At 58.8% G+C, this 57671-nt stretch carries 44 protein-coding genes and 1 pseudogene (1 of these 45 running past the window's edge); 38 read left to right on the top strand and 7 right to left on the bottom strand.

Features of this window, described 5'->3' with window-relative positions; translation table 11 throughout:
• Positions 1–154: the start of a DUF2062 domain-containing protein gene (locus C4S63_RS00225; protein WP_062816615.1), read on the bottom strand. 413 nt of this gene lie to the left of the window's left edge; only the first 154 of its 567 coding nucleotides appear in the window; the start codon lies at positions 152–154; its stop codon lies off the left edge, out of view.
• A gap of 286 nt (positions 155–440) precedes the next feature.
• Between C4S63_RS00225 and C4S63_RS00220 the strand changes: the two genes are divergently transcribed.
• The 8 genes from C4S63_RS00220 (at position 441) to murB (ending at position 8956) form a co-directional block, all read left to right on the top strand.
• Complete coding sequence (locus C4S63_RS00220; protein ID WP_103916345.1) at positions 441–2666, top strand: DNA internalization-related competence protein ComEC/Rec2; 2226 nt, start codon at positions 441–443, stop codon at positions 2664–2666.
• A gap of 56 nt (positions 2667–2722) precedes the next feature.
• Positions 2723–3352: a MotA/TolQ/ExbB proton channel family protein gene (locus C4S63_RS00215; protein ID WP_062816555.1), complete on the top strand. Its 630-nt coding sequence runs from the start codon at positions 2723–2725 to the stop codon at positions 3350–3352.
• Positions 3349–3774, top strand: a complete 426-nt coding sequence (locus tag C4S63_RS00210) for a biopolymer transporter ExbD (RefSeq protein WP_062816556.1) — start codon at positions 3349–3351, stop codon at positions 3772–3774. The genes C4S63_RS00215 and C4S63_RS00210 overlap by 4 nt, the downstream gene beginning before the upstream one ends.
• Positions 3771–5513: a lipid A export permease/ATP-binding protein MsbA gene (msbA, locus tag C4S63_RS00205; protein ID WP_103916344.1), complete on the top strand. Its 1743-nt coding sequence runs from the start codon at positions 3771–3773 to the stop codon at positions 5511–5513. Before C4S63_RS00210 ends, msbA begins: the two co-directional genes overlap by 4 nt.
• A 7-nt stretch (positions 5514–5520) precedes the next feature.
• Positions 5521–6516: a tetraacyldisaccharide 4'-kinase gene (gene lpxK / locus C4S63_RS00200; RefSeq protein ID WP_103916343.1), complete on the top strand. Its 996-nt coding sequence runs from the start codon at positions 5521–5523 to the stop codon at positions 6514–6516.
• 186 nt (positions 6517–6702) lie between these two features.
• The gene (gene kdsB, locus C4S63_RS00195; RefSeq protein WP_103916342.1) at positions 6703–7461 is read left to right on the top strand and encodes a 3-deoxy-manno-octulosonate cytidylyltransferase; all 759 of its coding nucleotides are present in this window, start codon (positions 6703–6705) and stop codon (positions 7459–7461) included.
• On the top strand, positions 7458–7931 hold the full coding sequence (locus C4S63_RS00190; RefSeq protein WP_197461892.1) for a low molecular weight protein-tyrosine-phosphatase: 474 nt from the start codon (positions 7458–7460) through the stop codon (positions 7929–7931). The genes kdsB and C4S63_RS00190 overlap by 4 nt, the downstream gene beginning before the upstream one ends.
• Positions 7928–8956 carry a UDP-N-acetylmuramate dehydrogenase gene (murB, locus tag C4S63_RS00185; RefSeq protein WP_062816560.1) on the top strand — a complete coding sequence of 343 codons (1029 nt, stop codon included), beginning with the start codon at positions 7928–7930 and terminating at the stop codon, positions 8954–8956. The genes C4S63_RS00190 and murB overlap by 4 nt, the downstream gene beginning before the upstream one ends.
• A gap of 272 nt (positions 8957–9228) precedes the next feature.
• On the opposite strand, the gene rne is transcribed toward murB, so the two are convergent.
• Positions 9229–12480 carry a ribonuclease E gene (gene rne, locus C4S63_RS00180; protein WP_103916341.1) on the bottom strand — a complete coding sequence of 1084 codons (3252 nt, stop codon included), beginning with the start codon at positions 12478–12480 and terminating at the stop codon, positions 9229–9231.
• A 736-nt stretch (positions 12481–13216) separates the two neighbouring features.
• Here rne and C4S63_RS00175 point away from each other — a divergent pair.
• Genes C4S63_RS00175 through sppA form a run of 3 tightly spaced genes read left to right on the top strand, consistent with a single transcriptional unit; the run spans position 13217 to position 15819 of the window.
• Entirely contained in the window at positions 13217–14170 is a 954-nt protein-coding gene (locus C4S63_RS00175) for an RluA family pseudouridine synthase (RefSeq protein ID WP_062816562.1), read from the top strand.
• Positions 14167–14844, top strand: coding sequence for an HAD-IA family hydrolase (locus C4S63_RS00170; protein WP_062816563.1), 678 nt, complete (start codon positions 14167–14169; stop codon positions 14842–14844). The genes C4S63_RS00175 and C4S63_RS00170 overlap by 4 nt, the downstream gene beginning before the upstream one ends.
• On the top strand, positions 14845–15819 hold the full coding sequence (gene sppA / locus C4S63_RS00165) for a signal peptide peptidase SppA (RefSeq protein WP_103916340.1): 975 nt from the start codon (positions 14845–14847) through the stop codon (positions 15817–15819).
• Positions 15820–15880: 61 nt separating this feature from the next.
• Here the strand turns inward: sppA and C4S63_RS00160 are convergent, their stop codons facing one another.
• Positions 15881–16471: a nucleoside triphosphate pyrophosphatase gene (locus C4S63_RS00160; RefSeq protein WP_103916339.1), complete on the bottom strand. Its 591-nt coding sequence runs from the start codon at positions 16469–16471 to the stop codon at positions 15881–15883.
• Between the two features lie 220 nt (positions 16472–16691).
• Here C4S63_RS00160 and C4S63_RS00155 point away from each other — a divergent pair, with 220 nt between their 5' ends.
• From C4S63_RS00155 to C4S63_RS00085, 15 genes are all read left to right on the top strand, one after another.
• Positions 16692–17207 (top strand): YceD family protein, encoded by a 516-nt coding sequence (locus tag C4S63_RS00155; RefSeq protein WP_062816566.1) that lies wholly within the window; start codon positions 16692–16694, stop codon positions 17205–17207.
• Between the two features lie 33 nt (positions 17208–17240).
• A complete protein-coding gene (rpmF, locus tag C4S63_RS00150) occupies positions 17241–17429 on the top strand; it encodes a 50S ribosomal protein L32 (protein ID WP_035247326.1) in 189 nt (62 codons plus the stop codon).
• Positions 17430–17615: 186 nt separating this feature from the next.
• Positions 17616–18641 carry a phosphate acyltransferase PlsX gene (gene plsX / locus C4S63_RS00145; protein WP_062816567.1) on the top strand — a complete coding sequence of 342 codons (1026 nt, stop codon included), beginning with the start codon at positions 17616–17618 and terminating at the stop codon, positions 18639–18641.
• A 90-nt stretch (positions 18642–18731) separates the two neighbouring features.
• Complete coding sequence (gene fabD / locus C4S63_RS00140; RefSeq protein ID WP_063508349.1) at positions 18732–19661, top strand: ACP S-malonyltransferase; 930 nt, start codon at positions 18732–18734, stop codon at positions 19659–19661.
• A 2-nt stretch (positions 19662–19663) separates the two neighbouring features.
• A complete protein-coding gene (gene fabG / locus C4S63_RS00135) occupies positions 19664–20395 on the top strand; it encodes a 3-oxoacyl-ACP reductase FabG (protein WP_103916338.1) in 732 nt (243 codons plus the stop codon).
• 186 nt (positions 20396–20581) lie between these two features.
• Positions 20582–20815, top strand: a complete 234-nt coding sequence (acpP, locus tag C4S63_RS00130) for an acyl carrier protein (RefSeq protein WP_035233967.1) — start codon at positions 20582–20584, stop codon at positions 20813–20815.
• 236 nt (positions 20816–21051) lie between these two features.
• Positions 21052–22290, top strand: a complete 1239-nt coding sequence (fabF, locus tag C4S63_RS00125) for a beta-ketoacyl-ACP synthase II (RefSeq protein ID WP_197461898.1) — start codon at positions 21052–21054, stop codon at positions 22288–22290.
• Complete coding sequence (pabC, locus tag C4S63_RS00120; RefSeq protein ID WP_200819487.1) at positions 22290–23090, top strand: aminodeoxychorismate lyase; 801 nt, start codon at positions 22290–22292, stop codon at positions 23088–23090. Before fabF ends, pabC begins: the two co-directional genes overlap by 1 nt.
• Before the next feature lie 171 nt (positions 23091–23261).
• Positions 23262–24320 carry an endolytic transglycosylase MltG gene (mltG, locus tag C4S63_RS00115; protein WP_062816572.1) on the top strand — a complete coding sequence of 353 codons (1059 nt, stop codon included), beginning with the start codon at positions 23262–23264 and terminating at the stop codon, positions 24318–24320.
• Complete coding sequence (tmk, locus tag C4S63_RS00110) at positions 24317–24943, top strand: dTMP kinase (protein WP_063510092.1); 627 nt, start codon at positions 24317–24319, stop codon at positions 24941–24943. Before mltG ends, tmk begins: the two co-directional genes overlap by 4 nt.
• Positions 24934–25941, top strand: coding sequence for a DNA polymerase III subunit delta' (locus tag C4S63_RS00105; RefSeq protein WP_062816574.1), 1008 nt, complete (start codon positions 24934–24936; stop codon positions 25939–25941). The genes tmk and C4S63_RS00105 overlap by 10 nt, the downstream gene beginning before the upstream one ends.
• A 90-nt stretch (positions 25942–26031) precedes the next feature.
• Complete coding sequence (locus tag C4S63_RS00100) at positions 26032–26379, top strand: PilZ domain-containing protein (protein WP_062816575.1); 348 nt, start codon at positions 26032–26034, stop codon at positions 26377–26379.
• A 183-nt stretch (positions 26380–26562) separates the two neighbouring features.
• The gene (locus tag C4S63_RS00095; protein ID WP_103916336.1) at positions 26563–27354 is read left to right on the top strand and encodes a TatD family hydrolase; all 792 of its coding nucleotides are present in this window, start codon (positions 26563–26565) and stop codon (positions 27352–27354) included.
• Positions 27351–28685 (top strand): DNA recombination protein RmuC, encoded by a 1335-nt coding sequence (gene rmuC / locus C4S63_RS00090; protein ID WP_103916335.1) that lies wholly within the window; start codon positions 27351–27353, stop codon positions 28683–28685. Before C4S63_RS00095 ends, rmuC begins: the two co-directional genes overlap by 4 nt.
• 280 nt (positions 28686–28965) lie before the next feature.
• On the top strand, positions 28966–30594 hold the full coding sequence (locus C4S63_RS00085) for a trypsin-like serine protease (RefSeq protein WP_103916334.1): 1629 nt from the start codon (positions 28966–28968) through the stop codon (positions 30592–30594).
• On the opposite strand, the gene C4S63_RS00080 is transcribed toward C4S63_RS00085, so the two are convergent.
• Together C4S63_RS00080 and C4S63_RS00075 are read right to left on the bottom strand one after the other, a co-directional pair.
• Entirely contained in the window at positions 30559–31401 is an 843-nt protein-coding gene (locus tag C4S63_RS00080) for a hypothetical protein (protein WP_063510096.1), read from the bottom strand. The genes C4S63_RS00085 and C4S63_RS00080 overlap by 36 nt on opposite strands.
• Positions 31402–31434: 33 nt before the next feature.
• Positions 31435–32541, bottom strand: a complete 1107-nt coding sequence (locus C4S63_RS00075; RefSeq protein WP_103916333.1) for an aminotransferase class V-fold PLP-dependent enzyme — start codon at positions 32539–32541, stop codon at positions 31435–31437.
• Between the two features lie 180 nt (positions 32542–32721).
• Between C4S63_RS00075 and C4S63_RS00070 the strand changes: the two genes are divergently transcribed.
• From C4S63_RS00070 to C4S63_RS17245, 6 genes are all read left to right on the top strand, one after another.
• The gene (locus tag C4S63_RS00070) at positions 32722–33357 is read left to right on the top strand and encodes a TetR/AcrR family transcriptional regulator (protein ID WP_082810820.1); all 636 of its coding nucleotides are present in this window, start codon (positions 32722–32724) and stop codon (positions 33355–33357) included.
• Complete coding sequence (locus tag C4S63_RS00065; RefSeq protein WP_103916332.1) at positions 33354–33905, top strand: DUF1285 domain-containing protein; 552 nt, start codon at positions 33354–33356, stop codon at positions 33903–33905. Before C4S63_RS00070 ends, C4S63_RS00065 begins: the two co-directional genes overlap by 4 nt.
• A gap of 169 nt (positions 33906–34074) precedes the next feature.
• On the top strand, positions 34075–36786 hold the full coding sequence (locus tag C4S63_RS00060) for a carboxypeptidase regulatory-like domain-containing protein (protein WP_103916331.1): 2712 nt from the start codon (positions 34075–34077) through the stop codon (positions 36784–36786).
• Positions 36783–40616 carry an Ig domain-containing protein gene (locus tag C4S63_RS00055; RefSeq protein ID WP_146063337.1) on the top strand — a complete coding sequence of 1278 codons (3834 nt, stop codon included), beginning with the start codon at positions 36783–36785 and terminating at the stop codon, positions 40614–40616. Before C4S63_RS00060 ends, C4S63_RS00055 begins: the two co-directional genes overlap by 4 nt.
• Positions 40617–40628: 12 nt before the next feature.
• Positions 40629–43763 (top strand): transglutaminase family protein, encoded by a 3135-nt coding sequence (locus tag C4S63_RS00050; protein WP_234999892.1) that lies wholly within the window; start codon positions 40629–40631, stop codon positions 43761–43763.
• Positions 43760–44362 carry a hypothetical protein gene (locus C4S63_RS17245; protein WP_146063336.1) on the top strand — a complete coding sequence of 201 codons (603 nt, stop codon included), beginning with the start codon at positions 43760–43762 and terminating at the stop codon, positions 44360–44362. Before C4S63_RS00050 ends, C4S63_RS17245 begins: the two co-directional genes overlap by 4 nt.
• A gap of 145 nt (positions 44363–44507) precedes the next feature.
• On the opposite strand, the gene C4S63_RS00040 is transcribed toward C4S63_RS17245, so the two are convergent.
• Together C4S63_RS00040 and C4S63_RS00035 are read right to left on the bottom strand one after the other, a co-directional pair.
• Positions 44508–46214: a bifunctional protein-serine/threonine kinase/phosphatase gene (locus C4S63_RS00040; protein ID WP_103916328.1), complete on the bottom strand. Its 1707-nt coding sequence runs from the start codon at positions 46212–46214 to the stop codon at positions 44508–44510.
• A gap of 35 nt (positions 46215–46249) precedes the next feature.
• Entirely contained in the window at positions 46250–47719 is a 1470-nt protein-coding gene (locus C4S63_RS00035) for a NarK family nitrate/nitrite MFS transporter (protein WP_063509223.1), read from the bottom strand.
• A 322-nt stretch (positions 47720–48041) separates the two neighbouring features.
• Here C4S63_RS00035 and nirB point away from each other — a divergent pair, with 322 nt between their 5' ends.
• The 6 genes and pseudogenes from nirB to C4S63_RS00005 form a co-directional block, all read left to right on the top strand.
• A complete protein-coding gene (gene nirB / locus C4S63_RS00030; protein WP_103916327.1) occupies positions 48042–50570 on the top strand; it encodes a nitrite reductase large subunit NirB in 2529 nt (842 codons plus the stop codon).
• A gap of 2 nt (positions 50571–50572) precedes the next feature.
• Positions 50573–50917, top strand: a complete 345-nt coding sequence (gene nirD / locus C4S63_RS00025; protein ID WP_062816585.1) for a nitrite reductase small subunit NirD — start codon at positions 50573–50575, stop codon at positions 50915–50917.
• 22 nt (positions 50918–50939) lie between these two features.
• Positions 50940–52172 (top strand): NAD(P)/FAD-dependent oxidoreductase, encoded by a 1233-nt coding sequence (locus C4S63_RS00020; protein WP_103916326.1) that lies wholly within the window; start codon positions 50940–50942, stop codon positions 52170–52172.
• On the top strand, positions 52169–54781 hold the full coding sequence (locus C4S63_RS00015; RefSeq protein ID WP_103916325.1) for a nitrate reductase: 2613 nt from the start codon (positions 52169–52171) through the stop codon (positions 54779–54781). The genes C4S63_RS00020 and C4S63_RS00015 overlap by 4 nt, the downstream gene beginning before the upstream one ends.
• A 379-nt stretch (positions 54782–55160) precedes the next feature.
• Entirely contained in the window at positions 55161–56192 is a 1032-nt protein-coding gene (locus C4S63_RS00010) for an alpha/beta hydrolase (RefSeq protein ID WP_103916324.1), read from the top strand.
• 163 nt (positions 56193–56355) lie between these two features.
• A pseudogene (locus C4S63_RS00005) lies at positions 56356–57671 on the top strand (hypothetical protein); the annotation flags it as partial.

Here is a 57671-nt window from a genome sequence, read left to right as displayed (position 1 = left end):
AAAATACCCCGATAAAAGCCGCACCGGCCAGAGAGCGCCGGTTGATATGCCAGAGGTTCGGATCGGACAACACCTCACCCAAAAAGCTCAACGCTTTGTGTTCGCGCAGGCGATCGGGTTTGGGCAGGTATTTGCGGAAGATCCGTTTTGGCATGAACTCGTGTCTGCAGACCGTGATCGGGTGGCCGGAGCCCCCGTGAATGTTGCCGGTATCTCGGTGGATATCCGACAGGCGGGACATCCCGCCGACATCTGTTATGCGTTGTGATAGCGCATGGCGGGCATGAAATAGCGCCAGAATCCTACCTGACCAACCCCCGCGGCTGGCTATTATGCCCGTATCAGAAAAAAAGGCATACACCTTCACGGGCCTTTATGTACCGATCCCATGATACAAACAACGGGCGTGAAGAGGGCGACGATTATCCACGGGAGCAGGGATGCGATGGTGGGGGTTATCGGCAGCGCTGGCATCCGCATGCTGGTTGGGCATGCTATGGCCGGCAGTGCTGCTGTTCGTTGTGGCCGTTACCGGCTGGCGGCGAGGCAGGCATTGGTTGGTGTGGTTGCCGCTGTTGTGGTGCTACGGCGTGGTGCAGTTGCACAGTGGGTTAGCCGCGAGATTGCCGGAATCCCTGGAGGGGGAAACGCTGAGCGTGCAGGGGCAGGTGGTGGGATTGCCTGCCACGGTCAAGGAGTTCCGTTTCGGTCGCTGGCGTTATCGCCAGACACTGACGCTGGATGTGTGGGCGGCGCCCGCCTGGCCGGGGAGGCATCGTATCCGGGCGAATGCCTATGAACTGCCGGTGCGGGTGAAGGCTGGCCAGCGGTTGGCGTTGACGGTGAAACTGAAAGCGCCCCGAGGGGTGTACAACGCCACCGGGGTGGATGCAGCGCGCCGTGATCTGGCCAGCGGCATTGATGCCAGAGGCACGGTAAAGGCATGGCGCGTGCTGGATGAAGCGGTCGGGCTGGATAGCTGGCGGCAGAGCGGGGCAGAGCGGGTGGCGGAGCAGGTGGCCGAATCACCGGCAGGCAGGGCCATTCTGCCGGCATTGGTGGTGGGCGACCGGTCGCGCCTGTCCCCTGAACTGTGGCAGCAGTTCCAGATAACCGGTGGCGCGCATCTGTTGGCTATCTCCGGGCTACATATTGCCATCGTGGCAGGCTGGTTCTGGTGGTTGGGGCGTTGGTTGTTGGGGCCGCTCCTGCAGCGGCTTTTTCCTGTGTTGGGGGCGTTCACCCTGCAGCAACTGGCATGGGGCCCCGCGTTGCTGGCGGCGCTGGGTTATGCCGCCCTGGCCGGTTTCAGCCTGCCAACCGTCCGGGCTGTGATCATGCTGGCGGTGGTGGCCGGGGCGCAATGTACCCGCGTGGCTGTTCCGCTGTGGAAAAGCCTTGGTATGGCGCTGTTGCTGGTGTTGCTGCTGTTTCCCCTGTCCGCATTGTCCGAGAGCCTGTGGTTATCGTTCGGTGCGGTACTGACCATCGCCGTGTTGTTGACCAGCCATGGCGGGCGCCGCTTGCTGGTGCTGTTGCCGCTGGTCATGGCGTTGGTCGGCGCCATTTTATTCGAGCAATGGTCGGTAAGCGCACCGCTGGCCAATCTGGTACTGATTCCCCTCTATACCTGTCTGGTGGTACCTCTGGCGTTGCTGGGCAGCCTGTTTCAGCAGACCTGGCTTTTGCAGGGGGCGGCCACCGGTACCGAGTTATCGGTGTGGTTGATGGACGCGCTGGCAGCATGGACCGGACACTGGCGGTTGCCACTACCCACGGCGATCAATGGCGCCTTTGCGCTGCTGGCCCTGATCGTGCTGCTGTTACCTTCGTTACCCTTTCCGCGCCGGCTGTTGCCGCTATTGTTGTTGCCCTGGCTGTGCCAGCGCCCGCAGCCATTGCCCGACGGTGAGTGGCAGCTGGTGGCGTTTGATGTGGGCCAGGGTCTGGCGCTGGCGGTTCGCACCCGGGAGCATCTGCTGATTTACGATACCGGGCCATCCTGGCCCGGTGACAGTATGGCCAGACGTATTGTGGTGCCGTGGCTGGCCCGCCAGGGGCTGACACCGGATCGTATCATTATCAGCCATGGCGACAATGATCATGCTGGCGGAGCGGATGCGCTGGCGGGGATGGCACCGGTCCTGAGCGGGGAATCCTCACGGGTGCCGGACAGTCGGCCCTGCCATGCCGGGCAGCAGTGGCAATGGGACGGCGTGGCCTTTTCGTTGCTGTGGCCCCGGCGGGGCGTCAGGCCGGGCAATGAGTCCAGTTGTGTGCTCCATGTGGCCGGTGCCGACCGCTCGTTGTTGATTCCTGGTGATATCGGTAAGCAGAGCGAGTATCGGTTGTTGGGTGAGCTGCCGCCCACGGACTTGCTGGTCGTGCCCCATCATGGCAGTAACAGTAGTACCAGTGCGGCGTTGCTGCGACAGCTGCGGCCCGCCTATGCCCTGGTCAGTGCCGGTTATCGGAATCGGTTTCGTCATCCGCATCCACAGGTACTGCAACGGCTGGGCAATGCCGGTGTCACAGTTCTGCGCACCGACCGGGATGGCATGATTGTGTTTCGCTGGGGTGCCGCTGATAATGTGCCGCTTATAACAACATGGCGCCAATATCGTGAAAGACCCTGGCATCGGCCAGCGGCCTGGCGTTTCTGGTAACCATTAACCCGGCGCGCGCTTTATTGGCGCCGCTGTGAGTGAGGGGAGAAATAAAGGTGCAGGATCTTGTGCAGTCCGGGGGCTGGATGATGCTCCCGATCTTGATCTGTTCGGTGGTGGCTTTGGCCATCGTGGTGGAACGTTTCTGGACACTGCGTCCGAGCAAGCTGGCACCGGCGGATACCTTGCCGCAGGTGCAGACACTGCTCAAGCGGGGTCTGCTCAACGAGGGCAACCTGGTCAAGCTGCGCGACAGCTCACCACTGGGCCGGATTCTGGCCACCGGTCTGGCCAATGCCCGTCATGGTCGTGACATCATGAAGGAAAGCATCCAGGAGAGTGCCACCATCGTGGTCCATGAACTGGAAAAATTTCTCAGCACCCTGGGGTCCATCGCCGCCATTACGCCGCTGCTGGGTTTGCTGGGTACCGTGATCGGCATGATTGATGTCTTTGCCGCCATCATGATGCATGGTACGGGCGATGCGGCCCAACTGGCCGGCGGTATTTCCCAGGCGCTGCTGACCACCGCTGCCGGTCTGGTGGTGGCGATTCCCGCCATTTTCTTCCATCGTTTTTTTGTACGTCGGGTGGAAGAAATCACCATGGAGCTGGAACAGAGCGCGGTGCATGTCGTGGATCTGGTCCATGGCGATCGCGAGGCGGAACCGGGAGGCAAGGCGTGAAATTTCCCCGGCCCAGCCAGGAGGAGATCAGCGTTAATCTGACGCCCCTGATTGATGTGGTGTTCCTGCTGCTGATTTTCTTCATGGTCTCCACCACCTTTGATGACAAGACCCAGTTGTCGATCACCTTGCCGGAGGCTGATGCGGCACCGTTGGCTCAGTCTCCCGAACAGGTGGAGGTGACGATCACCTCTACCGGCGATTATCTGGTCAATGGTGAAAAACTGGCCGCCAGTGACAGCAAGACGCTGCGCATGGCTCTACTGAAACTGGGTCAGGAAAAAACCGACCTTCCGTTGCAAATCTATGCGGATGCCAATGTGGCCTATCAGTCGGTGGTTCGCGTTTATGACGTGGCCGGGCAGCTGGGTTTTGTTAAGCTGTCGCTCACTACTCGCGAATCTCCCAACGAGGCACAATGAGTCAATCCTCTGTGGACGTGTGGCCGACCTACAAGCGGCTGCTCAGTTACGTTCGACCCTACTGGTTCATGCTGGTTATCAGCGTAATCGGCTATGCCCTGTACGCGGCCACACAGGCCGGAGCCGCCCAGCTTGCCGGTTTTCTCGGTGAAACCATTGTCGAGCCTACCGATGCCAAGGTCCTGCTGGTTTCCATCGCGCCCTTGGTGTTGGTGATCTTTCAGGGCCTGGGCCAGTTCATGGGCAGCTACTCCATGAACTGGGTAGCGCAGCAGTTGGTGTATGTGCTGCGCAATGATGTGTTTGGTCATGTGTTGCGATTGCCCCAGTCGGAGTATCACCGCAATGCGTCCGGGCGGATCATGTCGAAAATCATCTTCGACGCCCAGCAGGTTACCAGTGCCGGTACCGATGCCATTATCGTGATTATTCGCGAAGGCTTGACGGTAATCGGCTTGACCGCCTTCCTGCTCTGGCAAAACTGGAAGCTCACCCTGATTCTGGTGGCTGTTGTGCCCTTGATTGCCCTGGTTGTAAATGTGACCAGCAAGCGCTTTCGCAAGATCAGCCGTCGTATCCAGTCCTCCATGGCAAACATCACCCACTTTCTCGGCGAAGCTATCGAGGGCAGTGGTGAGGTGAAAATTTTCGGTGCCCAGGAACAGGAGGCCGATCGTTTTCATGGCGTCAGCCGCAGCTTTGCCAAACAGAATGTGAAGCTCAATGCCAGCAAGATTGCCAGCACGGTGATTGTGCAGTTGTTTGTGGCTGTGGGGATCGGTGCCATCACGTTTCTGTATATCAACCTGATGGGGGAAGACCTGTCCGTCGGCGGCTTCCTGTCCTATATCGCTGCTGCCGGTATGATCCAGAAGCCGCTCAAGCAGCTTACGGATGTGAATGTGAAAGTGCAGCGCGGGGTCACCGGCGCCGCCAGCCTGTTCGAGTTGCTGGATACCGAGCAGGAGGAAGATGCCGGGACCTACGTGTTGCCAGCCAAGGCACGGGGGGATATTGAATTTGACGGCGTCACCTATGGTTATGACCCGGCCCAGCCGGTACTGAGAAATTTGAGCTTCTCTATCAAGTCCGGTGAAACCGTGGCGCTGGTCGGGCGTTCCGGGGCAGGGAAAAGTACCATCAGTGCCATGTTGCCCCGTTTCTTCGATCCGGATCAGGGCCGTATTCTCCTTGATGGTGTGCCGCTGCCCGAAATCCAGCTTGCGGATCTGCGTCATCAGATTGCCATGGTCAGCCAGCGGGTGGTGCTGTTCAACGATACGGTGCGCAACAATATCGCCTATGGTGAGCTTCGCGGCGTGGATGATGCGACGATCGAGCAGGCCGCACGTGACGCCCACGCCTGGCGATTTATTGAGCAGCTGGAGCAGGGGCTTGATACCCGGCTGGGCCAGGATGGGGTTCAGCTTTCGGGAGGGCAGCGTCAGCGTATTGCCATTGCACGGGCGCTGTTGAAAGACGCGCCGATCCTGATTCTGGACGAGGCGACCAGTGCTCTGGACACGGAATCCGAGCACCACATCCAGCAAGCGCTGGAGCAAGTCATGCAGGGCCGTACCACCCTGGTTATCGTTCACGGCCTGTCGACCATCGAGAAGGCGGACCGAATTCTGGTACTGGATCAGGGGCAGCTGATCGAGCAGGGTTCCCATCAGGAGCTGCTGGACAGAAACGGCCTCTACACCCAGTTGTACCGCATGGATTTTGCCGAGGAGTAAGTCGGCCATGGGCTCATTGAGCGAATGGATTCAACAGGGCTGGTACAAGGGCAGCCCCTGGCTGGTGCCGCTGAGACCACTCTCCCTGCTGGTGTCACTGGAAGCCAAGCGCCGGCTGCAACGGTTCCGCAAGCAAAGGCCGTTACCGCCGGTGCCGGTGTTGGTCGTCGGTAATATCACCGTGGGCGGTACCGGCAAGACCCCGTTGGTGATCGCCCTGGTCCAGGCCGCCGTTGCCCGTGGATTGAAGGTGGCAGTGGTATCCCGGGGATTCGGAGGCAAGACGGATCAGTATCCCCGCCAGGTCACGGCGGACAGCAATGCCCTGGAAGTGGGAGACGAGCCGGTGCTCATCGCCCGTCGCACCGGGGTGCCGGTTATTCTGGACCCGGACCGCCGTAACGCTCTGGATGTGGCGATTCGTGAGTACAGCCCGGATCTGGTAATCAGTGACGATGGGCTGCAGCACTATGCCTTGCCCCGCAGCGCTGAGATTGTTGTGGTGGACGGCCAGCGTGGTCTTGGTAATGGACGCTGTTTGCCGGAGGGCCCGTTGCGCGAGCCGGCCACTCGCCTCAAGGAGGTGGATTTCGTGGTCAGCACCGGGGGCGGCTGGAGTGGGGCATACCCCATGATAATGCGCCCTGCAGACATCACCTCCCTGGCCACGGAGGAAACGCTCGATCCCCGGGCATTCCTGCGCAAGCATCCCCAGGTCCATGCGGTGGCCGGTATTGGCAACCCCAAGCGCTTTTTCAATCTGCTTAGTATGCTGGGTCTTGGCACGACTCCTCATGTCTTCCCCGATCATCACGCTTTCCAGCCAGCGGATCTGGCTTTTGCTGATGGGCTGCCCGTACTCATGACGGAGAAGGATGCGGTCAAATGCGCTCCTTTCGCAGAGCCTCACTGGTGGTACCTGCCGGTGACTGCCAGTTTGCCTGAGGGGTTGCTGGAGCAGATGCTGGACCGGGCGCTGGGATTCGATGAAGGAGAGAGTTGAAAGTTTAAAGTTGAAAGTTCAAACGCGAATAGGGTGCTGCGTAACCGGGTTCTTTTCGTGTTTCGCGCTGCAGTCGGTGCGCGGGTGCAGTATTAAAGATTCAACACGGATCCGGCCCGTGCTTTTCAACTTTGAACTTTAAACTTTCAACTCATCCTGAGTAGCTGCAAACAATGAGGTTTTCTGATGAGCTTTTATGTGGTGGTGCCTGCCCGGTACGCATCAACCCGCCTACCGGGTAAACCGCTGGCGGATATTGCCGGCAAACCCATGGTGGTACGAGTCGCCGAGCGCTGCCAGCAGAGTGAGGCGGGGCAGGTCTATGTGGCCACCGATGACAGCCGCATTGCGGCTGCCCTGGACGGACAGGTGCCGGTGGTGATGACCCGGGAGGACCATCCTTCGGGCACCGATCGTCTTCAGGAAGTGGCCGCCACACTGGGATTGGCCGATGACGATATCATCGTCAATGTGCAGGGCGATGAGCCGTTGATACCGCCGTCGGTGATTAACCAGGTAGCCGCCAACCTGGCCGCCAATCCTTCCTGCCAGATGGCCACTCTGTGTGAGCCCATCGATGATGCGGACTCTCTGTTCAACCCCAATGTGGTGAAAGTGGTGTTCGATGACCAGGGTCGAGCCCTGTATTTTTCCCGTGCGCCGATCCCCTGGCATCTCGATGGCTTTGCGGAGGGTGGCAGGGATATCCGCGATGGCCAGTGGTGGCGGCACATCGGCATCTATGCCTATCGGGTGTCTTTCCTTCACCAATATGTCCAGTGGCCGCCAGCCCAGCTGGAACAACTGGAATCCCTGGAGCAGCTGCGAGCCATGGCCAACGGCGTGGCGATCCATGTGGCGCCGGCCACTGAGGTCGTACCCGGCGGGGTGGATACCCCGGCAGATCTGGAGCGGCTGCGAAAACAACTGGGAGGGCAGGTATGACGGTGTCCGTCCTGTTCGTCTGTCTGGGTAATATCTGCCGTTCGCCGACCGCTGAAGCGGTCTTTCGCGAGCGGGTGATCGCCGCCGGGCTGGAGGCGCATATCCGTATCGACAGCGCCGGTACCGGTGACTGGCATATCGGTCGTGCCCCGGATCCCCGCACCCGGGAAGCGGCGGCCCGCCGCGGTTACCAGATGGATACCCTGCGTGCTCGGCAGGTGAGCCCGCAGGACTTCTATGAATTTGATGTGGTATTGGCCATGGACAATACCAATCTGGCGGATCTGCAAGCCATGCAGCCAGCGGATGTGAATGTGACGCTGGGCCGGTTTCTGGATTACTCCACCGCCGCGTCAGTGAAAGAGGTACCGGATCCCTACTATGGCGGCGAGGACGGTTTCGACCGGGTACTGGACCTGATTGAGGGCGGTGCCGACGGTCTGCTGGACGCGTTGCGGGAGCGGCTATGAGCCTGCCGCCGGCACTGATAGAAACGGATGCGGATCTGAGTGCACTGAACACCCTGCGCCTGCCTGCCCGGGCCCGACGTCTGGCCCGGCCGGCCACGCTGGATGCCCTGGAGCAGGTGCTGGCAACGCGGGATCCATCACAGCCGTTACATGTAATCGGTGAAGGCAGCAATCTGGTGATCCAGAATGATTTGCCCGGTCTGACCCTGTGTCCGGCCATGGACGGTATGGCCAGGGTAAAAGAGGATGAACACTGTGTCTGGGTCGCTGCCGGTGCGGGAGTGCACTGGGATGACCTGGTGGGCTGGACGGTGGAGCAGGGCTGGCAGGGACTGGAAAACCTGTCATTGATTCCCGGCACCGCCGGGGCGGCACCTTTCCAGAATATCGGGGCGTATGGGGTAGAGCTGTCGCAAGTGCTGGAGCAGGTGACCGTCATGGAAGTGGCAACCGGTCGGGTGACTCACTTTGCTGCCGAAGAATGTGCGTTCGCCTACCGTGACAGCCGTTTCAAAAGCCGTGATCGCGGCCGTTATGTGATTACCGGCATCGAGCTGCGCCTCAACAAGATACCCGCCTGTAATGTGAGTTATGGTCCCCTGAAAGAATACTTCGGCCATTTACCCAGTGACGAAATATCGCCGGCGTCCGTGCGCGAGCGAGTGATTGCCGTGCGTCAGAGTAAATTGCCTGACCCGGCGGTACTGGCCAATGCGGGCAGCTTTTTCAAAAATCCGGTGGTCACTGCCAGCAAGGCGGGGCAACTGAAAAAGAGCTTCCCGGGCCTGGTGGGCTATGAGCAGCCCGAGGGCATCAAGCTGGCTGCCGGTTGGCTGATAGAACAGGCCGGTTGGAAGGGCCGCAGGTTGGGTCCAGTCGGTATGCATATTGAGCAAGCCCTGGTGCTGGTCAACCATGGCGGCGCGACCAGCGATGATGTGCTGGCACTGGCCTCTGCCGTGCGTCGTGATGTGTGGGAGCGCTTCGGCGTCAGCCTGGAGCAGGAGCCGGTCCTGCTGCCGTAATAGCGGAGCTGTACGAACGAGAGCGCATAGGTGCTTGCGCGTGAAGAGTTCGGCGGCAAGGCGCCTTTTACAAACGAACCTCGGACGCTGAATCCCTCACCGTTATCACAGGTTGCGTAGGGTGCACTGAGCCTAAGGCGAACTGCACCATTCAAACGCTGGATCGGTGCAGTTCGCCTTAGGCTCAGTGCACCCTACGTTTTGGAAAGCACCCATAAAAAAAGCCCCGCTCAAAAGAGCGGGGCTTTTTTATAGTGAAGAGTCCGCTTACCTCAGGATTCCGAGGAAGCATCCTCTTCTGCGGCTTTGGCGGCGGCCGCTTCGGCCTGTTGCTGCCGACGACGCTGGCGCGGGTCATTGCTGGCCCGGCCCATTTCTGCGGCGGCGGGCTTGGCTTCGGCGCGTACCGCTTTCACCTCGGTGGCCCGGCTGGGGAGCGCATTGGCTTCCGGCTCGGGGGCCGCCTTCGGCTTCTCCGCTTCACGGGGAGCCGGCGCAGTGCGCTGGTAGCCCGGCTGGCGCGGATCATTGCTGGCGCGGACCGTCGTATCGCCTTCGGCCGGGCTCTTTTCTGCCACCGGTTCGCTGGCGGCAGGCTTGTCTTCCGCCTGAACCGGGGCCTCTGCAGCGGGCGCCTGGTCAGGCGTTTCTGCTTTGGCCGTGTCCTGGGCTTGTGGCGCAGCTTGCTCAGGGGCTTTGGCAGCAGCCGGTTGCGGTGCAGCGGCGGGCTGCTCAGCGTTGGGCGCGGCCGCTTTCGGCGTTTCGGCCTGGGACGCTTCCGCTTCCTGGGCAGGTTTCTCCGCAGCAGGCGCGGGCGCTACCGGTTTTTCGGCCGGTTTCTCGGGCGCTTCAGCGTGCGGTTTCGCTTCAGCCTTCACTGGCGGCTCGGCGTTTACCGGCTGCTTGGGCTGGGTGTCTGCTTGCGGCTTTTCCGCAACCGGAGCCGGGGTGGCAGCTTGCTCAGCGGGTTGTGCCTCGGCGTCTGTCTCTACCTTTTCGGTTTTGGCCGTTTCCTGAGGCTGTGCCGGCTTGGCCGCGCGTTCACTTTCGGCTTTCTCCGTTTTCTCCACCTTGCTGGCTGCCTGAGGCTGCGCACTGGCAGTGGGTTCCTGTGCCGGAACCAGCTTCGCCGGCGGATGGCCTTCATCGTCCTGCTCCGCTGCCGGGGCAGGGGAGCGGGTCGGTTGCGGCTTGTCGCCCTGCTTCACGTTGCGGGCCGGCTGAGCCTGCTGGGGCTTCTGCTCGCCAGCAGGCTTGTCGCCACTGGCTGCAGTTTTTGCAGGACGCTGGCGTTCGCGCAGGGGACGGTCATCCTTGGCATCGTTGCGACGGGGTGCCTTGGGCCCCTTGCTGTCACTGCTGCCTTCGGTGTTGTCCTGCTGCTGGGGCTTCTTGTTGCGTGGCTTGTTACCGCCGTCGCTCTTGTCGCCCTTGTGGTCATTGCGGCCTTCATTGTTACGACCGTCGTTACGGTTGTCGCCGCCACGGTTGTCGTTGCGGTTACGACGGTTGTCGTTACGGCCGCGACGTTCGTTGCGATTGTCGTCCTTGTTGTCGCCGGAGCGGTCTGCGGAACGGTTGTCCGACTGGCGGTTATCGTTCTTGCGATTGCCCCCGTCCTTGTCGTTCTGGCGTTTGTTGCGCGGATTGCGATTATCACTGTCGCCACCCTTGCCACCGCTCTTGCCAGCATCCTGCTTGTTTCGGTTGTCGTTACGGTTGCGATTGTTGCCGCCGCGACCGCCGCGGGAGTGTTGCTGGCGCGGGTTACCCTTGCCCTGGGGCTGGGGTTTCTTGACCTTGGCCGGCTTGGGCTCGCTGGTAAAGATCTGCGCCAGCCAGGTGAAGAAGCGGGCCAGGATACCCAGATTTTCTTTTGCGGTAGCCGCCGGTGCCGGAGCCGGCTTCGGCGCTGGCGGGGCGGTATCCGGCGCCATCAGTTTGACCGCCGGCTCCTGGGTCTTGATTTCCGTATCCTGGGCGGAAGCGATATCCGCATCCTTGTTTCCTTCCAGCAGCTCCATCTCATGGCTTGGCTGGGCGGTGGTCTGGTCATCGCGAATCCGTTCCACCTCGAAATGCGGGGTTTCCAGATTCTGGTTGGGGATGATGACCACACGAACGTTATGTGCATCTTCAATGGCGCGCAGGGGTTCGCGCTTTTCGTTCAACAGGTAGGTGGCCACGGCCACCGGTACCTGGGCCTGGATCTCGCCGGTGCGCTCCTTCATGACCTCTTCTTCGATCAGGCGAAGGATGCTCAGCGCCAGGGATTTCACGTCACGGATATGGCCCTGTCCGTTACAGCGCGGGCAGACAATGCTGGAGGTTTCACCCAGGCTCGGCCGCAGCCGCTGTCGGGACAGCTCAAGCAGGCCAAAGCGCGAGATGCGACCCAGCTGGATACGGGCCCGGTCAGCCTCAAGGGCATCGCGCATGCGGTTTTCCACATCCCGCTGGTTGCGTGCCGGCCCCATGTCGATGAAGTCCACCACGATCAGGCCGCCGATATCACGCAGGCGCAACTGGCGGGCGATTTCATCCGCCGCTTCCAGGTTGGTGTTCAGGGCGGTTTCCTCGATGTCCGCGCCCTTGGTGGCCCGGGAGGAGTTGATATCGATGGATACCAGCGCTTCGGTGGGATCGATGACAATGGAACCACCGGACGGCAGTTTCACTTCACGCTCGAAGGCGGTCTCGATCTGGGATTCGATCTGGAAGCGGGAAAAGAGCGGGGTCTCATCGCTGTACAGCTTGATCTTGTGCTGGAAGTCCTGCATGACCTGCTGCACGAAGCCCTGGGCCTCGTCGTAGACTTTTTTGGAGTCGATCAGGACTTCGCCAATGTCCTTGCGCAGATAATCGCGAATGGCGCGGATGATGACGTTGGATTCCTGGTAGATCAGGAAGGGCGCCTTGCGTTCCCGGGAGGCATCATCAATGGAATTCCACAGCTTCAGCAGGTAGTTCAGGTCCCACTGCAGTTCTTCGGCGCTACGGCCCAGCCCTGCGGTGCGAACAATGACCCCCATTTCATCGGGGATGGTCAGCGCGCCCAGGGCTTCCTTGAGCTGCTGGCGTTCCTCACCCTCAATGCGACGGGAAATACCGCCGGCCCGGGGGTTGTTGGGCATCAGTACCAGATAGCGGCCGGCCAGGCTGATGAAGGTGGTAAGGGCGGCGCCTTTATTGCCGCGCTCTTCCTTGGCCACCTGGATAATGACTTCCTGGCCTTCCTTGATGACTTCCTTGATGTTGATGCGACCCTGGATATCTTTCGGGTCTTTCTGGAAGTACTGGCGGGAGATTTCCTTGAGAGGGAGAAAACCGTGGCGTTCAGCGCCGAAGTCCACGAAGGCGGCTTCCAGGGAGGGTTCTACCCGGGTGATCTTGCCTTTGTAGATATTGGCCTTTTTCTGTTCGCGGGTTCTGTGTTCGATATCCAGGTCATACAGCCGTTGGCCGTCGACCAGTGCCACCCGAACCTCTTCAGGGTGAGTGGCGTTAATAAGCATACGTTTCATGGTGCTACCACAAGGTTGTGGTGGCATGAGGCAGGGCCGGAATGTAACCGGTAGCAGACCAGGGGGAGTGCTGGCAGGCTTGTCACGGGCAGGGCGCACGCTGGGCGTGTTTGATCGCTTTCCTGGGTGATGATTGTGCCTGAGTCAGCGGCTCTCCGAGTTGTGTGCAATGTTTAGTGCGTAATCGTACTGGCAAGTGGCCAGTCTATAATGCTTCACGCGATTGCCGTGGTTAGCGTCACACAGCAATGTGTAAACTCTTGTCTGTCTGTTTTCCAGGTCGTTTGACCGGCGCTGCAGCCACCATCGTTAATGTTCAGGGTCCGTCATCGGACGCTGTTTAAATGGGTTCATCTGCAGCGTTTGCCCACACTGCATTCTGCGAATGGGCTATAACGCTTGTTGTAAACCTGAGGCGGGCTCTGTCTTCTCGGCTATGCCGGAGCGGGCCGGACGGCGAATGTTCGCTGCGCGTCGCCGTCGCCTATATTCAGGTCGACGCTTGACTATAGCAGCAAAAGCCAAGGGGGATCAATCAGATAGGAACAGTGCAGTGAATAGTTAATCGTTAACAGTTAATAGCTTCGCGATATCGATTCTGTGTTGTTGATAGGTGTATGCGCGCGCTTGGGAGTTGGGCGCGAGCTGGCGGCATTTTTGGTGAGAATGCACTTTTGCGCGCAACTATTCACTGTTAACTGTTCACTATTAACTGCTTTTCTATAGAATCGCCGCCATGTCAGACGAGACCCCCGCAGCGGATCGTGTCAGCTTCGTGACCATCGACGAAGGCCGTCACGGTCAACGCCTGGACAATTTCCTCTTCACCCACCTCAAAGGGGTGCCCAAATCCCGTGTCTACCGGATTATCCGCTCCGGGGAGGTGCGGGTGAATAAAGGGCGTGCCAAACAGACTACCCGGCTGGCCAGTGGTGATGTGGTGCGTATCCCTCCTATCCGTACCAGTGAATCCGAGGCGCCACCGGTGGTCAGCAGCGGACTTACCGAGCGGCTCAGCCGTGCCTGCGTCTATGAGGATGACCAGCTTTTCGTTTTCAACAAGCCCGCGGGGCTGGCCGTGCATGGCGGCAGTGGGGTGAGCCTGGGGCTGATTGAGGCCCTGAGGGTCATTTACCCCCAGGAAAAGGAAATGGAACTGGTACACCGACTGGATCGGGATACCAGCGGCCTGATCATGGTGGCCCGCAAGCGTGCCTTTCTGCGCAAGCTGCAGCGACTGATGCAGGCCGGTCAGGTAGAGAAACGCTACTGGCTGCTCTGTCAGGGGTTCAAGGGCAAGGAGCGGACCCTGGAGGCGCCTCTGCTGAAAATGCAGAACGGCAACGAGCGAATCGTCCGGGTGTCACGGGAAGGCAAAGCCTCGGTGACCCATTTTCGCATGCTGGAGCGGCTGGCGGACGCACAGTTGGTAGAAGCCACCCTGGAAACCGGGCGCACACACCAGATTCGCGTGCACAGCCAGTTTGGCGGGTTCCCTCTGCTGGGGGATGACAAATACGGCACGGACAAAGGCGCCGCGTTGCTGGCCAGCATCGGTCACAAACGGCTGTGCCTGCATGCCCGGACCCTGGTTTTTCCACACCCGAATACCGGCAAGACGGTTTCCCTCACCGCGCCGCTGGATGAGGATTTCGAGGCCATCCTGACCGCCCTGCGAGGTGCCCGGTGAATTATGATCTGGTGATCTTTGACTGGGATGGCACGGTGATGGACTCCACCGGGCGTATCGTCAGCTGTATGCAGCTTGCGGCGGGGGATCTGGGGTTGCCTTCACTGCCCGATGAAGTGGTGCGCAGCATTATCGGACTGGGGCTGCCGGAGGCAATCGGGACCCTGTACCCGGTGCTGGACGGCGGTGGCATCGAATCCATGCGCGAGCGCTATGCATTCCACTTTATTGCCGCAGAGGCGACCCCCAGCGCGCTCTATCCCGGTGCCGAATCGTTATTGACCGAACTGCGGGATACCGGGCTGAAGCTGGCGGTCGCCACAGGCAAAAGCCGCAAGGGGTTGCAGCGGGTATGGGGCAATACCGGGCTGGATCGTTACTTCCATGCCTCCCGTTGCGCCGATGAAAGTCATTCCAAGCCCCATCCCGCCATGGTGCTGGAGTTGCTCGAAGAGCTGGCGGTGCCGGCACAGAGGGCGATTGTTGTGGGTGACACCACGTTTGATCTGGAGATGGCTCGTGCCGCCGGTGTTGATCGTGTTGCGGTCAGTTACGGTGCCCACCCGGTGGAGAAGCTATTGCCTTGTGAGCCTCTGGCTGTCATTGATAGATTGCACCATCTGCTGCCTGTACTGGGTTTGGCAGCCACTGAACTGGTTACGGAGAGTCTGTAAATGGAAAATCAGCCCCCATCTTCCCGTCCCGGGAATGAGCGAGAGTGGAAACTCATCGAGAAATTGCTGGGCCAGGCCCAGGACGAGCACCGCAAATCCCGTCGCTGGGGTATTTTCTTCAAGATTCTCACTTTCGTTTACCTTTTCGTGCTGCTTTTCGTCATGTTGCCGGGCAAAACCGGGGAAAGCATGACAGTCACCGAGGAGCATGTGGGGTTCGTTAACGTCTCCGGCGTGATTGCCCCGGATCAGGATGCCAGTGCGGATATGATTGTCTCCGGCCTGACGCGGGCTTTCGAAGCGGAAAACGCCAAAGCTATCGTCCTCAAGATCAATAGCCCGGGCGGCTCCCCGGTGCAGTCCAACCAGGTTTACAACGCGATCAAGCGGCTGCGTGCCGAGTACCCGGAGAAGAAGGTGTACGCCGCCATTACCGATCTCGGTGCCTCTGGTGCCTATTATATTGCCTCTGCCGCGGATGAAATTTATGCGGATCCCGCCAGTATCGTGGGGTCCATCGGTGTGATTATGGCCGGTTTCGGTTTCCAGGAAGCTGCGGACAAGCTGGGTGTGGAGCGCCGTGTGCTCACCGCAGGAGAAAACAAGGCAGTAATGGATCCGTTTTCCCCGATCAGTGCGGATGATCGAGAGCATATGCAGACGATGCTGGATGAGATCCATCAGCAGTTTATTACCGCCGTGAAGAATGGCCGAGGCGATCGTCTCAAGGCAGATACCCATCCGGAGATTTTCTCTGGCCTGTTCTGGACCGGTGAGAAAGCGCTGGATCTGGGGTTGGTGGATGGCCTGAAAAGCCCCGGTGACGTGGCCCGGGATGTGGTCAATCTGGAAGAGATGGTGAACTACAGCGTCAGCCGCTCGCCCCTGGAAGAGTTCGTGCGTCGTTTCGGTGTTTCCATCGGCGAAGGTGTCGCCAAGACGCTGGGCCTGTTGGCGGCTCCGGAAATTCGCTGAAAGAGCGCCGCCAGCTGGCGGGTTCCGGAGGCCGCATTGCTCCGGAACCCGCGCCATTCCTTTATAGAGGCAGAGAGAGTCCTTCCGCTGCCAGGAATTCCGTCAACAGAATCAACGGCAGGCCCACCAGGGTATTGGGGTCGCGGCCTTCCATTGCCTTGAACAGGACGATGCCCAGTCCCTCGGATTTGAAGCTGCCGGCGCAATTGAGAGGTTGTTCTGCGTCCACATAGCGCTCGATCTGTTCCGGGCGCAGAGTGCGAAACTGCACGTGAAAAGGGTCGCAGGCCACCTGGCTTCGTCCGGTGGCGGTATTGAGCAGGCACAGGCCGGTAAGAAAAGTGACCCTCTGGCCGCTGGCTGACGTCAGCTGATCGATGGCCTTTTCCCGTGTGCCGGGTTTGCCCAGCACCTGATCGCCGATCACGGCGACCTGGTCAGAACCGATAATCAGTGTATTCGGGTGGTCACCGGCCAGGGCCGAGGCCTTGTTCAGGGCCAGGCGCATCACCATTTCACGGGGAGATTCGCCCGCCAGGGGGGATTCATCGATATCCGGGCTCTGGTGGATAAAATCCAGACCTAACTTGTCCAATAACTGGCGACGGAAAGGTGAGGATGAGGCAAGTAACAGGGCAGGGGTGTCGGTCATGATAATCTCCGCTTCAGGCGCGGCAGAGTGTAGTGATTTTCCCGGGATGGAAGAAGGGCTGTAGGCCGTTAAACCGGGTAAAATGACCCGCCTGGGCCGGATTTCTGCCTCCAGACCGGTAATCTTTTTGCCGGTTACAAAAAACTCTTTTCACGTCAGTAGCTTAGCTGGCCACATTAACTTTGACAGGCGGGCCTTGCGGCCCTAGAATTGCGCGCTTATGTTTTCAGGGCAACTGCCACAGTTCCTCGATCCCCGCAAATACGCGGATCAGGGTCGCGTCGTTGAGGGCCAGCTCACCGTTGGAGACCTGCCTCGCCTGCAGGAATACCACGAAAGTCTGGACCAGCCGGTAGCAATATCACTGGCGTTCGGTCGTGATGAAGAGGGGCATCGGCGTATCGAGGGCGAGGTTAGCACGAAACTGGTGCTGCCATGCCAGCGCTGCCTGGAGCCAGTGACCTGTGACGTACAGGCGACCATCAATGTGGCGCTGGTATGGAATGAGGATCAGGCCAAGGCGTTGCCGGAGCGACTGGACCCCTGGCTGGTTGGTGAGGAGCCCATGGTGCTCACCGATCTGCTTGAAGAGGAATTGTTGCTGGCCATGCCGTTGGTGGCACTGCATGACTCTTGCCCGACAGCTTTACCGCACGAGAGCGGTAAACCTGAGAAACAGGAAAACGCGGATAACCCTTTTGCCGTGCTGGCCAAATTAAAAGGTCAAGGCAAGTAAATTCAGGCTGAATAAACGCCCGAGGAGTTCGAAATGGCTGTTCAGAAGAACCGTAAAACCCGTTCCAAGCGCGGCATGCGCCGTTCTCACGACGCGCTGACTTCTGCCGCGCTGACCGAAGATACCAACACCGGTGAAGTTCACCGTCGTCACCACATTTCTCCGGACGGCATGTACCGTGGCCGCCAGGTGATTCGTCAGGTTGAGACCGACGACGAATAAGTGACGCGGGAGCCAGGGGCTCCCGTTTTGCTGTGTGCCTGCACCTGTAAAGGCACCATGAAATCCTCCTTCGGGAGGATTTTTTGTAAGTGGTCATTTTTGTAAGCGAATAAGAAGTCACCATGTTTCCATGGGCGGAAATTTGTCAGAATGTCCGCCGCTGAATTGATAACAAGGAAACAGCCCATGTCGGTTGTGACGTTGGCGGTGGATGCCATGGGGGGAGATCACGGTCTGGCCGTGACAGTGCCTGCTGTGGCAACAATGCTTTCCCGCCAGGAACATCTGCACATTATTCTCGTTGGCCAGCCGGAACCGCTGGCTGACGCCATCAAAAAGGCCGGCCTTGATGGCCATCCCCGGGTGACGGTCCAGCCTGCCAGCGAACTGGTGGCCATGGATGATCCGGTGGCCGTGGCCCTGCGCCAGAAAAAAGACTCTTCCATGCGGGTGGCCATCAACATGGTCAAGGAAGGGCGTGCCCAGGCGGCGATCAGTGCCGGTAATACCGGCGCACTCATGGCCGTGAGCCGCTTTGTACTGAAAACCCTCCCTGGGGTGGATCGACCCGCCATCTGCACCGCCATTCCCACTGTCTCCGGTCACTGTCATATGCTGGACCTGGGCGCCAATGTGGATTCCGAGCCAGAGCACCTGTTGCAGTTTGCCCTCATGGGACAAGCCCTGGTCAATGCGGTGGATGGGGTACGCCATCCCCGGGTGGCCCTGCTCAATATCGGTGAGGAAGATATCAAGGGCAACGAGCAGATCAAGGACGCCGCTGCGCTGTTGCGGGATGCGCCAAACATCAATTACGCCGGCTTTATTGAAGGGGATGGCATCTTCGCCGGTGAGGCCGACGTGGTGGTCTGCGACGGTTTTGTGGGCAATGTGTCGCTCAAGACCATGGAAGGCGTGGCCAAGATGCTCAAGAACATGATCCGCGAGGAAGCGGAGCGTTCCTGGTTGCGCAAGCTTTCCGCCTTGCTGGCACTGCCGGTGTTCCGTGGCTTGAAATCGCGCATGGACCCGGACCGTTACAATGGCGCCAGCCTGGTTGGCCTGCGCGGCGTGGTGGTGAAAAGCCACGGCGGTACCACGGTGGAAGGCTTCACCAGCGCCCTGGAAGTGGCCGAAGTGGAAGCGCGCCGCAATGTGCCGGCGCTGATCCGCGATGCCCTGGCACCTGCGAGCAGCGGCACCGACGCCTGAAACAGTACATTAATACTTTGTTGCAGGGTGAGCCGGACAGCTAACGGCAAAGCCGGCATACTGCGACCTGCACTTTCAAGGGGATAGTGAATGTCCAAAACTGCTTTTATTTTTCCCGGTCAGGGCTCCCAGAGCCTTGGCATGCTTGCTGACTTTGCCGACCGCCCGGCGGTAAAGCAGACCTTCCAGGAAGCCTCCGGCGCCCTTGGCCTGGATATCTGGGCTCTCTGCCAGGAAGGCCCCCAGGACGCCCTGAACCAGACCGAAAATACCCAGCCCCTGTTGCTCACTGCCGGGGTGGCCCTGTGGCGGCTTTGGGAACAGAGCGGCGGCCCGCGCCCGAATCTGCTTGCCGGTCACAGCCTGGGTGAGTACACCGCGCTGACCTGTGCGGGTGTGATCAACCTGGGTGATGCCGTACGTCTGGTCCGTACCCGTGGACAGCTGATGCAGCAGGCCGTGGCCGAAGGAGAAGGCAAGATGGCGGCGGTGCTGGGTCTGGATGATGAACAGGTGCGTGCGGCCTGTGCCCAGGCGGCGGAAGGTGACGTGGTGGAAGCGGTAAACTTCAATGCGCCCGGTCAGGTAGTGATCGCCGGCTCCGCAGCAGCCGTGGAGCGCGCCATCTTCGCCTGCAAGGAAGCGGGTGCCAAGCGTGCCATGCCTCTGCCGGTCAGTGTGCCGTCCCACTGTGCGTTGATGAAACCGGCGGCGGACAAGCTGGCCGAAACGCTCAATGCCACCAATTTTCATGCTGCGGAAATGCCCGTGATCAATAATGTGGATGTGGCCATGGAAACCGCGCCGGAGCAGATCCGTGACGCGCTGATCCGCCAGCTCTATTCGCCAGTACGTTGGGTGGAAACCATTCAGGCGTTGAAAGAGCAGGGTGTGAGCCACGTTTATGAATGTGGTCCCGGCAAGGTGCTCAGTGGTCTGATCAAACGGATTGACCGGGACATTGCTGCCCGGCCGCTGGAAAACGGAGAGGCCTTCGAGGCCGCTCTGAAAGGAGAATAAGGATGTCAGAAAAGAAAATCGCGCTGGTTACCGGTGCCAGTCGCGGTATCGGTCGCGCCATTGCCGAGCAGCTGGTAGCAGATGGCTTTTTCGTGGTTGGCACAGCCACTTCCGAAAAAGGGGCTGCGGCTATCGGTGAAGCGCTGGGCGCCAACGGTGCCGGCAAGGTGCTGAACGTGACCGACAAGGAATCTGTTGCCAGCACGGTAAAGAGCATCAATGATGAGTTTGGTGCACCGTTGGTGCTGGTGAATAATGCAGGGATTACCCGCGACAACATCATGCTGCGCATGAAAGATGACGAGTGGGAAGATGTCATCGATACCAACCTCAATTCCCTGTACCGGGTCAGCAAGGCCTGCCTCAAAGGCATGACCAAGGCGCGCTGGGGTCGCATTATCAATATCAGCTCCGTGGTCGGGACCATGGGCAACGCGGGCCAGGCGAACTATGCCGCTGCCAAGGGCGGGGTAGAAGGTTTCACCCGCGCATTGGCGCGGGAGCTTGGCTCACGTAACATCACAGTGAATTCCGTGGCGCCGGGCTTTATCCAGACGGACATGACGGAGGCCTTGCCAGAGGCGCAGAAGGACGCACTTCTGGCGGGTATTCCGCTGGCTCGTCTGGGGCAACCCGGTGAGATTGCCAGCGCGGTTGGCTGGCTTGCCAGTGACGGTGGCGGTTACGTCACCGGGACCACTTTGCATGTCAATGGCGGCATGTTTACCGGATAGCCCAATAAGTGGGCACCGGAGGGTTTCTGGAAAAGCGGTCTAATACACTGTTTTTACAGAAGAAAATATTTGGAAAAACTTGAAGTTGCAGCACTGGCTCGGTTGGGTTGCAAGCGCAAACAGCGTTCACCTAGAATAGCCGCTGACAGGTGCTAGCACACCATTAATCAGGAGAGTTATAGGATCATGAGCAGCATCGAAGAACGCGTACAGAAAATCATCGTTGAACAACTGGGTGTTAAGCCGGAAGACGTAAAATCAGAAGCGTCCTTCGTTGAAGATCTGGGTGCCGACTCCCTGGACACCGTTGAGCTGGTGATGGCCCTGGAAGAAGAGTTTGAAACTGAAATTCCTGACGAAGAAGCTGAGAAGATCAGCACCGTTCAGTCTGCTGTGGATTACATCAAGGCTCACAGCTGATTTCAGTCGTTCAGGCAGTATCAAGAAAGCCGCAAGGTTCCTCAGAACTTGCGGCTTTTTTGTTGCCGCTGAACAGGTCGTTCGGTTGTCATGAAAACCGGGCAGAATGAACGGCCCCATGGCTGGTCAAGCAAGGCCAGAATGTTGATTTTGCTTACATAACGGCGACGAGCAGATCGGCACTTTGTAGTAACCTTGTCGCTATTGCCGCAAAAATAATGGATGGAGGTATTCGGGTGACGTCACGGCGAGTAGTGATCACGGGTCTGGGAATGTTGACGCCGCTGGGAGCGGATGTGGCTTCCACCTGGGAAGGTATCAAGGCGGGCAAGAGCGGTATCCGCAATATCGATCACTTTGATACGGAAGCCTTTTCCACACGTTTTGCCGGGCTGGTTCCGGAATTCGACATTGCGGATTACCTGTCTCCGAAAGATGCCCGCAAGATGGATATCTTTATTCAGTACGGGCTTGTGGCGGCGATTCAGGCTATCCGTGACGCGGGCCTGGATATGGACAAGGAGGACGGTGACCGGGTCGGTGCGGCTTTTGGCTCCGGTATCGGTGGTCTGACCAACATTGAAGACAATCACGTCAAGATGCTGGACTCCGGCCCGCGCAAGCTGTCGCCGTTTTTTGTGCCTGGCACCATCATCAACATGATTGCCGGGAATCTGGCCATCATGTACGGCATGAAGGGGCCCAACGTGGCCATCACCACGGCCTGTACCACCGGTACGCACAATATTGGTTTTGCCGCCCAGCAGATCATGCTGGGCCAGGCAGACGTGATGGTCGCGGGCGGTTCCGAAAAAGGCTCCACGCCGCTGGGCCTGGGGGGCTTTGCGGCTGCCCGGGCACTGTCTACCCGTAATGATGATCCCCAGGGCGCCAGCCGTCCCTGGGACAAGGGGCGGGATGGTTTCGTGCTGGCCGACGGCGCGGGTGCGGTGGTGCTGGAAGACTACGAACATGCCAAGGCCCGTGGTGCGACCATCTATGCGGAGTTGGCGGGTTTCGGCATGAGTGATGATGCTTATCACATCACTGCGCCGGCGGAAGGCGGTGTCGGGGCCATGAAGGCCATGGAAAATGCCCTGCGCAACGCCGGGGTTTCTGCCGATAAGGTGGATTATATCAATGCCCATGGCACCTCTACCCAGATGGGCGATCTGGCAGAAATTGCTGCCATCAAATCCCTGTTTGGTGCCCATGCCGAGAAGCTGGCGGTGAGCTCCACCAAATCCATGGTCGGTCACCTGCTGGGCGCGGCCGGGGCGGTGGAAGCCATTTTCTCCATCCTTGCCATTCGTGATTCCATCGCACCGCCCACCATCAACCTGCATGAACCGGACGAGGGCTGCGATCTGAATCTGGTGGCCAACAAGGCTCAGCAGCGGAACATCGATTACGCCCTGTCCAATTCCTTCGGTTTCGGTGGCACTAACGGAACCCTGCTGTTCAAGAAGGTGTGATGCTCGATCCCCGTGACCGCGGACTGGCCTATGGCGATGGTCTGTTTGAAACCCTGAGAGTGACAGCCGAAGGGCGAGTTCCTCTCTGGGCGGGTCATCACCGGCGCCTGCAACAGGGAGTGCGGGCGCTGGGGTTGCCAGTGCTGCCGGAGTGTCGTTACCAGGCAGCCATTGCGGAAGGCGTCGCTGCCCTGGCAGGGAAGCCCGGTGTGGTCAAACTCACCCTGACCCGGGGGCCGGGAGGGCGGGGCTATCTGCCGCCCCCGGAGCCACAGCCAACCGTGTTGTGGCAGGCGGGTTCGCTACCGGTCTGGTCCGAGCCGCTGCGCAAGCAGGGCATCACAATGGGGCTGTGCGATGCCCCTCTGTATCCAGAGTCCCTGGCCGGGCTCAAGCATCTCAATCGACTTCCCCAGGTACAGGCTCGTCGTGAGGTGGCTCGTCAGGGCTGGCACGAAGGGCTGCTGCTCAGTTGCCGTCGCCAGCCCCTGGAAGCCACGGCGATGAATCTGTTTGCCCGCTTCGATGATCATTGGTGGACACCTGACTTGCTGGCCGCCCGAGCCGGCGTGGCCGGGGTAATGCGCCAGTGGCTCATGGCGCATCTGGCCGCGCGGGGGGAAACGGTGGCCTGTGATTTGAGGCCGCTGTCACAGCTTCACGGCGCTCGCGGTGTGTTTTTGTGCAACAGTGTTGTCGGCGTGCTCCCGGTGCGTAAACTGGCGCAATGGCAGTGGCCGGTGCTGGATTCAGTGTTGCAATTGCAACGCTCTGCCGACGCGCTTTTTCTGCCAGGATAAATCCGCGGGCAATCTGTGAGAGACAATCAGACGCAATCCGTCACTTGCCGACGAAAGCGCCTCTGAATGGTCTGGGCTTTCCACTCAGCTCCCTGTTATCCGCAGTGCTATCGTTACCACTTTGGCAAAGTATTTATTTCATTCGGCAACACAGGCCCTACAATTTCTCTCATGCGTAAAAAAATTCGAATTTTCGGACTGCTGGTGGTGTTGCTGGTGGTTGCCATTCCGTTGGCGGCGGCCTGGGTCAGCAGTTACCTGCATCAACCTCTGCCGCTGTCTGAACCCGAGGTGGTGGAGGTGCCCCGGGGAGCGGGGTTGAGTCGTGTGCTGCTTGGCCTTAAAAAGCAGGGTTTGCTGGGCGACGGCTATCCGGCGGAATTCCGGCGTCTGGGGGCACGGCTTTACAGCAGCCTGACCGACATGGATGGGCGTATGCATGTGGGGGAGTACCGTCTGCAGCCCGGTGACTCCTTGCTCAGCCTGCTGGAAAAAATGGATCGCGGTGAAGTGATTCAGCGCAGTCTGACTCTGGTAGAAGGCTGGAACTTTCGTGAGCTGCGTGTGCGTTTGGCCGCTCAGGATACCCTGACGCATACCCTGGACAGTCTTACCGATGACCAGATCATGGAAAAGCTGGGCCGTCCGGGTCAGCACCCGGAAGGCTGGTTTGCCCCGGAAACCTACTTTTATACCCGTGGCACCTCGGATCTGACTCTTCTGCGCCGGGCCCTGGAACGACAGGAAGCACTCCTGGAAGAGGCCTGGTCACAGAGAGACGACGACCTGCCCATCGACAGCCCCTACGAGGCCCTGATCCTGGCGTCCATCATCGAAAAGGAAACCGGAGTGCCCGATGAGCGCCCGGAAATTGCCGGTGTCTTTACCAACCGCTTGCGCAAGGGCATGCGTCTGCAGACCGACCCCACGGTGATTTACGGGATGGGCGAGGCCTACGACGGCAACATCCGCCGTTCCGACCTGCGCCGGCCCACCCCCTACAACACCTATACGATTTCCGGGTTGCCACCCACGCCCATCGCCATGCCCGGACAGGAAGCCATTCTCGCAGCGGTACAGCCGGCGCAAACCGAATCCCTGTATTTTGTCGCCCGGGGGGATGGCAGCCATTACTTCTCGAAAACCCTGGCCCAGCACCAGAAGGCGGTTCGCGATTATCAACTGCGCCGCCGGGAAGGCTATCGTTCCTCGCCGGGAGGCGCGCAATGAGGGGACGCTTCATTACTCTGGAGGGCGGCGAAGGGGCCGGCAAGAGCAGCAATCTGGACTGGCTTGCGGAACGGTTGCGGGCGGCCGGCAAGACCGTGCTGATCACCCGCGAGCCGGGCGGCACCCCGCTGGCGGAAAGCATCCGCCATGTGCTGCTGGCGCCAACGGATGAAAAAATGGCGGATGACACCGAGTTGCTGCTGGTATTTGCCGCCCGGGCCCAGCATCTGGCAGAAAAGATCCGCCCGGCACTGGAGCGGGGCGACTGGGTACTGAGCGACCGTTTTGTGGATGCCACCTGGGCCTACCAGGGTGCCGGGCGCGGCCTCAACCGCGATGCCATAGCCCGCCTGGAGCAGCTGGTGGTTCGCGATACCCGACCGGATATGACCTTGCTGTTTGATGTGCCGGTGGAGGTGGGCATGGCGCGGGCCGGCAAACGGGCGGCGCTGGATCGTATCGAGCAGGAAGACAGCGCGTTTTTCGAACGGATTCGCCAGTGCTATCTGGAGCGGGCTGGCAACGAACCGGACCGCTTTCGGGTGCTGGATGCCTCATGTGATCTGGAGCAGGTCCGTACCCGGTTACAGCCATTGCTGGAGGAAATGCTTACGTGGAAGTAACCCGAGCCCGTATCCAGGTGCCTTGTCCCTGGCATCAGGACACCATGGCCCAGCTGCTGGACCAGCATCAGCAGGGGCGCCTTCCCCATGCGCTGCTGATCAGTGGTGCCAGGGGGATTGGCAAGTTACGCCTGGCCGAGTCTCTGGCGCAGACGCTGCTCTGTGAAAAACCGGCCGGTGGGTTGCCCTGTGGGCAGTGCCAGGGGTGCCAACTGAGCACCGCTGGCACGCACCCGGACCTGCACCGGCTCAGCCCGGAAGACAACAGCCGGGCCATCAAGATCGATCAGGTGCGTAAACTGGTCGGGTTTGCCACCCGCACAGCCCAATACAGCGGCTACCGGGTAGCAATCGTGGCACCCGCGGAAGCGCTCAACCGCAACGCCCAGAATGCCCTGTTAAAAACTCTTGAAGAGCCTGGCGGGCAAACCTTGCTGTTGCTGGTCTGTGATCAGCCGACCCTGCTGCTGCCGACGATTCGCAGCCGCTGTCAGCAGCGTATCCTGCCGCTGCCGCCTTATGAGCAGGCGCTGGAATGGTTGCAGAATCAGGTGGGGGAGAGTGCTGGCCCGTTGCTGGATGCGGCCCAGGGTGCGCCCCTGCGGGCCCTGGCCCTGGAGCAGTCGGAGTGGTTTGCCGACCGGGCACGTTTGCTGGAAGTCCTGGTGTCGGTGGCGGAAGGCCGCCAATCCGTGGCCCAGGCCTCGCCGATCTTGTCCAGGCATGATCCCACGGAAATGGCCGGGGTGATCTACGGCTGGTTGTCCCGGTGCCTGCATCAGGCCTACTCCGGGCAGCAAAGCGCGGATCCATCACTGGCGCCGTTGCTGGCCCGATTGTCCCGGGCGGTGCCACCGGCCCGTCTGCTGCGGGCGGCTCAGCGGGTTCTCGAGGGTCGGCGGGCGTTGATGTCCGGGGCCAACCCCAACAAGGATCTGCTCTACGAACAGTGGCTGCTGGTGCTGGTGGGCGTTGACGCTGCGGCAGCAGCCCACTAATCTTCACCCTATTAATAATAAAGTCTTACGGGTTGTGGCATGTTGCTGGCGCGCTTGTCTCCAGCCCGTATGTGATACGAGGCACCCCCTATGAAAATGCCCGGCGGCCGCAGCGGCATCCTGTCGCTTTCCATCAAGGACAAGGCAGTACTGTATTCCGCTTACATGCCTTTTATCACCAATGGCGGCCTGTTCATTCCCACCGACAAGCAGTACAAGCTGGGCGAGGAAATCTTCCTGTTGCTCAACATCATGGATGAGCCGGACAAGATCCCGGTGGCGGGCAAGGTGGTCTGGATCACCCCCAAAGGGGCCCAGGGCAACCGAAGTGCCGGCATCGGCGTGCAGTTTTCCGATCAGGACGACACGGCCCGGGTGACCATTGAAAACCACCTGGCCGGCTCGCTGGAGTCTGATCGCCCGACCCATACCATGTAGGGTGTCGGACCTCTGACGTCGAAAGCGGCAAAAGCCTGAAGCCGCATTCAAGCGCCTCGCAGATCAAAAGCGGCAATTTCCCGGTGGGTATTGCCGTTTTTTGCGTCAGGCCCCTGTCCCCGGGCGTCGTGCGTAGGGTCTGTCTACGCTACAATGCCCGCGTTTGTCATGCCGGAGCACTGAATGTCTGACGTCGCTTTTGTGGATTCCCACTGCCACCTGGATCGCCTCAATCTGGACGCCCATAACGGGGATTTTGACGCCATGATGGCCGCCACCGCCGAGGCCGGCGTGAGCCACATGTTGTGCATCGGGGTGGATCTGGAAAGCTTTCCGGATGTGCAGGCACTGGCCGAGCAGCACGACCATGTGTTCGCCAGTGTCGGTGTGCATCCGCTGTACAAGGAATCCCGCGAGCCCCAGGTCCAGGAACTGGTGGAGAGGGCGACCCATCCCAAGGTAGTGGCGATCGGTGAGACCGGGCTGGATTATTTCTATGCCAAGGAGCAGCGGGACTGGCAACAGCGCTATTTCGTTGCGCATATTCAGGCGGCCCGGGAGACGGGGCTGCCACTGGTCATCCATACCCGTGGCGCCAAGGACGATACGCTGGCGTTGCTGAGAGAGCATGGTCAGGGACAGGTGCGCGGTGTGCTGCATTGCTTTACCGAAGACCTGGACATGGCGCAGCAGGCCATCGAACTGGGGTTCTATATTTCCATCTCGGGGATCATCACATTTCGCAATGCTGAAAGCCTGCGTGACACCGTCAAAGCCTTGCCGCTGGAGCGGCTGCTGATCGAAACCGATTCTCCCTGGCTGGCCCCGGTACCGTTCAGGGGCAAACCCAACGAGCCTCGCTATGTGGCCCAGGTGGCCGAGTGTGTGGCCGGGCTGAAAGGCATTTCCGTGGACGAACTGGCGCGGATTACCCGCGATAACTTCTTCACCCTGTTCAACAAGGCGCAACCATGAACCCGAATCTGATGCTGGGGCTGGCAGCGCTTGGCGGCGCGGTCTTTGCGGCATTGCTGGTGCTGTTGATGGAGCGTCGTCGCAGTGCTGCCCGGGAAGCGGAACTGGTAAGCCAGAAACAGGCCCTGTCCGAGCCCCTGGCCCAGGTGCCACTGCTGCGTGAGCAGCTGGAAACCAGTCAGCGCCGTTTGCAGGACAGTGAGTCCCGTCTGCAGCAGCTGGCCTCGGACAAGGCGCGACTGGAAGAACGGTTGGCCGGGCAGGAAGAGAAACTGACCTTTGCCGAGAAAAGTCGCGAACAGCTCAAGCAGGAATTCGAAAACCTGTCCGCGCGAATTTTCGAGCAGCGTGGCAAACAGCTGCAGGAGCAACAGCAGCAGGGCCTGGACGGCATGCTCAAGCCATTCCGTGAGCAGCTGGCAGACTTCCGCCGCCGGGTGGATCAGATCCACAGCGATGAAACCCGGGCCCAGGCCTCGTTGATTGAACAACTGAGCCAGTTGCGCAGCCTCAACCAGCAAATGCACGAGGACGCCCGTAACCTGACCGATGCCTTGAAAGGGCAGGTGAAGACCCAGGGGAACTGGGGGGAAATGATCCTTGAGCGGGTGCTGGAATCCTCCGGGCTGACCCGTGGGCGCGAGTATGAAACCCAGGTCACCCTGAAAGACGACAGTGGCCAGCGCCGTCTCCCCGATGCCATCGTTCATCTGCCCGAGAACAAGGATGTGGTGATCGATGCCAAGGTCTCTCTGGTGGCCTATGAGCGATTGTCATCAGCCTCCACCAGCGAAGAGCGGGAACAGGCCCTGCGAGATCATCTGATGTCCCTGCGCAGTCATATCAAGGGCCTGGATATCAAGGATTACAGCGGCCTGGAAGGTATTCGCAGCCTGGATTTCGTGCTGCTGTTCATTCCCATCGAGGGGGCCTTCATGGTGGCCATGGAGCAGGACTCCAGCCTCTACACCGATGCCTTTGCCCGCAATATCGTCCTGGTCAGCCCCACCACCTTGCTGGTCACGTTGCGGACTATCCAGAACATCTGGCGTTACGAATACCAGAATCGTAATGCCCTGGATATTGCCGACCGCGCCGGAAAAATCTGTGACCAGGTGTCCCTGGTAACGGAATCCCTGGACGACGTTGGCGACAAGCTTGCCAGGGCAACCTCCTCCTGGGAGCAGACCCGCAAGCGCCTGACCACGGGTAACGGTAATCTGTTGCGTCAGGCCCATCAGTTGAAAGATCTGGGTGCCAAGGCGCGACGCAGCCTGCCGTCTCCGGAAGAGGACGATGACGCAGGCGTGCAAGACGACCGTACCGACTGACGGGTCAGTCGGACAATCCGGTGTGAAACTTGTAAAAGCTTGCATTCATATAAAGCGTTTTGCATTATAAAAATGTGCATTAAAAATAAATGCAAAATGACGCGATATGTCGCTAAATGCGACAAAAATAGCCACAAAATGACTGGGCTGGGTGGTCATTTTTAACGATCTTCTGGCACCTGGGTGCCATCGTTCTAATATCAGAACCAGGTCACAGGTATAAGGCAAATTCCTTAGTTAGTATCGGTTACGTAACGAAACGCTAACTGAGGGTAATTTTATGTATCGTTTGATGGCCTCCTTGTTGCTGGGGGCAGGTCTGGTTCAGACGGTATCGGCGTTGGATGCCCAGCCCCGGGTGGTCGGGGGACAGGATGTCACACAGGTGCGGCCGTGGATGGCCGAGGTGGAAATCAGCCGGTCCGGCAATCCCGCTTACACGTCGACACTGTGTGGCGGCACCCTGATTGCCCCCCGCTGGGTGCTGACCGCAGCTCATTGTGTGGATAACGTGCAGGCAAACATGCTGTTTGTTTCCCTGGGCAGCGTGAACCGCAACACAGCTGCAACCCCCGAGCGGCTGGCGGTTACCGATCTGCAGCTGCATCCGGCCTACAATGCTGCCCAGTTCCATAATGATCTGGCCTTGCTCCAGTTGGCGTCTCCTAGCCGGTTTGCACCGCTGGATATGGCCAAGCCCCATATCGTTACCGGGCTTGCCGCAGGCAGCCACGATGAGGTTCTGGAGGTGCTGGGCTGGGGCTCCACCACGCCGGATGGCTATGCCCTGACCGACACCCTGCAAAAGGCGGATCTGGACTTCGTGCCGCAGGACTATTGCGCCAGCCAGTGGAGTAGCTTGACCAATAATCAGATCTGCGCCGGTGAGATGAACCCAAAGGGCCAGAAACAGGATTCCTGTCGGGGTGACAGCGGCGGCCCGCTGGTTTATCACAACGAAGACCAGCAATGGTTGGTGGGCGTCACCAGCTATGGTCATGAAACCTGTGCCACCAATGGTGTGCCCGCGGTCTATACCCGTGTCGACCGCTACTTGCCCTGGCTGGAGGAAACCACCTCCGGTGGGCTGGTGGACCTGCAGGCCGAGGGCCTCAACGGTGATCAGTACCGCAACACGGGCAGTTCGGTGACCCTGTACCCGCGCATTGCCAACACCAGTACGCGCACGGATGCACGCAATGTGGGCCTGCGTATCGAGCACAAGCCCGGGCTGTCCGTATCGGTGCCGGGCCTGTCCTGTCGCACCTACACGGGGTATACCGATTGCCGCAACAGCCTGTTCCTGGCATTGGGGCAGAGCAGCGGCAGCTATGCCATGACCCTGAAGGCCTCCAGCCGCTGGGCCGATCAGGTACGGGTAAGTCCGATCAGTGATGCCTACGATTACTTCAGCCTGCGTAGTGAAGCGTTCAATCTGGTCTTCAGCAACGAGCCCAATGTGGTGCTTGGCCTGACCTCCAACCGGGGTAGCGACGGCCATGTGCGCGTCAGTGCCCAGGTTCGCAATGCGGCGACCCATGAGAGTGCTGCCCGGGTAAGAGTGAGTTTTGCATTACCCAGTGGTTGGCAGACCGTGCAGTTGCCGGAAAACTGCAGCGGCAGCCGCACGGTTCAGTGCGGACTGGGGGATTTGTCTGCGGGCCAGTCCGCGGCGCAGCAACTGGTGCTGTCGGGCCAGGGCTATGATGCCATGACTGTGCAGGTGTGGACCGATAACGGGGATTTTCCCACCGGCGATAGCAAGGCCTATACCCGCCCGGCGCAAGCCCGCAGTGCAAGCACGGCGCCCAGCACGGCGCCGGACAGTGGCGGTGGCGGCGGCGGCAGCCTGTCGTTGCTGGCGCTGCTGGGGCTAGCCCTGGTTGCCGGTCGTCGGTTCTACCAATGACAGGTGCCGCTGGCGCTCCGGCGCCAGCGCGCCCTGGTTGCCTTTCCAGGGCACGGCATCCATTCCCCTGGGAATTTCCGTTAACTGGAAGGGGGCCTTGATGATCTCGAAGTAGGGGGAGTGGTCGAAATCGGCGGCGGTGATGGCCCGGGGCTGAAGCCGCAGCAGGCGGCTGCCGGCGCGATCTTCCTTGACCAGCGGCAGCACCGGGAATTGCACAAAGCTGAACGCATCGGCGACCACGGTGCCAGTCAGGGCCCGCACCAGCTCTCCGGCCCAGCGCCGGAAGATATTGAGGCGCCAACGCAGCGGCAGCCATCGCCACGGCATCAGGGTCAACAGTGCCAATGCCGCCCAGGACTGGCTGCCACCGGCGCCGATCCGGCTGATCGCATAGCGCAATACGTCCTGTGCCTCATTGTCACTGAGTCCCTGGGCCCGGCAGACGCGGATCTGCCGGCCTTCCAGGGCAGACAGCGGTTCCACGATCAGCCCCCGTTCCAGCCGCGCATCAATCACCAGCTGGGTATCCGGTTCGCAGGGGGTGTAGTCCGCCAGCAGCGCGCGCAAGGCCGGGTCTGCCACGTCATGAAGCCGACCGATGTAAAGCACCGCCCGGGCAAAACGGCTGTCACCGATGACCTTGAAGGTACGGTCAACGTTGCTGTGGCCGGCTACCAGGAGAACGTCACAGGGTTTGATCACCGTACGCAGGCTGTCCAGGTCGGCACTGGGCTGGCCACTGAACGGCTCGTCCCGTTGCAGGCGACGGCAGATCCATTGGTAGAAGGCCAGTTGTCGACTCATGGTGACTCCGGGGATGACAAGAAGCTCAGCAGCTTACAACAGGGCCAGGGCCCGGTCGATGACCGAATAGTCGGTATAGAAATGGGGTGAGAATCGTACCCCGCCGCCCCGTTCCGCACAGACCACACCGGCCTGGCGCAGACGCTGGAAGGTCTTTGCCGGCGTTTCCTCCGGCAAGCTGAAGGTGACAATGCCGGCCCGCCGCTGCGGTTCCGCAGGGCTGAGCAGAGTCGCTCCGCGCTCGCCCAGTCCGTCGATCAGTCGCTGCACCCGGTCCTGCAGGGCCGCGGCCACCTGGGCCATGCCTTCTTCCTCGAGCAGGGAAAGGGAGGCCTCCAGCGCATGGGCCCCCAGCATATTGGGGCTGCCGCATTCGAAACGGCGGGCATTATTGGCCACTTGCCAGTCGGTGGTGGTGTAATTCCCCGCATTGGCCACCATATGCCAGCCATGCTGGCGCAGGGTCAGCCGGTCTTGCACGTCCTGGCGGCAATAAAACAATGCCAGCCCCTCCGGGCCCAGCATCCACTTGTGACCATCCGCCACCACGAAATCTGCCTTTGCCTGTTCCGCGGAGAAGGGCAGGGCACCGAGGATCTGGATGGCATCCACACAGAACAGGATGTCCCGTTCCCGGCAGGCTGCGCCGATGGGCGCCATGTCCATCCGCAGACCGGTGCCATACTGCACGGCGGAGAGCGAGACCAGCCGTGTCCGGGGCCCCAGCGCATCGATGACCGCCTGTTCCGGCCGGGCCGTATCCAGGCCCACGGAAACCACCTCGACACCTTGATCCGCCAGCGCTTCCCAGGGAATACGGTTGGAAGGGAACTCCTGATCGCTGATCACGACCTGGTCACCGGCCTGCCAATCAATGCCCTGGGCAATCACTGATAAACCCTCGGAGGTATTTTTCAACAGGGTGATCTCGTCGGTGCTGACGCCGCCAATGAGCCAGGACAGGCGTTCGCGCAGGCGTTGCTCCACTTTCAGCCACTGGGGGTAATCACGGGCACCGATCTCACAGTTCTGACGGGCGAATTCCGCCACCGCATGGCGGCTACGTGTGGGCCAGGGAGCCACCGCCGCATGGTTCAGGTAAAGCAGGTCTTCACGGTGGGGAAATTCCGGGTGAGCCATGATGCCTCCATGCTGGGCGAGTGTGTCATGACGCTATGCTAACCCCTGTGGTATTTCCATCAATACAAGCCTGTGTTTATAAAAAGGGAATACGTTAGAATTGCGGGAGTTAGGAGCCTCTGATCAGAGGTTTCTCAAACCGTCCTTACGTCTGGTATGACGGGTTCGAAGGAGAAATTGATGGGTGACCTGGAAAAAGCCACGCGCAAGGCGCAGGAATTTCGTCAACGGGAGCGACAGATTCTCGATGCAGCCCTTGAACTGTTTCTGGAAGAGGGCGAAGACCGTGTGACCGTGGAAATGATTGCCGACCGGGTCGGTATCGGCAAGGGCACCATCTACAAGCACTTCGAGACCAAGAACGAGATTTACCTGTTGCTGATGCTCCGTTATGAGGAGGATCTGGCTGAGGTGTTCCAGAGCATTTCCGGTGGCGACGACAAGGAGAGACTGGCGCGGGAGTATTTCCGTTTCCGGATCAGTGACCCCAAGCGCTACCAGTTGTTCGACCGCCTTGAGAACAAGGTGATCAAGGATCATGCCCTGCCGGAGCTGGTGGACAAGTTGCATCGCATTCGCGAAGCCAACTTTGCCCGCCTGACGGATATCGTCAAGGCGCGCATTGCCGAAGGCTCCCTGGAAGATGTGGACCCGATCTATCATATCTGCTCCGCCTGGGCGCTGGCCCATGGGGCGGTGGCGTTGATGGAATCCCCGTTCTACCAGAAGCTCATCGATGACAAGGACGACTTCCTGGATTTCCTTATCGAGATCGGCATCCGCATGGGCAACAAGGGCCAACGGGGGCCGCGATGAAACAGGCGGAAGAACTGCTGGCACTCCTGGAGAAAGCGGACAAGGATGAAAGCGGCCTGCCGCCGGTGCACCAGTGGCAGCCGGAGCGCCATGCGGATATCGACATGCGCATCGCCCGGGATGGCACCTGGTACTATCAGAATTCCCCCATCCAGCGTGAACGTATGGTGGCGTTGTTTTCCACCATCCTGCTGCGTGAAGGCGATGACTACTTCCTGATCACCCCGGTGGAAAAGCTGCGTATCAAGGTGGACGATGCCCCCTTCGTGGCGGTGGAAGTACAACGTCTGGAAGAGGGCGGCACGAGCAAACTGGTGTTCACCACCAATGTGGGCAGCCATGTGGTAGCGGGCGACAACCACCCCTTGCGCGTGGAAACCGACCCGCAAACCGGCGAGCCGTCTCCGTACCTGCTGGTACGGGAAAACCTGGAAGCCCTGATCGGTCGTTCTGCGTTTTATCAGCTGGTGGATTGGGCGTTTGAGGAAGAGGGAAAGCTGTTTGTGGAGAGTAATGGTCGGCGTTTTGAGTTGGGCAGCCTGGGGTAATTAATAGTTAATAATGAATAATTAATAGCTGCGAAATAAGTGTCGATTTCATGGTCAGCGCATGTAGGAAATCTCTTACGCTCTCTTGATCTATTCCCCATTACTCTGGATAGGCTCAGCTGCTAGCCTCTGCCCTGCTGGTTAATAGACTAATAATCTAGGGGGCTGCATGGGGATGCGGGGCGCTTCATTAGGAAGTATTTACTATCTTTTTCTGTCTTTCTGCCTTCTCTTTATTTCTGGAGCTTGGGCAAGCACTCCTTCAGGAGTCGAGTGGCTAAAGCAGCAGCAACGCCAGGATGGCGCCTTCTATACAGATCAGACGAGTTCGACTGAATACCAGGCAACGATTGAGTCACTATTGGCATTAGGCGACTTGGAAAGCCTATCCGATACACAGCGTGACTCGGGAGTAGGCTTCTTGTTGCAGCCTGATCTCTCTTCCCACTCTGAATTCCATTCCAGAATGGATCTTCTGGCTGAGCAATTCGGGCTAACGGATACTATCGATTCTGGCATTGTGTCAGAACGAATCGCCTATAACGGCGGTGTTGGAGGCTATCCGGGTCATGATGGGAGTGTGCTGAATACTGCCTTAGCGCTTAATGCATGGGCGTCAGGAGATTCTGTGTCGCCTGACAAGCTTGATCGAGCTATCACTTTTCTTCTTTCAAACCAGCAAGCAGATGGCGGCTGGTCTGAAACTCCTAATTTTACTAGCACTTACGTAACGGCTATAACCAGCCGGGCTTTGCAGCGTTACCGGTTCCGATATCCTGTCGGGGCCTCGATATCTGCCGCTAGTGAATATCTTCTCGCTAATCAGAGTAGTGATGGCTGGGGAAGCATCGTGGAGACGGCATTGGCATTGCAGGCTCTTATTCCTGTCATTACCGACAGCACTCGCTACCAAGCGGGCTTGGAAAACCTGAAGGTCGGTCAGACAGAGAATGGCAGCTGGGGCGGTGATGTGTTTGCTACAGCTCTGGCGTTGCGCGCCCTTTATCAAGTTTCCACCGCTCCAGAACCCGTTGACCCCAGTGCTGGAAACATTGAGGGGCAGGTCATCGACAGCAATACTCGCCAGCCCATAGAAAACGTAGTAGTCACTGCTCAGGGTGGTAGTAGTTATAGCGCAAAAAGTGGCCAAGATGGCCGTTTCCGGCTGACCGATATGGAGCCGGATGATTACTCCCTGTCCTATCAAGCCAGTGGGTTTCAGGGGGTGAGTCAGAGTGGACGCGTTGGGGCAGGCCAGCATCTGAGTGTAGGGACTATTGAAATGAGCCCGCTACCCGATAGCGGACTCATTAGCGGAGTGATCAGGGATACGCGGGGGCTCCCAATTCCTGGAGCGCAGGTCTCTTTGGCCGGGGCTTCAACCGGGCAGACCGTTTCGGATGAAAATGGCCTGTACGCTCTATCTTCCTTACCAGGCGACATTCAATTAGCGGTCAGCTCGGAGGGCTATGTGACGGTCACTGCTACCGCTTCTGTTGTGGCTGGAAGCCACCTTAATTTCTCTCCCGTGCTTTATCTGAAAGGAAATCCTCCTCCACAGGATGTTTCTGTTCAGGGCAAGGCTGTTGATTCTGATACCGGTAAGGGGTTGGAAAACGTATCTGTAGAAGTGGAGGAAAAAGGGCTTAGTGTAAAAAGTTCAAGCAATGGTTCCTTCATGCTTGAAGGTCTGGAAGTGGAAGAAACTCAAGTTCAATTATCTATGTCCGGCTACGAAACTACGGTGATCGGTTTTATTCCGGCAGTAGGAGGTAACGATTTGGGCGTTGTTGCTCTTCGAAAACAGAGTGCAACGACGACGATTTCTGGAAAGGTAAAGGACAGTGAGTCTGGTGCTCCGTTATCCGGTGCTAAAGTTAGTGCTGCTGGAGTTGAGGCAGTTAGCGATGCTGAGGGCGCTTATAGGCTGGAAGGAATCAGTGTGACCGAGTTTGATATCCGCGCTTCTTTTTCTGGTTACCTATCCGCAGCCATGAATTTGACGATACAGGAGCCGGGTAACATCAATCTGGATATTCCCCTGCAAAAAGCATCAGTTGAAGGGGTTGGATTTGAAGCGCTGACCACGGACAGGAATCAATATCAGGCTTATAACGCTGTACTTCTTGAAAGTACATTGAGAAATCAGGGAGATAGACCAAGGACAGTACGCCTTTATGTCAATGTTTTTGGTAGTAATGGTGATTTGTTTGAACAGTATCCCGCTGTTGATCTGGAAGAGGGACATTATGGTCATAGCCATCACCATCATGGTGATACAGAAGCGTTCATTACACTGGAGCCTGGTCAGCAAGAAATTGTGCCCGCCAATTGGAATACCGATGCATTCCCGCCTGGGGAATATCGCATCGTGGTTCAAGCCGTAGATGCCTCTGAAGGGGCGGTGTTGGCAGAACATGAGGTAACGATTTCGGTAGTGGCAACGCAAAACGTTGAACTTCTGATCATCAAGCCAGAGCCTGCATACACCACTCAAGGTGCCACAGAAGATGTCGCTTTTTCTGTACAGGCTTTGCATTACTCCAATATGGCATCCTCTTTGTCAGGAGATTTTCAACTTGTCTCTCCTGATGGGAATGTTATTCAAAATGGCCAGTGGGCTCTTGATCTTGAACCTGGTCAGCCTCAAAAACGTGTCGTTTTAGATGCTGTGCCTTTGACATTTGAGCACCCTGGAGAACACGCCATCCACGTGCAGGTAGGTGGAAGTGTGCAGCCAAAAGCTGTCCAGGGGGCGCCTTTTTATGTTGCACCAGGTACTCGTCTTGAGATTGAGCAGGGGTTGTCTCCCTCAGTCGTTGTGCCGGAGGGCGATGCAAATCTGGGTGTCGAAGTTCGTCTTAGGGGAGAGGCGCAATGAAACAGAATAATATCGCTTTTAAAACCATGGTAAGAATTATGGTGGGTTTAATCCTACTGATATTGATGCGTGGAGTGGAGGCCTCTCATTTCCGCTTCGGTCATCTGACTTGGGAGCCAAGGCCTGATATAGCGGAAAATACGATTGATATTTCATTCACTACCGCATGGCGGCGCAGCTATTTTTGGGGAAGTGCCCAAGATGGTCGTCCCCAAATAGGAGACATTATTCGGCCTGGTGCGCGCCTGAATTTTGGTGATGGAACCTCTTTAGGAACGATATATTTCGAGGTTGTCGCCTACAGTGCAGCCCAGGACTGGGTGGTTGCCGTAAGCAAATCAACCCAGACGGGCGATAGTGCAATTCGAAAAACCTATCCGGCATCGGTTAACACAAATGGTCAGCCATGGATCATGAGTGCGAGTGGGTGTTGCAGGATTGGTGGATTGCGTAACCCGGCAAGTAGTTTCCTGGTGCGTGCGTCAGTGGATCTGTCAGAGCCGAATACCCCTCCTTCCAGCAATCTTCCTCCGATTGTGACTTGCCCACGTGGAGACGTTTGCACATTCTCCGTTCCTGCACGCGATGAAGGGGATCCTCTTCGCTGGAGTTTCTCTCCGAGTTCGGAGTCTTTGATTGGGGCACTGCCAGGGGGGAGCTCATTCCCAATCCAGATTGATTCTGAAACGGGGATTGTTCGGTGGGAAATCCCGTCCAGCGCTGCTTTGGGCATGTATGCACTACAAGTGAAAATGGAAGATATTGGTAGCGATGGCCAGGCCAAAAGCTCAACCGCCATCGATTTCCTGATTCAGGTACAAGATTTTGCCGATAACGCGGCACCTCAATTCACTATTCCGCCTACTCCACCAGCAAATACCACTATTCTGGCGCCAGCCAATAGACCCTTTTCATTAGATCTGAGAGCAACGGATCCGGATACGTCAGATGTCGTGTCTCTGGACCATGTGGGGTTGCCTGCAGGGGCAACCTTGACGTCAACGCCGGGAAATCCGGCAACGGCTGCACTGAATTGGACCCCATCAGTGGCCCAGCTGGGAGAACATATCATTACCTTCACTGCCATTGATGATCGTGGCAGGGCAGCGCTACCTCACCCCGTTAAAGTGAAGGTTATCGAGGCAGAAATCCGCGATGTAACCGTGTCGGCGCTGCTGGGGAAAACCGACATTGAGATAAATTCGGGTAGCTTCCAGGTGCCGCCTGACCGCATTGAAAGTGAAGAGAATGGAATCCGGGTGGAGTGGGATTTCCCTACCTTTGGTACTGGGGAGCAGGCTGCCCTGGATTTCGGCGTGCTGCTTCGTAATCCCATACCGGGAGAGGATCGGCTGGTAACCCAATCTATTGTGCTTACCTATGAAGATATAAACGGCAACCGAGTTCGTCGAGACCTGGAGCCGCAATTCGCTAAGGTATTGGCATCTGCCTACAAACAATCTATCACTACCGATCGGTTTGCTTATTCATCGAATCAGCTTGTCGAAATAGGCTCGACGGTAACCAGTCTGAGCAGTTTCGATTCAGTGGTAGATGCACAGATTTCCATCCATGATGCTGCGGGAAATCTGGTTAATGATGTCCGCTATTTCAGTGATATCTATTTGTCTGACGGAGAGCATAAAACCCTTTCTCCAGTTACCTGGAACACAGGGTCTGCTTATGTCGGTGAATATGTGGCCCACATCGCTCTGTTTGATCAGAACGGTTTGCAGATTGATGAAGCGGCTAGTCCATTCGAGATCGTCTCTGCGGATCAGGCGCAAACCGCAGCCAGCATCCATACCGATAAGCCCGGTTACTTCCCGGGGGAAACAGTGACAGTCCAGGACCGCATTAGTAATCCGGCATTGAATGCACAGTTAAATGGCGCCCTGGCTCACACCGCGTTGTATGCGCCAGACGGCGAAAAGGTTTGGGAGCAGGAAGCAGACCTGCCGCAAATCGGTCCGCAGGGATTCCATGATATTGAATACCGTATTGAGCTGGATGGCGTCAGCCCAGGTGACTATACCCTGACCCTGGAGGTGCGTGATCAGCCGGGAAGCCTGCTGGCAGAAGCGGGAACCGGCTTCGAAGTCCTCTCAACGGCGATGGATGGCGCAGGGTTGCAGGGTGATATCCAGATCAATGCGGATCCGGTGTTTCGATCCGAGTACCTGACTATCAATACGACAGTGAGTAATGAGGGCAACGCGGACATGTCGGATGTTCCGGTAACCCTCTCCATTGTCGATCCTGAAACAGAAAAAGTAGTCGCCCAGTGGCCAAGCAGCATTGATGAGCTTCCTGTTGAGGGGAGTGCCGCAAGTAGTCAGTCATGGTTTGCCCTGGCCCCCATCGGTGCTACCTATGCAGCTGTCCTGACAACACATGTGGGGGGTAATGAGCGAATCCTGGCCACTCGTACCTTCTCCATCGCCGACAAGCTGCCAGCAGCCTTTTCCCTTGAGGGTAGGGGGCGCCTGTTGGCCCTGGTCGATGGGGCGGAAGCAGGCTCTTGTCAGGGGGTAGGTCAGTTGGATCTGCATTTCCAGCCTGATGTCGTGCTGCTTCCTCAAGATCAGGTGCTACTAGAAGTCTATTCCGCCGGCGGCGACCTGCTTGATACTGAAACGGTATCGATTGGCCAAGAGTCTGGTGTGCTTAACAACAACCCCGGCACCAAGGTCGATGTGTCGATACTGCGAAGCGGTGCCAGCCATGTGGCCTTCACGTTGGCCCCAGTCAACCAGGCAGAGCTGTCGTCTCCTGTCCGGGTTGTGGCAACCCATTGGCAGAATGGTAATCCCGTTTTGCATGACAGTGGGCTGCTGACGCCAGACTGCCAGTCGCTGTATCCCGGGTTGCAACAGGAAAGCTATGTCATCGATCAGGTACTGGCGACGGATAGCGCTGAACCCTACGGCCCGGATGGCGCACCCACCGCCTTGTCTCAGCGTCGCTTCTTGCAGCAATTGCTGGAAGAGGCTGGTTGGTCCTATACCTTGGTCAGCACGGCGGACGACTTCGTTCGCGAGTTCGAGACCGGTGGTTATACCGTTTATGGCTTGTTCCATGAAGCGGTCAAAATACCGGAAAGTACACAACATGAGCTGGTCGATGCCGTAGCTGATGGCGCCGGACTGCTCTATGCCGGGTATCACGACAAGCGTAATGGCCGGCTGGAATCAGCCTTGGGTATCAGCGCCCGTGGCAAGCTACCCAAAGTTCGGGGGATCGCTCTGGGTGATTCGCCCATCCATGCCGGAGAGGACAGCTTTTCTCTGGCTCTCCACGGTAAACCGCTGCGCGTACAACTGAATGGTGCCAACGCGCTGGCGCATTATTTGCCGTCAGGGGGCGTATCCGCCACCGACTATGCCTATGGGCAGGGGCGGGGCGTCTACATGGGGTTCGATGTCCTGGCGGAAGCCTCTGTCGCGGGGCTTGAAAGTACCCAGGCAAGTCTGATTACCCATGCTCTCGATCATATCCACCCGCAAGCGCTGTCTCCCGTGGCAGGAAAGGTGATCCCGCTGAGCTTAACGCTGACCAACCTGGGTCTACCTGTGGCGGGTCAGGTGAATTTGATCTTGCCGTCTGGCACCGAGGCAGTTGACGCGGGTACAGGCCGCCTGGCGGATGATGGCAGCCTTCTTTGGCCCTTCCATATCGAGGCAGGCCAGGAGCAGCAATGGCAATTCTGGATCAGGCTGCCGGACCAGCCCGGGGAAATCAGATTGCAGGGGAAAATCGACGTGGGCACAGATCAAGGCTTGGTGGAATACGGCCCTGTGGGGACCACTCTGGACGTATTGGGGCAGTAAGGGGGAAGAGCAATGACAACGAGTACAGATCAGGATTACGGTAAACGTCTGCTTCATGAAACAGTAGAGCGCCAACCTTTGGAAGAGGCCCCGGCCATCGAAGTATTGCGGGAATCACGCCGCTTCTTCCGAACCGTTGCCATCAGCATTCTGGCGCTCTTCCTCAATGCGGTAATCTGGCCTTCCTGGGCCCTGGCCATCGAAACCGAGCGGCAGAAAGAGCAGCATCGCCAGGCACAATGGGAGGCCAAGAACCAGCACTTGCACCAAGTACTCAAGCATGTGCGCGACAAGACCCGCGACCGTAAAGCGCTAATTGACCGTCGCCTGGCGGAAGAAGGGGGCACACTGGATAATGTGCTGACGGCCATTGGTCTAAGCCAACTAACGCTGGAAGAAACCAGTGATCTGGCCTGGCTGGCCAAGCGTGCCGACAAGCTGCATCAGAAAGCGCTCAAGGCATTCCAGAAAACCGAGCAGAGACTGAAAAACAAGAACCTGCCTGCCCGGGTTCGCCAGCGCAATGAGCAGGCAAAGGCGGAATACCAGAGCCGCTACGAAGCCATGCAGGCGCGCCTGTCAGCCCTGCTCGACGCGGAAAGCCTCAGTGAACAACAGGAAGCAGCAGCTTCCCTGAAAAAATGGATGGACAGCTTCACACTCAGCAAGCCCCGTGATCCCTTCGATCCCAATAACCTACCCTGGAGCACCCCGGACCCGAGCCAAACGCCAAAACCGGCGGACAGCGCCGACGAGCTGAGCGCCCGCAGTGGGTTTCCTCTTTTTGAGCAGGGAGTGCAACTGGCCAGTAATGTCATCACCCCCGATATGCTGGGCAATCCCGGCGGCCCCACCGAAGATGACCTGGCTGCAACGCTCGATGCCCCCCTTTCCGAAGCCATCAGCGCAAAAGCCGAAGAGCTGGACGATGATCCGGTAAAAATCTACCAGTGGGTACGCAATAACATCGAGTTCATCCCCAGTTACGGCTCCATCCAGGGGGCGGAATACACCTTGCAACATGGCAAGGGCAACGCTTTCGACACGGCAAGCCTGCTTATCGCCCTATTGCGCGCCGCCAACATCCCGGCCCGTTACGCCTTTGGTACCGTACAAATGCCCGCCGACAAGGTGATGAACTGGGTGGGCAACGTGAGTACCCCGGAAGCGGCGGGGAACCTCTTGGGCCAAGGGGGCATTCCCAACATTGGAATGGTCTCCGGGGGCAAGGTCACCCATACGAAGCTGGAGCATGTCTGGGTAGAGGCCTGGATCGACTACCAACCCAGCCGGGGCGCGGTACACCGGGTGGGTGATAGCTGGGTGCCCATGGATGCGAGCTTCAAGCAGTATGAATACAGCGAGGGGATGGCCTTGGAAGAACAGGTGCTCTTCGATGCGGAAGGCCTGGCGCAGACTATCCAGGACCAAAGCACCATCAACGAAGAGGAAGGCTGGGTGCAGGGTGTGCCACAACAGGCCATGGAAGAGTCCCTGACCGACTATCGCGCCCAACTGGAAAGTTATCTGGAAAGCCAGGCCCCGGATGCCTCCGTGGGCGACGTGCTGGGCACGCACAGCATCAAGGAGATCATCCACGAGCAACTGGCAACCACTCTGCCTTATGAATTGCTGACCCGTAAGCTGGTCGCACCCGAATTACCGGACAACCTGCGCTGGAAATTCCAGTATCAACTCCACACCAGTCTGTATGGGACGCCAGGCACCCAGCTATTGAAAATCGAGCAGCCCACCGTGGCCCTTGCCGGCAAGAAGCTGTCCCTGTCCTTCGAACCGGCCACCCCGGACGATGAGGAGACTCTGGCCAGCTATCTGCCTGAGCCGGATGAAAACGGTGAAATCGATCCCAATGACATACCGGATACATTGCCGGGTTACCTGATTGCGCTGACCGGCGAATTCGCCATAGGCGACGACATAGCGGCCACGGCAGTCAGCAATATGGCGATGGGCGAAGAACTGCTCTCGGAAATGGGCTATTGGCAACCGGGCCGAGGCTGGCGTACCACACGTAATCAGCCGATAGCGGGTGAATATCGTGCCTTGGCTCTGAATCTACAAGGCATCAGCCAGCATCAGGCACAAGCCCTACAAACCGATCTGGAATCCACCCAGCAAAAACTGGAATCAGAGGATTTTACCGGCTTGACCAAGCAGCAAGTGGTAGGTGACCTGCTGTATAGCACCATTCTGAGTTACTTCGCCCTGAGCGACGTGCAGGACCAGATCGCCCAGAAGCAAGCCAACAGCATAGGCTACCGCGCCCCGAGTTACGGTTTGTTCAAAACCAGCCTGACACCGCAGTACTGGTTTGGTGTCCCGAGAGATGTGAAGGCGGAAGGCCTGACCATGGATGTGGACCACATGACAAGCACTCGTGTTGATAAGGATAACCATCATCAGCGCTGGGTTAGCTTCAACCGTGCTCAAGGCACGAGAATGTCAGCTATGGAGCACTTAGTGCCTGAGCAGATGTATAGCACCGAAGATGTGCCGGCTTATGGTATTAGTGCGGTTAAAGCGGTTCAGCTTGCGGCGGCCGAGGGGCAAAAGATCTGGACTATTACACAGGATAACCTGTCCGTTGCTCTTCCTAAGTTGCAGCTATCCAGTGAAATAAAGAGCGATATTCGGAATTCGGTGTATGCGGGTAAAGAAGTGACTGCGCACGAGAGGCCAGTTAACTTCTCTGGACGTCAATCTACAGGATATATAGTGATTGATCCTCAGACTGGCGCTGGAGGGTATTTGATCGGCGGCGGAGAAAATGGTGCAGAACTGATAGTCGAATTCCTCGATCATATAGCAACAATCATTGATGCCCTCGATTTTCTTGATTTGGTTGGTGATCTTGGGAAGTTGATTGGTAAATACTTAGGTGGTGCGGCAGGTGTATTAGGGTTTGCGTTTGGTTTGGTGTCGCTTTTCGATAAATGCATGGGGGTTCCAGGTTTCCTTGCTTTTGTTTTCTTGTATTCTGTGGTTCAAGTGGCATTGTTCGCTTTAGCTTCTTTGCTTGCGGTTACTTTGGTTGGTTTACTTTTTGCTGTATTGATTGGCGTTATCGTAAATGCGTTTGTTAACCTTGTTATAGATGCCCTCTGTGTTAAAGGTCGGAATCCATGATTGTTGTTGTTTTTTTAACTGTGGTGGTTGTAGCCGGCTATGTTTTTTTCTCGTTAATTAGATGCAAAAAACGAGGAGAATTGATAAGGGGGATGGGTTTCTCAAAAAAAAGGGGGGCTATGTTTTCTGTTGATAATATCTCTATTAAAGGGTGGCGGTCTGGTGGAGCCTTTGAGAGAGTTGCCGATGAAGGTGTTTATGGGGTTTCTGATATATGGGTTTTTAAAGGAGTTGGGAGATATTCGGGGGTGTCTCAGGTCACTGTTCTATATTTTTTCTGCCCAGACTGGGATGATGATTTTGAGGTTAGAAGGAAGAGGGTTTTTGAGACAAAATGGGAGCAAAGAAGTTATCAAAGCTTTAGGGGTTTTCCCGATCTTGTTTTCAAAGGGTTGAGTGAGGAAGAGGCAGTAAATGTGCTTGAGGATTTTTCAAGGTTATCTTGTTTGGGGCCGAATCTAATTGTTAAGTCTGTTTCAGGCTATGTTTTTTCTTATTTTGAAGGTACTTATATAAAGAATAGTGAGGTTCAAGATGTGCTAAATGAGTTTTATTTATGCATAAATTCATACATTAGCAGTAAAGGAGAAAGAATATAAAAGAACGGGATACGCAGAGCGCCGGGCCGCGCTGGCGGTAAATCAAGCGATGCAAGTCTGCTATTCGGTAAGGGGTAGCGCCCCGCCAGAGCCCTGGGTCATGGGCCGCTGTTCGTAAGGGCAGCTATTAACTATTCATTATTAATTATTTCGCCGCCACACTAATCAGCAACAACACCATAAGCACAATACTGATTCCTTTCCAGATGCGCTGTTGCCGGATGTCGTTGTCGATGACCGGTTTGCGGCTGCGTACCGGGCGGCGCAGGGCATCGCGGAATTCGGCGGCATCGGTGAAGCGTTGTTTGGGTTGGTGTTGCAGGGCGATCTGCAGCACGTTGTTGATCCACAGCGGCACGAAGGCGTTGTGGCCCTGCAGGGGCGGAAGGGGTCGATGGGCGGACTTTTCGTAGCGGCCCTGCCAGGGCAGCGATCCGGTGAGCATTTCATGAATGATCACCGCCACGGAAAACAGATCGCTCTGTTCGCTGGGGGCGACGCCATCCAGCAGTTCCGGGGCGCTGTAATCCCGGGTGCCAAGGGGAATGCCGGCATTGTGTTGCTCCATGCCACGGCAATGGCAACTCCCGAAATCCACGATGCGAACCAACCCGCGGGTATCCACCATGATGTTGTCCGGCTTCAGGTCGCCATGGATCACATCGGCCCGGTGCAGGGCGCGGACCCCGTTGAGTAACTGGTCCGCCAGATACAGTTTTTCTTCCACGGCCACATCCGGATGTTCCTTCAGCCACTGTTGCAGGGTGACGCCGTCAATGAACTCAAGATGCTGATACAGGCAGCTGGGGTTGTCCGGCAGCGGCAGGGTGTGCAGCAGGTGGGCATTGCGCAGTCGCTGACCCACCCAGCCTTCCATGACAAAGCGCTCCAGCGCATCCCGGTCATCTTCCAGGTTCACTGATGGCGTCTTCAGTACCGAGGGTTTGCCACTGTCATCCTCCACCAGATACAGATGGCTGCGCACACTGGCGTAAAGCTCCCGCTTCACGGTGAAACCGTCCAGGCGAATACCCGGGCTTAACGGGGGCGGCAACGGCAGGCTGCCGCGCTGGCGCAGGGCTTCGTCGGCGCTGGCGTCCGGCAGGCCATCCACCTGCAGTACCTGACAGCTCAGGTTGTCATCACTGCCACTGGCCAGGGCCGCTTCCACCAGGCTGCGGGCGGCCACCTCCGGCTGGCCACTGGCGCGGACGATGCCCTGCATGCGGGAACGGGACAGAAAACCGTGGACCCCATCACTGGTGAGCAGGAACACATCGCCCACCTGCAAGTCGCTGCTGCTGTAGTCCACATCCAGGCGGGTATCGCCGCCCATCACCCGCGTAAGCACCTGACGGTTGTCACCGATGATACGGCTGTGGTCCCGGGTCAGGCATTCCAGTCGCTCATTACGCAGCCGCCAGATGCGGGAATCCCCCACCTGAAACAGATGCGCCGTGCGTGAGCGAAGAATCAGCAATGACAGGGTGCAAAGGTGGCTCTCGCCGGCCAGTGTCTGACGGCAGAGCCAGCGATTGAGCGCTTCCAGCACCCGCTGTGCAGAGCGTGGCACACTCCACAGCGCTGGCGTTGCGTAGTAATCATTGATGAATCCCAGTACGCAGGACTCCGCCGCCTCCCGGGCGGCACCGGCACTGGACAGGCCATCGGCCAGGGCGGCCACAATACCCTTGGTACGTAACAGTGGGCCCTCGGGAATCTGCATGGCCAGGGCATCCTGGTTATGCAACTTGGGCCCCGGATCGCTGTATTGGCCGATGCGAACCTGCGGGTGCAGGTCCGGTTCGGAGGCGGCTTCCGGAGCGGTAGCGGTGGCGCTGGCTACATCCATGATCAAAACTCCTGTGTATGACGTGGCGGAAAGACTCAGCCCACCTCAATAAGCTGAACGTCGCCTTTTTCGTCGATTTCCGCAATATGCCCCTTGGGTTCATCCAGAAACTGCACGGCGGCCAGGGCCACGGCCGCGCTGGCGGCAATCACCAGGAAGAAGGTGGACGGATCCACAAAGGTCAGCACTGTCAGGAAGATCACGGCGCCGGCATTGCCGTAGGCACCCACCATACCGGCGATCTGACCGGTAAGGCGGCGCTTGATCAGCGGCACGGTGGCAAACACGGCCCCCTCGCCAGCCTGCACAAAGAAGGAACAGCACATGGTCGCAATCACCGCCAGGGCAATGGGCCAGCTGCTGCCGATCTGGCTCATCAGGCCGTAACCCACCATCAGCCCGCAGAGCAGGATAGCCAGGGATTTTTTGCGCCCGAACTTGTCGGAGACCCAGCCGCCACCGGGACGAGCGACCAGGTTCATGAAGGCATAGCCGGAGGCCAGCAGACCGGCGGTGACCGCGCTCAGGCTGAAGGTATCGGTAAAGAACAGCGGCAGCATGGACACTACTGCCAACTCGGAGCCAAAGGTCACCATGTAGGCCAGATCCAGAATCGCCACCTGCTTGAAACTGTAGCGGTCGTGTTCAGGAACCCCTTCCTTGAGGTGATCACGGTTGACCCGCCAGGCCTGACCGAGCTGTATCACGGCCAGGCTGATAATCAGTGCTGCCAACAGTAACTGGGTGGTCTGGCCAAACAGATTCAGGTTGGTGGGGCCCAGGCGCCAGACGATGACAAGCAGGGCAATGTACAGCGGCAGGCTCATGGCCAGATAAAAGAACAGGTCCTTCTTGCTGCTCACTTCCAGGGCGCTGGCTTTCTTCGGCTTGAAGTAGGACGCCCCCTGGGGCGTGTTGCGTGCCCGCCACAGGAAAAAGGTGCCATAGAGGAAGGCCACGGCACCGGTGGTGGCAATGGCCCAGCGCCAGCCGTTTTCGCCGCCATAGAGGAGAGCCAGGGAAGGCAGGGTAATCGCCGCGGCAGCGGAGCCGAAGTTGCCCCAGCCCCCGTAAACGCCTTCCGCGAGGCCCACTTCCCGGGCCGGAAACCACTCGCTGATCAGGCGGATGCCCACCACGAAGCCGGCCCCCACAAACCCCATCAGCAGACGGGTGACTGCCAGCTGTTCATAGCTGGTGGAAAGTGCGAAGGCCCAGCAGGGGAGCGCGGCCAGCATCAGCAGTGAGCCAAACACCAGTCGGGGACCGAAGCGGTCCACCAGTGAGCCGATGATCACCCGTGCAGGAATGGTCAGGGCCACGTTAAGTATCAGCAACGCCTTTATCTGGTCCGGGCTCAAATCGAAGGCTTCCCGAAGGTGCCCCATTAATGGCGCATGGGAAAACCAGACAACAAAGGTAATAAAGAACGCCAGCCAGCTCAGGTGCAACAGGCGGATACGCGGCGCGGACAGGTTCAACAGATTCAGCTTTTGATCGCTCATGACTTCTCCATGCATGGGCGGTTAACGACGGGCTGATCTGAGCAACTCCTGTGCCACCTTGGTAAGTGACTGTTTTCAATAAAATAAAATGAAATGCAGCCGCAATAAGACAATCCCTGTGCGCAAATGCGGAGCGTTTTTGTGCCATGTAGGTGCACGGAAAAATGCATTTTTCTCGTGCATGAACGCATTAAAAGAAAGCAGTTTTTTTGGATTTATTGCCAGAAAAAACCAATAAATCTATTGGAAACATGGGGTTATCAAGTTGGCACAGGGCTTGCTCAGTGGTGAGTGTCAGTCATGCACCGCGAGGGTGAGCCTTATGGCAAAGCAACAACTTCTACTTATTGGCCACGGCATGGTGGGTCAACGTTATCTGGAGTCCCTGGTAGCCCAGGGTGGCCGCGAGCACTTCGACATTACCGTATTGTGCGCGGAGCCACTGCCGGCCTATGACCGCGTGGGACTAACCGGCTATTTCTCAGGCAAGACTGCCGATGACCTGTCGCTGGTGCCGGACGGTTTCTTTGATCAGCACAACATCACGCTGAAGCTCAATACCAAGGCGGACGTCATTGATCGTGTCGCTCGTACGGTGACCACCCATACCGGCGAGACACTGGGTTACGACAAGTTGGTGCTGGCCACCGGTTCCTATCCGTTTGTGCCGCCGATTCCCGGTAACGACCGGGACAACTGTTTCGTCTACCGCACCATTGAGGATCTGGATGCCATTATCGCCGCCAGTAAGGATGGCAAGGTCGGCACGGTGGTGGGGGGTGGCCTGCTGGGTCTGGAAGCGGCAAAAGCCCTTCATGATCTGGGTCTGCAAACCCATGTGGTGGAGTTCGCGCCGCGCCTGATGGCCGTGCAGGTGGACGACTTTGGGGGTGGCCTGCTCAGGGACAAGATCCAGGAGCTGGGTGTCACTGTGCACACCAACACCGGAACCCGGGATATTGTCGACGGGGAAAGCTGCAAACATCGAATGAATTTCGGTGAAGACAGACATCTGGAAACCGATGTCATTGTGTTCTCTGCCGGGATTCGTCCCCAGGACGAACTGGGTCGCGCCTGCGAACTGGAAATCGGCGAGCGAGGCGGGATTGTGGTGAACAACCACTGTGTCACCTCCGATGACAACATCTATGCCATTGGTGAGGTGGCGCTGTGGGAAGGGCGCATCTTCGGCCTGGTGGCACCGGGTTACCAGATGGCGGAGATCGCGGCCGAACATCTGATGGGCAAGCAGGAAAAACAGTTCCTCGGTGCGGACATGAGCACCAAGTTGAAACTGATGGGCGTGGATGTGGCGTCCATTGGTGATGCCCATGGCAATACCCCCGGTTCGCGCAGCACCGTGTTCATGGATCAGACCGCCGGTATCTACAAGAAGGCGGTGATCAGTGAGTGCGGCAAGAAACTGCTCGGTGCGGTACTGGTGGGGGATGCCAACGACTACGGTAACCTGTTGCAGCTTTGTCTGAATGAGATGGACCTGCCCGGTGACCCTGCCGCCCTGGTGGCGCCGGTCTCTGATGGTGCGCCGTTGCTGGGGGCCGATGCCCTGCCTGACAGCGCCCAGATCTGTTCCTGCAACAACGTCTCCAAAGGTGATCTGTGCGCGGCCATTGATGGCGGTGCCATGACCGTTGGCGACCTGAAATCCTGCACCAAGGCCTCCGCCACCTGTGGCGGTTGTTCGGCACTGGTGAAACAGGTACTGGACAGCGAACTGGAAAAACGCGGTGTGGAAGTGAACAACCACCTGTGCGAACACTTCCCGTATTCCCGTCAGGAAATCTATCACCTGGTGCGAGTCGGTCAGATCACCACCTTTGACGAACTGTTGGAAAAACACGGTAGCGGTGACGGCTGTGACATCTGTAAACCCACGGTCGCCTCGGTGTTGGCGTCCTGCTGGAACGACTACGTCTTGAAGAAGCCCCACGCGGGCCTGCAGGACACCAACGACTACTTCCTGGGCAACCTGCAGCGCGACGGTACCTATTCCGTGGTGCCCCGTGTGGCCGGCGGCGAAATTACGCCGGACAAGCTGATCGTGCTCGGTGAAGTGGCCAAGAAATACGACCTCTACACCAAGATCACCGGTGGCCAGCGGGTGGATCTGTTTGGTGCCCGCGTGGAGCAGTTGCCGGATATCTGGCGCACCCTGGTGGATGCCGGCTTTGAAACCGGCCACGCCTACGGCAAGTCCCTGCGTACCGTGAAATCCTGTGTCGGCTCCACCTGGTGCCGCTATGGGGTGAAGGATTCGGTCGGTACCGCTATCCAGGTGGAAGAGCGTTACAAGGGCCTGCGCAGTCCCCACAAGATCAAGATGGCGGTCAGTGGCTGTACCCGCGAATGTGCCGAAGCACAAAGCAAGGATGTGGGGGTGATCGCCACCGAGAAAGGCTGGAACCTGTATGTGTGCGGCAACGGCGGCATGCGCCCGCGCCATGCGGACCTGTTCGCGTCCGATCTCTCCGACGAAGCACTGATCAAGACCATCGACCGTTTCCTGATGTTCTACATCAAGACCGCCGATCGCCTGCAGCGCACCAGCGTCTGGCTGGAAAACCTGGAAGGGGGCCTGGATTACCTGAAGCAGGTGATTCTGGAGGACTCCCTGGGTATCGGTGCCGAGCTGGAAGCGGAAATGGCACACGTGATTGACACCTACCAGTGTGAGTGGAAGACCACCATCGAAGACGATGAAGCGCTGAAACGTTTCAAACATTTCGTTAACGATGACAGTGCCGATGACAATCTGAAATACGTGCGTGAGCGGGGTCAGCGTCGTCCGGCCTATGAGCATGAACGTATCGAACTGGTCGAGGAGGCATGAGCATGAACAGTTCTGTAGCCGTGCAGTGGCAAACCGTCTGCAAGCTTGATGATGTGCTGCCGGGCACCGGGGTGGGCGTCCGTCTGCCCGGGCGCCAGGCCGCCCTGTTCCGCACCCGCGATGGCAATCTCTACGCTCTGGATAATCGCGACCCGTTCAGCCAGGCCAATGTGCTGAGCCGGGGGATCCTTGGCTCCCTGGGCGACAAGCGCGTGGTGGCATCGCCAATCTACAAGCAGCATTTCGACCTGGAAACCGGTCAGTGTCTGGAAGACGAGGAAGTCTCCCTCACGGTCTATCCGGTTCAGGTGGAAGGGGACGTGATAAAGCTGGCCATCCCGGCCTGAACAGCACGAGGGCGATGCGGTAATGAAGCGACTGGTAGTCATCGGTAACGGCATGGCGGCGTGCCGCCTGCTGGAGGAGCTCACTGGCCTGGCGCCGGATCTGTATCAGATCACGGTGGTGGGGGAGGAGCCCTTTGCCGGTTACAACCGGGTCATGCTGTCCCCCTTGCTGGGGGGCGGTACGGACGAGCAGACCATTACCACCTATCCCCACCAGTGGTATCGCGACCGGGATATTCGCCTTATCACCGGCTCGCCGGTGGTACAGATTCATCGCCATCGGCGACAGGTGATCACCGCTGCGGGACACAGACTCGATTATGATCGCCTGGTGCTGGCCACCGGGGCGGCACCGCGCCAGTTGCCGGTGGGCGGTGTGGACCTGAAAGGCGTCATGAGCTTTCGTGATCTGCATGACGTCAGAACACTATTGTCCCTGCCCCCTGGCCGGGTGGTGGTGGTGGGCGGCGGGTTTTTGGGCCTGGAGGCGGCGGATGCCCTGGTGAAACAGGGGCACGATGTGACGCTGGTACACAGCCGTGGCCACCTGCTTAACCAGCAACTGGATGAGGCGGCAGGCCATCGCCTGCAACAGGATCTGGAAGCCCGGGGGCTCAAGTTTGTCATGAAGGCCCGTACGCAAACCATCGAAGACAACGGGCGGGGCGCTGTCACCGCCGTTCAGCTGGGCGATGGCCAACGCCTGCCTGCGGATTATGTGGTCCAGGCGGTGGGGATCGTGCCCCGTATGGCCCTGGCCGAACAGGCCGGTCTGACCGTGAACCAGGGGATTCGCGTCGACGATACCCTGCAAACGTTCGACCCGGCCATTTATGCCATCGGCGAATGCGTGGAGCATCGCCAGCGTACCTTTGGTCTGGTAGCGCCCCTGTATGAACAGGCGGCGGTCTGTGCCAGCCATCTGGCCGAGCTGGGTCACCGTCGTTATCTGTATGCAGATAGCGCCACCCGGCTGAAGATTTCCGGCATCGATCTGGTCTCCTTCGGGGATTTCTCCGGAGAGGGTGACACCCTGCAGCTGAGTTTGCCTGGCAGTTATTGCCGTCTGCAGCTTTGCGACAATCGCATCACCGGCATGGTGTTGTATGGCAGCGTGGCCGAAGCTCCTTTCTATGAAAGCCTGTGGCGGAACCGCACGGATATCAGTGCGGTGCGTTCCAGCCTGCTGTTGGGGGAAGCCTTCTGCAATCTTCCGGCCCCTGGCGACGACAACCAGGAGAACCTTGCCGCATGAGTATTTGCACCACCTGTCCTTACTGCGGCGTGGGCTGCGGCATCAAAACCGATGGCATTACCCTGCAGGGTGACACGCAGCACCCGGCCAATGCCGGTCGCCTGTGTGTAAAAGGCTCTTCGGTACTGGAAACCCTGGGCGATCAGGATCGTCTGTTGCAGCCGCAGGTCAACGGGGAGGGCGTCTCCTGGGATCGCGCCCTGGATGAAGTGGCCGAACGTTTCCGCCGTATCGTCGAAGAACACGGTCCGGATGCGGTGGCCTTCTATGTGTCCGGCCAGTTGCTCACTGAAGACTATTACGTGGCCAACAAACTCATGAAAGGGTTTATTGGCAGCGCCAACATCGATACCAACTCCCGCCTCTGCATGAGCAGTGCGGTGGTTGCCCACAAGCGGGCGTTTGGCGAAGACGTGGTGCCCGGTTGTTACGAGGATCTGGAGCTGGCGGACCTGGTGATTCTCACCGGCTCCAATACCGCCTGGGCGCACCCCATCGTGTACCAGCGCATCGCTGCCGCGAAACAGGCGCGGCCGCACATGAAAGTGGTGGTGATCGACCCCCGCCGGACGGCCACCTGTGATCTGGCCGACCTGCACCTGGCCATACGTCCCGGCCAGGATGTGCAGCTTTTCAACGGTCTGCTCACCTGGCTGGATGATCACAATGGCCTGGACCGCGACTATATCCATGCCCACACCGAGGGGTTCGCGGCTACGCTGGCCACAGCACGGGAGCAGGGCAATGATTGGGCTACCCTGGCCGAGCAGCTGGGGGTCAGCCAGGAGGACCTGACCACTTTTTATGACTGGTTTGCCGCCTGCGACCGGACGGTTACCGTGTTTTCCCAGGGCGTTAATCAGGCCCGCAACGGCTCAGATCAGGGGAACGCCATCATTAACGCCCACCTGGCCACCGGCCGGGTGGGCAAGCCCGGCGCCAGCCCGTTTTCCATCACCGGCCAGCCCAATGCCATGGGCGGTCGCGAAGTGGGGGGGTTGGCAAACCAGCTTGCCGTGCACCTGGATATTGATAACCCGGAACACCACGCAGCCGTGGCCAATTTCTGGCAGACCGACACCCTGGCCACTGAAAACGGCCTCACTGCGGTGGACCTGTTCAATGCGGTGGAAAGCGGTCAGGTAAAAGCGGTGTGGATCATGGCCACCAACCCGGTGGATTCCCTGCCGGAAGCGGATCGGGTACGCCATGCACTGATGGCCTGTGACACCGTGGTGGTCTCCGACTGCGTGGCCAGCGGCGACACCCTGGCTTGCGCCGATATTCGCCTGCCCGCCCTGGGCTGGGGGGAGAAATCCGGCATGGTGACCAACTCCGAGCGGTGCGTGTCACGGCAGCGTCCGTTTGTGAAAGCCCCGGGTGATGCCAGGGCGGACTGGTGGATTATCAGCGAAGTGGCCCGGCGCATGGGCTACGCTTCCGCGTTTCCCTACCAGCACGAACATCAGATTTTTGCCGAGTACTCGGCGCTCACCGCCTTGGCGGGCAGATTTGGCAAGCGGCTGGATATGACTGCTGCCGCGGAGCTGAGCGCCGACCAGTATGAGCAATGGCAGCCACAACAGTGGCCCTTGCAAGGGGAGCCTCGCTGCTTCGGCGACGGACACTTCGCCACGCCGGATGGTCGTGCCCGTTTCGTGGCCTGCGAGAATCCCAACGTCCACCGGATCGGTGATGCCTTCCCGATCATTCTCAACAGCGGCCGTATCCGCGACCAGTGGCACACCATGACACGTACCGGCCGCGCCGGACGTCTGTTTGCCCACCTGAGCGAACCGTTTGCGGCGTTGCATCCCAACGATATTGAACGTTACCGGCTCAAGGAAGGCGGCTTTGTACGCCTTGCCAGCAAGGTCGGTGACGCCCTGGTGCGGGTCACCAGCGATGCCGGGCAACGTCCCGGCACCGCCTTCATGCCCATGCACTGGACCGATCAGTTTTCTCGCCGTGCCCGGGTGGATGCCCTGGTGCCGGCACGTCTGGATCCGCATTCCGGCCAGCCGGCGTTCAAGCATACGCCGGTCAACGTCAGCGACTGGCAACCCCGCTGGCATGGCTGGTTGTTCACGGCGGCGCCCCCTCCCGCCGTGGAGTACTGGGCCCGAGTTCCCGTCGATGCATTTTTGCAGGCGGGCCAGGTACAGCGCTATCGGCTGGCCGGCGATGCGGACCTAACCGAACAACAGCTGCACGACTGGCTTCCCGACGCCGCTCAGTGGCTGGCACTCAACGACCCTGCCACCGGACACTTCCGCCGCGCTGCCCTGGACAGTGAGGGCCGATTGCTGGCCTGGCTGGCCATCGGCGACGCCCTGCCATTGTGCGATGTGGAGTGGCTGGCCAACTGTTTCGCTGACGAGGCAGACACCCCGCACCTGGCGCTGCTTGCCGGCCAACCGGTGGATGCCGGTCCTGACCTGGGACCCGTGATCTGCAGCTGTTTTCAGGTGCGCGAGAAAACCATCCAGGCCGCAGTGGAAGAGGGTGCAGACAGCGTGGAAGCCATCGGCAAAGGCTGCCAGGCCGGCACCAACTGCGGCTCCTGCATCCCGGAACTGCGCGGCCTGCTGGAAAGCTGCAGCGTTTGATGGAGGGGCGGGTTGCGAGATACGAGTTTCGAGTTTCGAAAATCAAAACCGTGAAACAACAGAGGGGTAGCTTTTCGCTTTTCGTAACTCGCTCCTCGTAACTCGCCACTGTCTTTCCCCGGTTAACCCACCCTACACATTGGCCACCGATCTTTTGTAGGAGCTATGCTTGCATGGCGAAAACACGGCGCTTTCCAGCAGCCTTTCAGGGCGACGAGTACCTCTTCGCCATGCAAGCATAGCTCCTACAACAAAAATAAAAATTGAAGGCGGTGCAGATCTGTTTCGCACGTTTCTACATTTCCCGCTTTCCTGTTACCTTGCCCGTATCACGATCAACGCTTAGTCTCGAAGCAACAGTTTCGATGCGGCGCAAGCCATGAAGAACAACAAGAAACATTATCCAGCACTGAGCTGGCAGGGCAGGGCCATCAATGTGGTGGCCAGGAATATGGTCAAGCCGGTAATCAGCCGACTGAAATTCTCCCGCCGTTTCATGAAATTTTCCCAACTGGGATTCGATGCGGTCACGCTGGCGTTGCCGGTACCGTCCGACGTGCATATTGCCCGGGCACAAGTGGGGGGTGTGCCCGGGGAATGGTTGATCACCGGGCGGCGGGTACGCAGTAACCGGGTGGTGTTGTACTTCCACGGCGGCGCCTATTTTTTTGGTTCGCCCCGTTCCCATCGCGCCGTCACCTGGCGGCTCAGTCATTACTGTCGGGCCAAGGTCCTGGCATTGGATTACCGGCAACCACCGGACTGGGCGTATCCGGCTCCCCTGGAAGATGCGGTGCGCGCCTACAAGGCGTTACTGGACAGTGGTTACAGCAGTGAACATATCGTTTTTGCCGGGGATTCCGCCGGCGGTAACCTGGCACTGGTCACCCTGCTGCGGTTACGGGAACTGAAACTGCCGTTGCCCTCCTCAGCGGTATTGATCAGCCCATGGGGCGATCTGACCTGTTCCGGTGACAGCATCCGGGACAATGCGGACAAGGAGCCACTGATTCCCCTGGGTGCCCTGAACTTCGTCTCCGCCTCCTACAGCCGTGGCTACGACGCGGCATCCCCCATGCTGTCGCCGGTGTTTGCCGACTTCACCGGTCTGCCGCCGTTGCTGGTACAGGTGGGCAGTACCGAGCTGCTCTACAGTGATGCGGTGCGCATTGCCGACCAGGCAAAGGAGGCGGGTGTGGATTGCCAGCTACAGGTCTGGGAGCGGATGCCCCATGTCTTCCACGCCCTGGCAGCCTGGCTGCCGGAAGCGGGTCAGGCGTTGCAGGAAATCGGTGCCTTTGTGCACGGCCACCTTGATGACAAGGATCGCCACAGCCATGTGCGTGCCCGGGCCAAGGTGGTGGGGGGGGCAGGATATGCCACGCAACCGGTAAATTGTTATCAAAAGTAGCCCTGATCAGGGTTCAGAAACGCTTCCGTAACGCTGGCTACGCTTGCTTACAGTCCACCAACTTCCTTGCTCTACATCAGATTGCACATCCCTTCCATAGTCGCTGATGCCAGCTTCCGTTCGGAAGCCATAACGACGACAAAGTACGATGGAGGGGTTCATCTTGGCTAATCAACTAAAACTTCTGGTAGGCAGTAGCGCCCTTGCGGCTCTGCTGACGGCCTGTGGCGGTGGGGGTAGCAGTTCTACGCCTGCCGACTCTGGTCCGGCGGCCCGTGCCCTGCCTCCAGAAATCGCAGAGATCATCGACGATCAGAACGAGCTTACCGATGCTCTGTGTCCCGGCGCGTCCGGTGATGCAGGAGAGGGGGGAGCTGTAGACCCGGAAGCCTGTCTGGATGAAAGCGAGGAGGCTGCCGAGGAAGATACCGGCTATGAGCTGTCTCTGAATCCAGTGGTACAGCAATTTTGCCCGGAAGCGGCGGAGGTGTTCGATGCCACGCTGACCTTCAACGGCGAAATGCTGGATCAGGATTTTCTTTACGATACCGACACCTCCTTTGACGGTTCTGCCACCTTCCCGGCAGCCTGTCTGCAGGAAGCGGCCGGTAATTTCCAGAACATCGGTGACATGATCGGCGGCTCCAACCCGCTTACCGATCAGCTGTGCCCGGAAGAAGCTGCAAGCGATGACTTCGATCCTGCCAGCTGCTTCGCAGAAGCGGCCGGCCAGGGCGGGCTGCCCGGTGGCGGCGGTGGCGAAATGCCTGGTGCTGACCAGTTGTTCGCCCAGCTGTGCCCGGAAACCGGCGAACAGGAACTGGGACCGCAAACGCCCATCGACTGTCTGAACGAAGCCAGCCGTGCCTACATCGAAATCTATGACATGCTCACCGCCAGCAATGCGCTGACCGAGCAGATCTGTCCCATGGATAATGCGGATGGCCGTATCGACCCTCCCCAGTGTTTCACCGAAGCACTGCTCGGCCTGGGCAATATCCCCGGCGGCGGTGATGGTGGCGATGGCGGAGACGGCGGCGACGGTGGCAGCAATCCGTTCGCTCCGGCCCTTGAACAGTTCTGCCCGGAAACCGCGATGGCAGACCTGGGGCCGTCCACACCGATTGACTGTCTGGCAGAAGCGGGCAGCAACTTCCAGGACGTTCAGGACCTGCTGCTGGGTTCCAACCCGCTGACCGAGCAACTGTGCCCGGAAGCGGCGGCCAACAGCCCGATCGATCCCGCTGCCTGCTTCACGGAAGCGGCCGGTGGTCTTGCCCCGGGTGGCGGTGGCCTGCCGGGTGCCGATGGCAACCCGCTGCAGCCGGTACTGGCGCAATTCTGCCCGGAAACCTCCGAAGCCGACCTGGGCCCGACCACGCCGCTGGACTGTCTGACCGAAGCTGGCGGTAATTTCAGCGACGTTCAGGACCTGCTGCTGGGCTCCAACCCGCTGACCGAGCAACTGTGCCCGGAAGC

Source organism: Alcanivorax sp. DSM 26293, assembly GCF_900107995.1.
Classification (GTDB): domain Bacteria; phylum Pseudomonadota; class Gammaproteobacteria; order Pseudomonadales; family Alcanivoracaceae; genus Alcanivorax.
Note: the sequence above shows the minus strand (reverse complement) of the source record. Positions and strands in the feature narration are given on the sequence as shown.

Bases quoted from the DNA above. Each gene is read 5' to 3' on its own strand.
- C4S63_RS00015 (WP_103916325.1), top strand. From the start codon at position 52,169: ATGAGTATTTGCACCACCTGTCCTTACTGCGGCGTGGGCTGCGGCATC.
- C4S63_RS00065 (WP_103916332.1), top strand. From the start codon at position 33,354: ATGAAACAGGCGGAAGAACTGCTGGCACTCCTGGAGAAAGCGGACAAG.
- lpxK (WP_103916343.1), top strand. From the start codon at position 5,521: ATGGGCTCATTGAGCGAATGGATTCAACAGGGCTGGTACAAGGGCAGC.
- kdsB (WP_103916342.1), top strand. From the start codon at position 6,703: ATGAGCTTTTATGTGGTGGTGCCTGCCCGGTACGCATCAACCCGCCTA.
- C4S63_RS00020 (WP_103916326.1), top strand. From the start codon at position 50,940: ATGAAGCGACTGGTAGTCATCGGTAACGGCATGGCGGCGTGCCGCCTG.
- murB (WP_062816560.1), top strand. From the start codon at position 7,928: ATGAGCCTGCCGCCGGCACTGATAGAAACGGATGCGGATCTGAGTGCA.
- C4S63_RS00095 (WP_103916336.1), top strand. From the start codon at position 26,563: ATGTCTGACGTCGCTTTTGTGGATTCCCACTGCCACCTGGATCGCCTC.
- C4S63_RS17245 (WP_146063336.1), top strand. From the start codon at position 43,760: ATGATTGTTGTTGTTTTTTTAACTGTGGTGGTTGTAGCCGGCTATGTT.
- nirB (WP_103916327.1), top strand. From the start codon at position 48,042: ATGGCAAAGCAACAACTTCTACTTATTGGCCACGGCATGGTGGGTCAA.
- msbA (WP_103916344.1), top strand. From the start codon at position 3,771: ATGAGTCAATCCTCTGTGGACGTGTGGCCGACCTACAAGCGGCTGCTC.
- tmk (WP_063510092.1), top strand. From the start codon at position 24,317: ATGAGGGGACGCTTCATTACTCTGGAGGGCGGCGAAGGGGCCGGCAAG.
- fabD (WP_063508349.1), top strand. From the start codon at position 18,732: ATGTCCAAAACTGCTTTTATTTTTCCCGGTCAGGGCTCCCAGAGCCTT.
- C4S63_RS00075 (WP_103916333.1), bottom strand. From the start codon at position 32,541: ATGGCTCACCCGGAATTTCCCCACCGTGAAGACCTGCTTTACCTGAAC.
- plsX (WP_062816567.1), top strand. From the start codon at position 17,616: ATGTCGGTTGTGACGTTGGCGGTGGATGCCATGGGGGGAGATCACGGT.
- C4S63_RS00010 (WP_103916324.1), top strand. From the start codon at position 55,161: ATGAAGAACAACAAGAAACATTATCCAGCACTGAGCTGGCAGGGCAGG.
- rpmF (WP_035247326.1), top strand. From the start codon at position 17,241: ATGGCTGTTCAGAAGAACCGTAAAACCCGTTCCAAGCGCGGCATGCGC.
- C4S63_RS00220 (WP_103916345.1), top strand. From the start codon at position 441: ATGCGATGGTGGGGGTTATCGGCAGCGCTGGCATCCGCATGCTGGTTG.
- C4S63_RS00050 (WP_234999892.1), top strand. From the start codon at position 40,629: ATGACAACGAGTACAGATCAGGATTACGGTAAACGTCTGCTTCATGAA.
- pabC (WP_200819487.1), top strand. From the start codon at position 22,290: ATGCTCGATCCCCGTGACCGCGGACTGGCCTATGGCGATGGTCTGTTT.
- C4S63_RS00080 (WP_063510096.1), bottom strand. From the start codon at position 31,401: ATGAGTCGACAACTGGCCTTCTACCAATGGATCTGCCGTCGCCTGCAA.
- rne (WP_103916341.1), bottom strand. From the start codon at position 12,480: ATGAAACGTATGCTTATTAACGCCACTCACCCTGAAGAGGTTCGGGTG.
- rmuC (WP_103916335.1), top strand. From the start codon at position 27,351: ATGAACCCGAATCTGATGCTGGGGCTGGCAGCGCTTGGCGGCGCGGTC.
- fabG (WP_103916338.1), top strand. From the start codon at position 19,664: ATGTCAGAAAAGAAAATCGCGCTGGTTACCGGTGCCAGTCGCGGTATC.
- C4S63_RS00155 (WP_062816566.1), top strand. From the start codon at position 16,692: ATGTTTTCAGGGCAACTGCCACAGTTCCTCGATCCCCGCAAATACGCG.
- C4S63_RS00040 (WP_103916328.1), bottom strand. From the start codon at position 46,214: ATGGATGTAGCCAGCGCCACCGCTACCGCTCCGGAAGCCGCCTCCGAA.
- mltG (WP_062816572.1), top strand. From the start codon at position 23,262: ATGCGTAAAAAAATTCGAATTTTCGGACTGCTGGTGGTGTTGCTGGTG.
- C4S63_RS00100 (WP_062816575.1), top strand. From the start codon at position 26,032: ATGAAAATGCCCGGCGGCCGCAGCGGCATCCTGTCGCTTTCCATCAAG.
- C4S63_RS00175 (WP_062816562.1), top strand. From the start codon at position 13,217: ATGTCAGACGAGACCCCCGCAGCGGATCGTGTCAGCTTCGTGACCATC.
- C4S63_RS00190 (WP_197461892.1), top strand. From the start codon at position 7,458: ATGACGGTGTCCGTCCTGTTCGTCTGTCTGGGTAATATCTGCCGTTCG.
- sppA (WP_103916340.1), top strand. From the start codon at position 14,845: ATGGAAAATCAGCCCCCATCTTCCCGTCCCGGGAATGAGCGAGAGTGG.
- C4S63_RS00085 (WP_103916334.1), top strand. From the start codon at position 28,966: ATGTATCGTTTGATGGCCTCCTTGTTGCTGGGGGCAGGTCTGGTTCAG.
- C4S63_RS00035 (WP_063509223.1), bottom strand. From the start codon at position 47,719: ATGAGCGATCAAAAGCTGAATCTGTTGAACCTGTCCGCGCCGCGTATC.
- C4S63_RS00160 (WP_103916339.1), bottom strand. From the start codon at position 16,471: ATGACCGACACCCCTGCCCTGTTACTTGCCTCATCCTCACCTTTCCGT.
- C4S63_RS00060 (WP_103916331.1), top strand. From the start codon at position 34,075: ATGGGGATGCGGGGCGCTTCATTAGGAAGTATTTACTATCTTTTTCTG.
- C4S63_RS00070 (WP_082810820.1), top strand. From the start codon at position 32,722: ATGGGTGACCTGGAAAAAGCCACGCGCAAGGCGCAGGAATTTCGTCAA.
- acpP (WP_035233967.1), top strand. From the start codon at position 20,582: ATGAGCAGCATCGAAGAACGCGTACAGAAAATCATCGTTGAACAACTG.
- C4S63_RS00055 (WP_146063337.1), top strand. From the start codon at position 36,783: ATGAAACAGAATAATATCGCTTTTAAAACCATGGTAAGAATTATGGTG.
- nirD (WP_062816585.1), top strand. From the start codon at position 50,573: ATGAACAGTTCTGTAGCCGTGCAGTGGCAAACCGTCTGCAAGCTTGAT.